Raw genomic sequence first — 56382 nt, forward strand, 5'->3', positions numbered from 1 at the left:
GACCGCATGAAAGTCGAGGAACTGCGTCACTGGTACCAATCCTGGTACGCGCCGAACAACGCTACGCTGGTGGTGGTCGGTGACGTCACTCCAGACGAAGTGAAAACCCTCGCCCAGCGCTACTTCGGCCCGGTCGCCAAACGCGATGTGCCACCGGCGAAAAAACCGCTGGAACTGGCCGAGCCCGGCGAACGTCAGATCACCCTGCGCGTGCAGACCCAACTGCCGAGCCTGATGCTTGGCTTCAACGTGCCGAGCATTGCTACCGCTGAAGACAAACGCTCGGTCAACGCCCTGCGCCTGATCTCCGCGCTGCTCGACGGCGGCTACAGCGGACGCATCCCGACCCAACTGGAACGTGGCGAAGAGCTGGTCTCCGGCGGCTCGTCGGACTATGACGCCTACACCCGTGGCGACAGCCTGTTCACCCTGTCGGCCACGCCAAATACGCAGAAGAAAAAGACCATCGCCCAGGCCGAAGCCGGCTTGTGGAAACTGCTTGAGCAACTGAAAACCACCGCGCCGTCTGCCGAAGAGCTGGAACGCGTCCGCGCTCAAGTCATCGCCGGCCTGGTCTATGAGCGCGATTCGATCACCAGCCAGGCCACCGCGATCGGTCAACTGGAAACGGTCGGTCTGTCGTGGAAGCTGATGGACACCGAACTGGCCGATCTGGAAAGCGTGACCCCGCAAGACATCCAGAACGCCGCGAAAAAGTATTTCACCCGCGAACGTCTCAGCGTCGCCCACGTCCTGCCTTTGGAGACGACTCATGAGTGAGCGCAAAACCCCACGCCTGATGCTGCTTGGCCTGATTGCTGTCGCGGTGATCGGCTCGGCGGCCGTGTATCTGTCGCCCGGCGCTGACAGCCACGCCAGCGAAGCCCTGGATAACGCCAAAACCAGCCAGAAACTGCAATCGCTGGCCGAACTCGACGGCAAGGCCCCGGCCAGCCGCAAGCTCGACGTGCAGACCTGGAACACCGCTGAAGGCGCCAAAGTGCTGTTCGTCGAAGCGCATGAGCTGCCGATGTTCGACATGCGTCTGATCTTCGCCGCTGGCAGCAGCCAGGACGGCAACGCGCCCGGCCTCGCGGTGCTGACCAACGCCATGCTCAACGAAGGCATCGCCGGCAAAGACGTCGGCGCTATCGCCCAGGGTTTTGAAGGCCTTGGGGCCGACTTCGGCAACGGTGCGTTCAAGGACATGGCGCTGGCCTCGCTGCGCAGCCTGAGCGCACCTGAGCAGCGTGAACCGGCGTTGAAGCTGTTCGCCGATGTGGTCGGCAAACCGACCTTCCCCGCCGATTCCTTCGCGCGCATCAAGAACCAACTGCTCGCCGGTTTCGAATACCAGAAACAGAACCCCGGCAAACTCGCCAGCCTGGAGCTGATGAAGCGTCTGTATGGCGATCACCCGTACGCGCATTCCAGCGATGGCAATGCCCAAAGCGTGCCGAAGATCACCGTCGCGCAATTGCGCGAGTTCCATGCCAAGGCCTACGCCGCCGGCAATGCGGTGATTGCGCTGGTTGGTGATTTGTCGCGAGCCGAAGCCGAGGCGATTGCCAATCAGGTTTCCTCGGCCCTGCCGAAAGGTCCGGCGCTGGCGAAGATCGCTGCGCCGCAGGAGCCGAAGGCCAGTGTCAACCACATCGAGTTTCCGTCGAAACAGACCAACCTGATGCTCGCGCAACTGGGCATTGATCGCGATGATCCGGATTACGCCGCGCTGTCGCTGGGCAATCAGATCCTCGGCGGCGGTGGTTTCGGTACGCGCCTGATGAGCGAAGTGCGCGAGAAGCGCGGCCTGACCTACGGCGTGTATTCGGCGTTCAGCCCGATGCAGGCCCGTGGCCCGTTCATGATTAACCTGCAGACCCGCGCCGAGATGAGCGAAGGAACCCTGAAGCTGGTGCAGGACGTGCTCGCCGACTACCTGAAAACCGGGCCGACACAGAAAGAACTCGACGATGCCAAGCGCGAACTGGCCGGCAGCTTCCCGCTGTCCACCGCGAGCAACGCCGACATCGTTGGCCAACTGGGCGCCATGGGCTTCTACAATCTGCCGCTGAGCTATCTCGACGATTTCATGCGGCAGTCGCAGAGCCTGACCGTGGAGCAGGTCCGTGATGCGCTGAACAAACACCTGAGCACGGAGAAAATGGTCATCGTCACCGCTGGCCCGACCGTGCCGCAAAAGCCGTTACCGGCCCCATCTGATAAACCTGCCGAGCAACCGCTCGGGGTTCCGGAGCATTAATGGCCACTCGAGCACCGAAAAAACCCGTGCAAAACGTGCACAACGGCGTCAATCAGCTGCGCATCATTGGCGGCCAGTGGCGCAGCCGCAAGCTGAGCTTCCCCGACGCACCGGGCCTGCGCCCGACCCCGGATCGCGTGCGTGAAACCCTGTTCAACTGGCTCGCGCCCTATGTCGAAGGGGCGAAAGTGCTCGACCCGTTCGCCGGCAGCGGCGCGCTGTTTCTCGAAGCGCTGTCCCGAGGCGCGGCCACGGCCCAGGCGCTGGACGCCAGCAACGTTGCGGTTTCCAGTCTGAAGGAACACCTCGGCACCTTGCGTTGCAGCAACGGCCAAGTACAAACCGCCGACGCGCTGCGCTACCTGGAAACCCAGGCCGCGACGCCGTTCGATCTGGTGTTCCTCGACCCGCCGTTCAACCAGAACCTGTTGCCAGCGGTTTGTACTTTGCTGGAAGAGCGCCAATGGCTGGCGGCCGATTCGTGGATCTACACGGAAAGCGAAACAGCGCCATCGACGCTGGGCCTGCCGGGCAACTGGCGCCTGCACCGCGAACAGAAATCCGGTCGTGTGTATTACGCGTTGTGGCAGCGCAGCGCCTGAACCATCCGCTCTGCGCTCTAGCGTGCGGTAGATAGTTACCGCACCCAGTGCCTCGCAGTCCGCCACAGTGGTTGCCGCAATCTGCGTTAACCACTGAGGATTTCGCGTATGGATACGCTCTGCAGCCGGATGCTGCTTTTTCTTGGCCTCGCGCCGTTCATGACGCTGGCCGCCACGCCCCCGCCGACTCATCAATTCACCCTGGAAAACGGTTTGCAGGTACTGGTGCGCGAGGATCACCGTGCGCCGCTGGTCACTTCGCATTTGTGGTTCAAGGTCGGCTCGGCAGACGAGGCGCCGGGGCAAGCCGGGCTATCGCACGTTCTTGAACACATGCTCTACAAAGGCAGCCGCAAGACCTGCGCCGGTGAGGCTTCGCGTCTTTTGGAATCCCTGGGTGCCGAAGAAAATGCCTTCACCGCCGAGGACGTCACCGGCTACTACCAGACCTTGTCGCCGCGCTATCTGGGCGTGGTTTTCGAGCTGATGGCCGACCTGATGACGACTGCTGATTTGCACGTCGACGACCTGAAAACCGAACTGGCAGTCATCCGCGAAGAGCGCCAGCTGCGCATCGACGACGATGTCGACGCCGCTGTGCTGGAACATTTCACCAGCCAGGCGCATGTCGCCAACAGCTATCGCACGCCAGTCATCGGCTGGATGCACGACCTGCAGCACGTGGACGCCGAGGAACTTCGCCATTGGTATCAAAGCCGTTATGCGCCGGGCAACGCCGTACTGGTGATCGTCGGCGATGTCACGCTCGCACACGTGCAGCCGCTGGCCGAGCGCTATTTTGGCGCGCTCGCAAATCGTCCCGTGCCGCGCCTGTTACGGCCCCTGGAGCTGAAAGTGCCGGGCGAGCGCAAACTGACCTTGCAGCGCAATGTCCCAGCAGAGCGGTTGCTGATGGCTTTCAATCTGCCCGGACTGGCCACGGCCAAAGACCTGCACACCGTGCACGCCCTGCGCCTGATCAACGCGATACTCGGCGGCGCACATGGCGCGCGCCTGCAAAAGAAACTGATTTTCACCGACCGCGTTCTCAATCGTGTCGACACTCACTACGACGAACGGACGCGCGGCGACAGCCTGCTGCTGTTGACTGCCGAGCTGGCCGATCCGCCGCTGACCGATCTTGAAGGTGCGCAAGCGCGGGTGTGGGAGCAGATCGAAACGTTGCGCACCACACCACCGTCGCCGGAAGAGCTCGAGCGGGCACGCACGCAACTGATTGCGCAGCAGGTGTATGCCCGCGATTCGATTCAGGAACAGGCGCGTCAGCTGGCCAGGTTCCAGGCCATCGGCTTGCCTTGGGGAATACTCGATGAAGATGCCGCTGCATTGGCGAAAGTGACGCCGCAACAGATCCGCGAAGTGGCCGCCACGTGGCTGACCCCCGAGCGTCTCAGCGTTGCCCACGTGCGCAAGGTGGACGTCCGATGAGCAGATTCTCAAGGCGCACGGGATTGATCCTGATGTGGCTGTCGGCTGCGGCGGCTTGCGCTGATGGTCAGCCTGAACAAGCGCGGACATCGCGCCTGCAATCGCTCAGCGAAGTCCAGGCGCTGGAAATCAAGCCGCGCGCATTGCAGATCAGGGGCTGGAAAACCCTGACCGGCACCAAGGTGCTGTTCGTGCGCACGAGCGATCTGCCGATGTTCGATATTCACGTCAGCTTCGCCGCAGGCAGCGCCCGCGACGGTAGCCTGCCGGGCCTGGCTGCCACGACCTTTTCCATGCTCAATGAAGGTATCCCCGGCAAGGATTTGTCCGCCATCGTCGAAACCTTCGACGGGCTCGGCGCGCAATGGGAAATGGACATCGATCACGACCGCGCCGTGTTCTCCCTGCGCAGCCTCAGCGATCCGGCCAAGCGCCTACCGGCGATGGATCTGTTGACGCGAATATTCAGCGAGCCATCGCTCAGCGCCCAGCGCTTGCCGCCAGTGACAGACGAACTGCGCGCCGCGCTCATCGCAGAGCAAGGCGATGCCGCGGGTCTGGCCTCGCAGAGCATCAAGGCACTGCTTGCGCCGGACAGCCCCTACAGCCTTCCGGTCTATGGCACGCAATGGGGCCTCAATGCCGTGACCCGGGCCGCCGTGGAGGATTTCCATCGCCGCTATTACGCTGCCCGACATGCGCAAATCACCCTGGTCGGCGACCTCACTCTGGACCAGGCACAAGCGATCAGCCTGCAGATCAGTAATGCCCTGCCCAAGCCTCCTGACGCGCTGGTGTCTTCAGCAATAGCAACGCCCGGAAACGTCCAGTCCAGTCACCTGGAACTGAATCAACTGCAGACCCACATTGCCTTTGCCCAAATCAGCGTGCCGCGACGACATGCCGATCACCCCGCCTTGTACGCCGCCAGTCAGATTCTCGCCGGAGGCAGCAACAGTCGGTTGATGAATGAACTGCGGCACAAGCGCGGACAGGTTTATGACGTGTATGGCGCCAGCGTCAATTGGGCTGGTGGCGCCGGGTTGCTGACCGTCACCTTGCAGACCGGTAGCTCCATGAGCGACAGCACCGTCGCTTTGGTGCGCTCGATGCTCAATGATTTTCTTCGGCAAGGGCCGACCGCCCCGGAACTCGAGCACCTCAAGCGCAGGCTGGCCAACAGAAATGTGCTCACCAGCGCCAGCAACCGGCACATTCTGGCCAGACTCGTGGAGATCAACCGCTACGACTTGCCGCTCGATCTGGATTACACGATGCAACAAGTGCAGAAGCTGACGGTGGACGACATCAAACTCGCTATGAGCCGTCACTTGTCTGTTGATCGCTGGGTGTCGGTTACGGTCGGCCCCAGTGTCGAGCAACAGCCACTGCCTGGACCGGAGGTTGCGCCGATCGGTCAGGCTGAAGAGGACATGTGTCGCGCCGACCCGGGCTTTGTGGCAAGTTAGGCGCTTTCGTTGAGAAGCGACAGCCCGCCCTGTGCGCCGGTCGCTTTACGCAAGACCTGTCGAGATTTGCCGTGCAATCACCGTCCCCGCTTCCCGCCTCGCGTTTCGTTCCGGCCTTCGGCCTCGGCAATCCGCATCTGCAAACCCTGTGGGGTCCGCTGTGGCGCAAGACCGTGCACATCGAGCGCGAACGCGAACGCCTGTGGCTCGAGGACGGCGACTTCCTCGACCTCGACTGGCACGGCCCGCACAGCGCCAAGGCGCCGTTGGTACTGGTGCTGCACGGTTTGACCGGCTCTTCCAATTCGCCCTATGTGGCGGGCATTCAAAAGGCCTTGGCCGAGCAGGGCTGGGCCAGCGTCGCGCTGAACTGGCGCGGTTGTTCCGGCGAGCCGAATCTGTTGCCGCGCAGCTACCACTCCGGCGCCAGCGAAGACCTTGCCGAAGCCATCCAGCACCTGCGCGCCAAACGACCGTTGGCGCCGTTGTACGCGGTCGGCTATTCACTGGGCGGCAACGTGCTGCTCAAACATCTTGGCGAAACCGGCAGCAACAGCGGCGTGCTCGGCGCTGTGGCGGTGTCGGTGCCGTTCAGGCTCGACCAGTGCGCAGACCGGATTGGCCAGGGATTTTCGCGGGTTTATCAGGCGCATTTCATGCGCGAAATGGTCGCCTACATCAAGAACAAGCAGCGCCAGTTCCAGCATGACGGGCGCGAAGACGGGCTGGCGAAACTGGCCGCGCTCGGCTCGCTGGAAAACATGCGTACGTTCTGGGATTTCGACGGCCGGATCACCGCGCCGCTGCATGGTTTCACCGATGCCGAGGATTACTACCGCCGCGCCTCGAGCCGCTATTACCTCGGCGAAATCCGCACGCCGACGCTGATCATTCAGGCAGCGGATGATCCGTTCGTATTTCCCCACAGCCTGCCGCAAGCCGATGAGTTGTCAGCCTGCACCCAGTTCGAATTGCAGGCGCGTGGCGGTCATGTCGGCTTCGTCGACGGCTCGTTTCGCCGGCCCGGGTATTACCTGGAGCGGCGCATACCACAATGGCTGGCCGCACTCGGTCAATGAACGCCGCATATCCCTTGCAGGAGTGAGCCTGCTCGCGATGGCGGTGTGTCAGTCTGGAAATTCAATGCCTGACAGGACGCCTTCGCGAGCAGGCTCGCTCCCACAGGGATTTGTGTCGGCATGAAAATGCATGGCACAACCTGGTTCAATGTGGGAGCGATCCTGCTCGCGAAAGCGGTGAGTCAGGTGGCATTTAACTCACAGACACACCGCCATCGCGAGCAGGCTCACTCCTACAGAGAGATCGCTGGGTTTATTCGCCCGTGGCAATCCCGCGCGACGGTTCGTTGATCCACTCGCTCCACGATCCGGCATACAGCGCCCCCAGCGGATACCCAGCCAGGCACAGTGCGAACAGGTTGTGACACGCCGTCACTCCCGAGCCGCAATACGCGACCAGTTCCGACGGTGAGCGATCACCCAATTTCGCGGCAAAGCGCTGCTTGAGCTGCTCCGCCGGCAGAAAACGTCCATCACTGCCGAGGTTGTCGGTGAACGCCGCACACTGCGCGCCGGGAATATGTCCAGCCACCGGATCGATCGGTTCCACTTCGCCCTTGAAGCGCGGCAAGGCGCGGGCGTCGAGCAGGGTCAGCGTTGGCTGGCCGAGGCGTTGTTGCAGTTGCTCGGCGCTGAGCAGCAGGCTCATGTCCGGCTGACCGCTGAAGTGGCCCGGGGTCATGCTCGGCGGATCCAGGCTCAGCGGCAGGCCGGCCGCGTGCCAGGCCTTGAGCCCGCCATCGAGAATGAACACGCCGTCGCGCTTGCCCAGCCATGCCAGCAACCACCACGCCCGCGCCGCATACGCACCAGGGCCGTCGTCGTACAAAACCACATCGCTGTCGTTGCTGATCCCCCAGGCTTGCAGGCGCTCGATCAACACCGCCGGCTCGGGCAACGGATGACGTCCGGTCACGCCCTTCTCGACTTTACCGCTCAGATCCCGTTCCAGATCGGCGAAACTCGCCCCGGCAATATGCCCTTCGGCGTAGCTGCGCTGGCCGTAATCCGGATCTTCGAGGGCGAAACGACAATCGAGAATCACCAGCCCTGGCTGCTCTTTGCGAGCGTCCAAAGCTTGTGGGCTGATCAACTGCGCAATCGACATAACGGGCTCCTGGGGAATTCGGCTGAACGGTTTATTTCACGTCTTCAAGGGCCTGCGCCAGCGGCACGTAGAACTCGTCGAACAATGCGTTGACTTCATCCCGCGCCTGATCGGTGACAAACCCTGCCTCAAGCACCAGCACCTGATACACGCCACGCTTCACGGCCTGTTCGCTGAGGTGGTTGGAGTTTTCCCGGGTGGTGCACAGAAAACGCACCCACGAGGTCAGGATGATCCACGCATTGAGGGTCAGCGATTCGATCTGCACACGGTCCATTTTCAGGATGCCGGCGGCGACGAAGCCTTCGTAGATCGCTGCGCCCTGGATCACGCAGCGCTGGGAAAAGCGCCGATAGCGCGCGGCCAGTTCCGCATCGCTGTCGAGCAGATGCTCAAGGTCACGATGCAGGAAACGGTAGCGCCACATGGCCGAGAGCAGTTCCTTGAGATAGAAACGCTTGTCCTCGACGGTCGCCGGGCGACCCTGAGGCGGACGCAAAAAGCTGTCCACCAGGGCTTCGTACTCACTGAACAACACGGCGATGATCGCCTGCTTGTTGGGGAAGTGGTAGTACAGGTTGCCCGGAGAAATCTCCATGTGCGCGGCGATGTGGTTGGTGCTGACGCTGCGCTCGCCCTGCTGATTGAACAGCTCCAGGCTGTTCTGAACGATGCGCTCGCTGGTTTTTATTCGTGGGGCCATGGCTTGAGCTTTAATTCAGAGTGCGTAGACGGCGCATCTTACGACCTAACCGGAAATGGATAAAACCTTGCCGTGCACGGAAGTCGTTTGACTTTCTAGAGCTTAGACTCTAAAAAGTGCCCATTACAATAAAATCCGGAGCCCGCGATGACTGCCGACATTGCCTACCTGCAAACCCTGCAACAGCCTCTTGAAACCCTCGATCGGCAGTTCCAGGCACAACGGGCCGCGTACGCCGCCAACCCGATGCCGCCGGCCGCACAACGTCAGCAATGGCTCAAGGCTTTGCGCGATCTGCTCAGCGCTGAACGGCAGACATTGATCGACGCGATCAGCGCCGATTTCAGTCACCGCAGCGCCGACGAAACCCTGCTCGCCGAACTGATGCCGAGCCTGCACGGCATTCACTACGCCAGCCGTCATCTGAAGAACTGGATGAAGCCATCGCGGCGCAAGGTCGGCATGGCCTTCCAGCCTGCTTCGGCAAAGGTGGTTTACCAGCCGCTGGGCGTGGTCGGTGTGATCGTGCCGTGGAACTACCCGCTGTATCTGGCCGTGGGGCCGATGGTCGGCGCCCTGGCAGCGGGCAATCGGGTGATGCTCAAGCTCAGCGAATCGACCCCGGCCACCGGCCTGTTGCTCAAAGAGTTGCTCGCGCGGATCTTTCCCGAAGACCTGGTTTGTGTAGTGCTGGGCGAAGCGGATGTCGGCGTGGCGTTCTCACGCCTGCCTTTCGATCACTTGCTGTTCACCGGTTCCACCAGCGTCGGCAAACACGTCATGCGCGCTGCAGCGGAAAACCTCACGCCGGTCACCCTGGAACTGGGCGGCAAGTCGCCGGCCATCGTCTCCACAGACGTACCGCTCAAGGACGCCGCCGAACGCATCGCTTTTGGCAAAACTCTCAATGCCGGGCAGACCTGCGTCGCGCCCGACTATGTGCTGGTGCCGGAAGACCGCGTCGGCGCTTTCGTCGAGGCCTATCGTCAGGCTGTGAAAGGCTTCTACCCGACCCTGGCCGACAACGCCGACTACACCGCGATCATCAACGAACGCCAGTTGGCCCGACTGAACGGTTACGTCAGCGACGCGACCAGCAAGGGCGCGCTGCTGATCCCGCTGTTCGAACAAGGCCAGGGCCGACGCATGCCGCACAGCGTGCTGCTCAATGTCAGCGATGAGATGACCGTGATGCAGGACGAGATTTTCGGCCCGTTGCTGCCGATCGTGCCTTATCGCGATCTGGAGCAGGCATTCGCTTACATCAATCAGCGGCCTCGTCCTCTGGCTCTTTACTACTTTGGCTACGACAAACGCGAACAGCACCGCGTACTGCACGAGACCCATTCCGGCGGCGTATGCCTGAACGACACCTTGTTGCATGTCGCTCAGGACGATATGCCCTTCGGTGGCATCGGCCCCTCGGGCATGGGCCATTACCACGGCCACGAAGGTTTCCTGACCTTCAGCAAGGCCAAGGGCGTGCTGATCAAACAGCGCTTCAACGCGGCCCGGCTGATATACCCGCCCTACGGCACATCGATTCAGAAACTGATTCAGAAGCTGTTCATTCGCTAAACGTTCGTCGACGCCGGGTAATAAAAACAATGCACCCAAGCCTGACCGAAACACCTGCCCTGTCGCGCCGTGGCCTGCTGAAATTCAGCCTCGGCGCCAGCGCGTTTCTCGCCACCGCCGGCCTTGGCGCCAGCCTCACTGGCTGCTCGTCGAGCATCAGCGCCAACGGCTTTGTCGTTTTGCGCGACGGCGATCTGCTGTTCCTGCGCGCGCTGATCCCGGTGATGCTCGACGGCGCCGTTGCCACCGGGGAAATGCCCGCAGCGGTCGACGGCACGCTGAAGTCGCTGGACTACAGCCTTGATCACGTGTCGCCGGAAATGCTCAAGCTCACTCGGCAACTCTTCGATGTGCTCGGCATGGCCGTGACCCGTGGCCCGCTCACCGGCATCTGGGGCAGTTGGGAAAACGCCAGCCCTGAAGCGATGCGGCATTTCCTTGAACGCTGGGAGAACAGCTCACTGAGCTTGTTGCGCATGGGCCACAGCTCGTTGCAGCAGATGGTGATGATGGCCTGGTACACCCGCGCCGAGTCCTGGGCTCACTGCGGTTATCCCGGTCCGCCGAAGGTCTGAAACCAGGGCGCGGCCTTCGCGAGCAGGCTCGCTCCCACATTTGAAATGCATCCCCCTGTGGGAGCGAGCCTGCTCGCGAAGGGGCCTGCTGCATCACCTCAGCATCCAGAATAATAAAGAGAACCTGACCGATGCCCGTACCCGATCCCTTCCGCGAAGGCCTCGCCCGAGGCTGGAAAACCTACAACGGCGCGCAACTGAGCGACGACCTCACCCTCGAGGCCGACGTGGCGATCATCGGCAGTGGCGCCGGCGGCGGCACCACGGCGGAGATCCTCAGCGCGGCCGGCTACAAAGTCCTGCTGATCGAAGAAGGCCCGCTGAAGACCAGTTCGGATTTCAAGCTGCTCGAAGACGAGGCTTACAGCAGCCTCTACCAGGAAGGCATCGGGCGCATGAGCAAGGACGGCGCGATCACGATCCTGCAGGGCCGCGCGGTCGGCGGTACGACGCTGATCAACTGGACCTCGAGTTTCCGCACGCCCGAACACACCCTCGAACACTGGGCCAGAGAGCACAACGTCAAAGGCCATAGTCCGGCAGAGATGGCGCCGTGGTTCGAAAAAATGGAGCAGCGCCTCGGCGTCGCGCCGTGGATGGTGCCGCCCAATGCCAACAACGATGTGATCCGCAAAGGCTGCGAGCAACTCGGCTACAGCTGGCACGTAATCCCGCGCAACGTTCGCGGTTGCTGGAATCTTGGCTATTGCGGCATGGGCTGCCCGAGCAACGCCAAGCAATCGATGATGGTCACGACCATCCCGGCGACGCTGGAAAAGGGCGGCGAGCTGCTGTATCTGGCGCGGGTGGAGAAACTGCTGATCAGTGGCGACAAGGTTACCGGGCTGCATTGCGTGGCGATGGACGAACGCTGCGTCGAGCCGACCGGGCGCAGCATCACCGTCAAGGCGCGGCATTATGTGCTGGCCGGCGGCGGCATCAACAGCCCGGCGCTGTTGCTGCGCTCCGACGCGCCGGATCCGCATGAGCGCATAGGCAAGCGCACCTTTCTGCACCCGGTGAACATGTCCGCCGCGCGTTTCGCCGAGGTGGTCAATCCGTTTTACGGCGCGCCGCAGTCGATCTACTCCGACCATTTTCAATGGAAGGACGGCACCACCGGGCCGATGGCGTTCAAACTTGAAGTGCCACCGCTGCACCCGGCGCTGGCCGCCACACTGCTCGGCGGTTTCGGTCAAGAGAACGCGCAACACATGGCTGATCTGCCGCACACCCACGCGATGCTGGCGCTGCTGCGCGATGGCTTCCATCCGGACAGCAGCGGTGGCTCGGTGGAGCTGCGCGGTGATGGCTCGCCGGTGCTCGACTATCAGGTTTCGCAATACGCCTGGGACGGTTTGCGCCGGGCCTTTCACGTGATGGCCGAAATTCAGTTCGCCGGCGGCGCGCAATCGGTGATGCCGATGCACGCCGACGGTCGCTATGTGAAGACACTGGCTGAGGCGCGCTCGCTGATCGACGGATTGAGCCTGGAGCTGTACCGCACGCGACTGGGCAGTGCCCACGTGATGGGTGGTTGTGCGATGGGTGAAGATCCGAAAAGCGCGGTCGCTGACAGCCTCGGTCGCCATCATCAACTGCGCAATCTGTCGATTCACGATGGCTCGCTGTTCCCCACCAGCATCGGCGCCAACCCGCAGTTGTCGGTGTATGGCCTGACCGCGCAACTGGCGACAGCCTTGGCTGATCGGCTGAAAAATCCATGAAAAAGCAGAATATTCCTATCGTCTATAGTGCTTTCTTACCCAACAGGCGACTTGGCCGACCGGGAAGGCTGCGATACCATCCGACTCCCCAACGGACTCCCGCCAGGACGACGCGATGAACCGAGTGTTGTACCCAGGTACCTTCGACCCTATTACCAAGGGCCATGGCGATCTGGTCGAACGCGCCTCGCGCCTGTTCGATCACGTGATCATTGCGGTCGCCGCCAGCCCGAAAAAGAACCCGCTGTTCCCACTGGAACAACGGGTCGAACTGGCTCGCGAGGTCACCAAACACCTGCCGAACGTGGAAGTGGTCGGTTTCTCGACGCTGCTCGCGCATTTCGCCAAAGAGCAGAACGCCAATGTGTTCCTGCGTGGTCTGCGTGCGGTGTCGGACTTCGAATACGAATTCCAGCTGGCCAACATGAACCGCCAACTGGCACCGGATGTGGAGAGCCTGTTTCTCACGCCGTCGGAGCGTTATTCGTTCATTTCCTCGACGCTGGTGCGGGAAATTGCTGCGCTGGGCGGCGATATCAGCAAGTTCGTCCACCCGGCCGTGGCCGACGCGCTGACCCTGCGCTTCAAGAAGTAGGAACTGCCGAAGGCTCGGGCTGCGATCAGACGATCTTTGCTTTTAAAGATTGCAGTCTCGTGCCCTTGATCGCCCTCGCGTGCACTGCGAGCGCCAATGCGGCACAATTGCGCGCATTGATTTATAGCGCCCGGGCCTGCCGCCCCGGCTGGAGTTAGCATGTCCCTGATCATCACCGACGATTGCATCAACTGCGACGTCTGCGAACCCGAGTGCCCGAACGCCGCCATTTCCCAAGGCGAAGAGATCTACGTGATCGACCCGAACCTGTGCACCCAGTGCGTCGGCCACTACGACGAGCCGCAGTGCCAGCAGGTCTGCCCGGTGGATTGCATTCCACTGGACGAAGCCCATCCGGAGACTGAAGAACAGTTGATGGAGAAGTACCGCAAGATTACCGGCAAGGCCTGATCACTTCAGCCCCTGTACCGAAGCCATCGCGGGCAAGCCCGCTCCCACAGAGTCTGTGGTGAAACACAAATTTGTGTGAACACCAAAACCCCTGTGGGAGCGAGCCTGCTCGCGAATGGGCCATCAGCCACACCCCTGAAACCCGATCAGCTCACTCGCGCTGCTCGAACCCCTCCCCCGTACACCCCAGACACCGCACAAACGCTGCTTTCGCCGGGTCTACCACCAGCGCCTGACCGGCATCGCCAACACCGCCGCCGAGCGCGGTAAACGGCAACGACACCACAAACGCTCCCGCACCGATCACCGTTGCCACCACCAGCAAAGGTCGGGCAATCAGCAGGTCGCCGAGCATGGCGTAGGCCGGGGGATTCTGGATGGTGTATCGCGGGTCACCGCTGCCGTTTTCCGAGGCCTGAACGGCCAGGCTGGAACACAACAGCAGCGTGACGAAGAAGACTTGCAGGAGTTTCATGGCACGATCCTTCGGGCTGAGCAGTGAGACTTCTCACTATAGACCCAAGGATTTTTCAGGTCTGGCAGCGCGGACAAAACACGCTGGCGCGCTGGCCGAGCTTAACTTCGCGCAATCCGGTGCCGCAGACCTTGCAGTGCTGCCCTCCCCGGCCGTAGACAAACAGTTCCTGCTGGAAATAGCCGGGCTGACCGTCGCCGCCAATGAAATCGCGCAATGTCGTGCCGCCACGCTCGATGGCGGCGGCGAGGATGCGTTTGATCTCGATCGCCAGTTTCAAGTAACGCCCGCGAGAAATGCTTCCGGCTTCGCGGCGCGGGTCGATGCCGGCGGCGAACAGCGCTTCGGTCGCGTAGATATTGCCCACCCCGACCACCACCGCGTTGTCCATGATGAACGGCTTGACCGCCATCGAACGTCCGCGTGACAGCTGGAACAGGCGCTCGCCATCGAACAGATCGGTCAGCGGCTCCGGCCCGAGGCGAATCAGCAATTCGTGATTGAGCGGGTCGTTGCTCCACAGCATCGCGCCGAACCGTCGCGGATCGGTGTAGCGCAAGGCCAGACCCGATTCCAGTTCGATATCGACATGCTCGTGCTTCAACGCCGGCAACCCGGCCTCGACCAGACGCAGATTGCCCGACATGCCCAGATGGCTGATCAGCGTGCCGATCTCGGCGTTGATCAACAGGTACTTGGCGCGCCGCTCCACCAGCACGATGCGCTGCCCGGACAGGCGCACATCGAGGTCTTCGGGGATCGGCCAGCGCAGGCGCCGGTCGCGGACGATGACCCGGCTGACCCGCTGGCCTTCCAGGTGCGGGGCGATCCCGCGACGGGTGGTTTCGACTTCCGGCAGTTCAGGCATGGTGTCCTCGGATCAATGCGCGCCGAGGTCGCGAATCGTTTGTTTGAGTGTTTCGAAGTCGTAGTCCGACAGACCGACGTAATCGAGCACCAGCGGGCCGACCGCGTTCCACTCGAAATCTTCGGTCTGGTTGCCCAGCACCCGATACGAGGCGCAGATGTGCTCGGCCATTTTCAGAATCGCCAGCAAATTTTTCAGCTGGCTGTTCTTCGACGATTCGTCGCTGAAAATCGCCAGCGCGTTGTGGTGGTTGGCGATGGCGGCGCTGACATGCTCCGGCAGGCGCCAGGACTTGGCAGTGTAGTAACCGACCACGGCGTGATTGGTGTTGAACACACGGTTTTCCGTATCGACCACACGGCATTCCGGGCTGGCGCTGGCGTAGGCCTCTTCCAGCACGGTCATGTAATTGGGGAAACGCTGCAGCATCAATGGCACGCCGCAATCGTGGAACAGGCCCAACGCATAGGCTTCGTCACCGGCCTGGGTGCCGATACGCTTGGCCAGGGTCAGGCAGGTCATCGCCACGTCCTGCGCGGTGTCCCAGAAACGGTTGAGGGTGACGATGGTGTCGTCGTTCATCTCGCCCTTGATCGACTGCGCGTTGATCAGGTTGATGATCGAGCGGCTGCCCAACAGGTTCACCGCACGCTGAATCGAGGTGATCTTGTTGCTCAGGCCGTAATACGGCGAGTTGACGATTTTCAGCAACGCGCCGGACAGACCGGGATCCTGGGAGATCAGCTTGGCGATCACCTCCAGGTCCGGGTCGGGCATGTACTGCTCCATTTGCAGATCCACCATGATCTGCGGTTGCGCCGGCACACTGATGCCTTGCAGCGATTGTTGAATCTGTTCGGTGGTCAGCTCTTGGGACATAAGTACACACTCCGGGGCAGGCGGCGATTCTAACCGCTGAAACCGCAGGGCGACACACCGATGGGCACATCGCCGGAACTTTCATCTGCGTCCAGGCTTCGGAATCTGTAGGGCGCATCGGACCTCAACGGTTCGCTGCAAAGGCAAAATCTCCACAGACTCAGGAGCTTACCGATGGCAACTTCCCTCAATGGCAAACGCGTCGCTATTTTGGTTACCGATGGTTTCGAACAGGTCGAAATGACCGGCCCCAAGGATGCCCTGGAGCAGGCCGGCGTGCAGGTCGATATCCTTTCCGCCGAGGCTGGCACGGTGAAAGGCTGGAACCATGACAAACCGGCGGACGACTTTCCGGTCGCCAACACCTTCCAGGCCGTGAGCATCGATCAATACGATGCCGTGCTGCTGCCGGGTGGTGTGCAAAATTCCGACACCATCCGTATCGACCAGGATGCTCAGCATCTGGTCAAGACTGCCGCTTCAGCGGGCAAGCCGATTGCCGTGATCTGTCATGGCAGCTGGCTGCTGATTTCCGCAGGGCTGGTCAATGGCAAGACCATGACCAGCTACAAAACGGTCAAGGACGATCTGGTCAATGCCGGGGTCAACTGGGTCGATCAGGAGGTGGTCAAGGACGGCAACCTGATCAGCAGCCGCCAGCCGGATGATGTGCCGGCGTTCAGTCAGGCCCTGATTGACGCACTGGCTGCATAAGAGCTGAAATCGCTTTCGCGAGCAGGCTCGCTCCCACAGGTGAATGCATTGCAAGTGTGGGAGCGAGCCTGCTCGCGAAGGGGCCATCCGCTTTTCATCGCAGGCCAGACCGGAGCACGCGTCAACACGCTATACTCCCGCTCTTTTTTCCGGAGCGACGTCATGTCCCTGCCTAGCCTGCGCCTCAAAGCCAACGCCGACCGTCGCCTGCGCAACGGCCACTTGTGGGTCTACAGCAACGAAATCGACGTGGCCGCCACGCCTCTGCACGGCTTCAAGGCCGGCGATCAGGCGGTGCTCGAAGCCGCTGGCGGCAAGCCGTTGGGCATCGTCGCCATGAGCCCGAACAACCTGATCTGCGCGCGCCTGCTGTCGCGCGACATCAAACTGGCACTCGACAAGTCGCTGCTGGTGCATCGCCTGAATGTCGCACTGTCGTTGCGCGAGCGTCTGTTCGACAAGCCGTTCTATCGTCTGGTCTACGGCGACTCCGACCTGCTGCCGGGTCTGGTGGTCGATCGTTTCGGCGACATCCTCGTGGTGCAGATCGCTTCGGCGACCATGGAAGCGCATAAAGACGACGTGGTAGCCGCGTTGACCCAGGTGCTCAAGCCAAGCGGCATCCTGTTCAAGAACGACTCCGCCGCCCGCGACGCCGAAGGCCTCAACCGCTACGTCGAAACCGTATTCGGTCTGGTGCCGGAGTGGGTCGCGCTGGAAGAGAACGGTGTGAAGTTCGAAGCGCCGGTCATTCAAGGGCAGAAAACCGGCTGGTTTTACGATCACCGCATGAACCGCGCGCGCCTGGCACCCTACGCCAAGGGCAAACGCGTACTTGATCTCTATAGCTACATCGGTGGCTGGGGCGTGCAGGCCGCTGCGTTCGGCGCCAGCGAAGTCTTCTGCGTCGACGCCTCTGCGTTCGCCCTTGACGGTGTCGAGCGCAACGCTGCGCTGAACGGTTTCGCTGACAAGATGACCTGCATCGAAGGCGACGTCTTTGAAGCGCTGAAGGAACTGAAAGCCAGCGAAGAACGCTTCGACGTGATCGTTGCCGATCCGCCGGCCTTCATCAAACGCAAGAAAGACATGAAGAACGGCGAAGGCGCCTACCGTCGTCTGAACGAGCAAGCCATGCGCCTGCTGACCAAGGACGGCATTCTGGTCAGTGCTTCGTGCTCCATGCACCTGCCGGAAGATGATCTGCAGAACATCCTGCTGACCAGCGCCCGTCACCTGGACCGCAATATCCAGATGCTCGAGCGTGGCGGTCAGGGTCCGGATCATCCGGTGCATCCGGCCATCGCTGAAACCCGTTACATCAAAAGCATCACCTGCCGTCTGCTGCCCAACAGCTGATTGCGCTTGAACACCGGGGAGCCACTGAGCTCCCCTTTTTTTTGCGCGCCCTCCCCCCGTTTTTTCACACTCGACATGAGTGTCCTGCCCTCTTCCTACAACTTCTTTCTCGCTGCCTTGCAGGAAGTTTCGTCATGCCTGTCAATCATGGAAATTAAACCTACGCAGTAAGCCTCCTGCAAAAGATCACTCCGACAAAATTACTGGAATATTCCTACTTAATATCCGCTTGCCAATATTCGATTACAAACTAATATGAAGTTGTCGCAACGAAGCGACTCAACTACCAACGAACAAGGAGTTCACATCATGAAAACCATTTATCTCGAAGCAAACACACTCGCCAACCTGGCCTTTCTGGTTGCAGCCACCGGCCGCTAAGTAAGCCTGGACGCCGGAGAGTGCCGGCACTCTGGCGTCCATCAGACTTTTTCCCGAGTGACCTGAGCCCATGTATATCAATCCTTTTCTTTTTATATTGCCGCGCCCGCCTGGACAAGTTGTCTGGAACTACAAGAACCACACTCAACACGAACTTGATCTTGATTACTCCCATCGCCTCGCCAGCCTTATACACAACCCTGATCTATTTGACCCAAACAACATAATAGACAGACAACTTCTGGACGCCGGCATTTTAATAACTTCAAAAATAGACAGTCCGAATTGGGGCTGGGATGAATTGTCGAAGATCTATCACATCGGCACACAAAACATACCTAGCGCACATACGCCTCGGAATATCCACGAGTGGTCCAGGCAATATCTGGCGCACTGCAGCGAAGTGCTGGCGAAGCCAGAACCTGCAGCCACCCGGGCGCGGCGATCAGTGCAGCCCCTGATTACCCTGCCCGTACCGGGCGCCATTGATGATGACAGCCTGACTCAGGCCCTGATGAGGCGCAAAACCTGTCGTTCCTACACCGGTGCAGCGGTGACACTGGATGAGGTCGGCACGCTGCTGTATTTGACCCTCGGCTATCTTCCCCCACGCGACAATGCCCACGACGATCCGGTCGCACCGGGTCTCGAGGCACGCCGAAGCTGCCCGTCCGGCGGCGGATTGAACGCCTGTGAGGGATTTGTCATAGCGCAAAATGTCAGCGGACTGGAACCCGGCATCTACGCCTATCACCCTGCCGAACACGCCCTGAGTCGGATCAATGCGCTGCCGGATCCGGAGCTGGGTCAATTGCTCGGCGGCCAGCATTTCATCAACAACCTGCCACTGGGCGTGTTCATCACTGCAAGGTTTGATCGTCTCTGGTGGAAGTACGAGCACTCGCGTGCCTATCGCATGGCCTTCATCGAAGCCGGTCATCTCTCGCAAACCTTTCAACTGGTAGCAACGACGCTGGGGCTGAACACCTGGCTGACCGGCGCGTTTGCCGACGCACAGATTGAAACCCTCCTCGGCATCGCGGGCAGCGCCGAGCAACCGTTGTTCTTCGTCGGTTGCGGACAAAGCGATGGCCAGGCCATGTGCCAGGAAATGCGTGATCTGCTCAGCGGAGCACAGTCATGATTCCCACGGCTATGGACGAGAGCGAAGCCCCGGTGTCATGGTCGCTCAAATTCACGCTTCCAGGCTGGGAGAACCGTGCATCGGTACGCAGCAGTGTCCATGACTATCGGTTACCGGGCGATGTCGAGCAGCAATTGCAAACCCGCTACTGGTTACCCCCGGCCTTTGTGCCCTATCTGGCGCATCCGGCCATCCAGGCCAAAGGTCGCGATACCCTGCACCGCCTTACCGCCAATCATCTGGTGTATTTCCTCGACTACACCACCCTGCTCGAACACCGCATCGTCAACCGCGCGGTGGAAGTCATCGTGCACCGCGAACTGCCCATTTATATACCGCTACCGATGAAACATGCGGCACTGCAGCTGTATACCGACGAGGGCTACCACGCGCTGTTTTCCAACCAGATTGCCGAGCAGATCGCTGCGCTCTACGGCATCACCCGGCGACCGGTCATTCCGAAGCGGATCAGCCGCATGAACGCTTTGATCGCGCGCACGCCGGAGAAAAACCGTGCATTGGCCTGGTTCCTGCTGGGATTTGTCTCGGAAACCATCATTGCCCGCGAGTTGCTGGAGGTCTGCCGCGACACGCTGGTATCCAGTGTGAGTGACATGTTGCGTGATCACCTTGCCGACGAAGCCCGGCACAGCCGCTATTTCGCCGAAGCCTTCCATTACTTCTGGATTGCGATGAACAGTCGTCAACGCCTGTTCGCCAGCAAGACCCTCGTGGAGATCATTTCCATCTTCTTCGAAGCAGATGAAGGCTGGCTGCAACAAAGCCTGCGTTCGGCCGGTATTGCCGAGATCGACGTGATGGAGATTGTCGGCGGCACGGCAACGGTGCAGGCCAACCGCGCCCGTGCACGCGTTGGCTGCAAACCTACTGTGGAGGCCCTGCACAAGGCCGGCTTCTTTGCATTGCCCCATAACCAGACACTCTTCGCCAAAGCAGGATTGATCGATGGATAAACACAGCCGTGCAACCACCCGCCGACAACAGCGCGGAGCAATCAGCCTGTTGTTGGCGATGATCCTGCTTGGCGTGTTTCCGCTGGATGTGCTGCTGCCTTCCTTTCCGGCGTTGGCAGCACACTTTGGCCGATCGTCTAACGACATCGCGCTGTCGATCAGTCTGTTTGCCGTGGGCATCGCATTTGCCCAGTTATTGATCGGCCCGCTGTCAGATGTGATCGGGCGCAAAGGTCTGCTGCTTGCCGGCATGAGCGTGTCGCTGCTCGGCGCACTTGGCTGCGTGCTGAGCAATGACTACACGCTGTTCCTGATTTTCCGGGTGATGCAGGCGCTGGGATGCGGTTGCTTCGTGCTGTCCCAGGCACTGGTGCAGGATCTGTTCGAAGGCAACGAGCGTGATCGCCTGCGGATCCTGATGGTCACCGCAACGGGCATCTTCATTTCGGTATCACCATTGGCGGGCACGTTTCTGCAAGCCACGCTCGGCTGGCGCGGCAGCTTCTGGGTCTTCATCGCCCTGACCGCAGCAGTTTTGATCAAGACCTGGCGATTGCTCGATAACAGCCGTCCTCCTCATGATCCCACCCGCCTTGGCTTCATCCAGTCCTATCAGCGCGTCCTGGGCAATTTCGAATTTGTCGGCTGCTGGCTGATTTCCGCATTCGCTTTCGCTTGCCACTTTTCCTTCATCGTCATTTCCCCGCTGATCTTCATGGAGCAGCTGCAGATGGCACCTTACGATTTCGCCTTGATCCTGCTGATCTACGGCGCCGCCTATGTCTTTGGCGGCGTGCTCGCCAGCGTGCTGAACCGGCATATCAATGCGCAACAGCAGATTTTTACCGGGCTGAGTCTGATCCTGCTCTCGGGACTGGTAATGCTCTATCTGGCCGCCAACCATGATTTGTCAGCTGCGACTGTGCTGATTCCAATGCTCATCTGCACGGTGGGCACGACCATTTCCCGGCCACCGGCTACCTCCCGCGCCATGAGCCTGTTTGCCGAAAATGCCGGCGCATCGGCGTCTGCCGGCAGCACCATCATCTTTATCTGTGGCGGGCTGGTCAGCGCCTTGATCAGCCTCGGCCCGGCCAACCTGCAAGCGACGCTGGGCTACGGTTTCGTCCTGTTGAGCGGCATATCCCTGTTGCTCAACAGCGTGATTGGCCGCCGCGTCAGCAACCTGCGCAGCAACAGGTTGATGCCCGGAGGCGACCATTGACCCTGCCAGTCGTCATCCCGCGCACCGCATCAGCAAGTCAACGATGCTTTGCGCCATTCCCTCGCGACGCCAGCGGTGTAGAATCGCCTCATTCATCGCCATTCATCCCCGGCGGGTTTATGAGCTCAGGCTGAGACCAGCGGCGATCCCGCAACGTCATTGGCAGCTTCCGGACACACGGCCATTTTTCGGGTGTTTCAGAGGTCAACAGAAGCTCACTCCCCTTTAGTACGTGATTAGCCGCCCGGAGTGCTCCATGCCAGATTACCGCTCGAAAACATCCACCCACGGCCGCAACATGGCCGGCGCCCGCGCACTGTGGCGCGCCACCGGCATGAAAGATGACGACTTCAAGAAGCCGATCATTGCCATCGCCAACTCGTTCACCCAGTTCGTCCCGGGGCATGTGCACCTGAAGGACCTGGGTCAACTGGTCGCCCGCGAAATCGAACGCGCCGGTGGCGTGGCCAAGGAATTCAACACCATCGCCGTCGATGACGGCATCGCCATGGGCCACGACGGCATGCTGTATTCGCTGCCGAGTCGCGAGATCATCGCCGACTCCGTCGAGTACATGGTCAATGCCCACTGCGCCGACGCTATCGTGTGCATTTCCAACTGCGACAAGATCACCCCGGGCATGCTGATGGCCGCGCTGCGCCTGAACATTCCGGTGATCTTCGTTTCCGGCGGTCCGATGGAAGCGGGCAAGACCAAACTCGCCTCCCACGGCCTCGACCTCGTCGACGCCATGGTGATCGCCGCCGACTCCAGCGCTTCTGACGAGAAAGTCGCCGAGTACGAGCGTAGCGCCTGTCCGACCTGTGGTTCGTGCTCCGGCATGTTCACCGCCAACTCGATGAACTGCCTGACCGAAGCACTGGGTCTGGCCTTGCCGGGCAACGGTTCCACTCTGGCCACCCACAGCGACCGCGAACAGCTGTTCCTGCAGGCCGGCCGCACCATCGTCGAGCTGTGCAAGCGTTACTACGGCGAGAACGATGACTCCGTGCTGCCGCGCAACATCGCCAACTTCAAGGCGTTCGAGAACGCGATGATGCTCGACATCGCCATGGGCGGTTCGACCAACACCATCCTGCACTTGCTCGCAGCCGCCCAGGAAGCCGAGATCGATTTTGACCTGCGCGACATCGACCGTCTCTCGCGCAGCGTGCCGCAGCTGTGCAAAGTCGCACCGAACATCCAGAAGTACCACATGGAAGACGTGCACCGCGCCGGCGGCATTTTCAGCATCCTCGGTTCGCTGGCCCGTGGCGGCCTGCTGCACACCGACCTGCCGACCGTACACAGCCGCAGCATGGAAGAAGCCATCGCCAAGTGGGACATTACCCAGACCAGCGACGAAGCCGTGCATCACTTCTTCAAGGCAGGTCCTGCGGGCATTCCGACCCAGACCGCGTTCAGCCAGTCGACCCGCTGGGAAACCCTCGACGACGATCGTGAAAACGGCTGCATCCGCAGCTTCGAGCACGCCTATTCGAAAGAAGGCGGCCTCGCCGTGCTGTACGGCAACATCGCGCAGGACGGTTGCGTGGTGAAAACCGCCGGGGTCGATGAGTCGATCCACGTCTTCGAAGGCAACGCGAAAATTTTCGAAAGTCAGGACAGCGCCGTGCGCGGCATCCTCGCTGACGAAGTGAAGGAAGGCGACATCGTCATCATTCGCTACGAAGGCCCGAAAGGCGGCCCGGGCATGCAGGAAATGCTCTACCCGACGTCCTACCTGAAATCCAAAGGTCTGGGCAAAGCCTGTGCGCTGCTCACCGACGGGCGTTTCTCCGGCGGTACTTCCGGCCTGTCAATCGGTCACGCTTCGCCAGAAGCTGCGGCCGGCGGCGCGATTGGTCTGGTGCAGGATGGCGACAAGGTGCTGATCGACATTCCGAACCGCTCGATCAACCTGTTGGTCAGCGACGAAGAACTGGCGGCACGCCGTGCCGAGCAGGACAAGAAAGGCTGGAAACCGGTCGAGGTGCGTCCACGCAAAGTGACCACCGCGCTCAAGGCCTACGCCCTGCTGGCGACCAGTGCCGACAAGGGCGCGGTGCGCAACAAAGCGATGCTCGACGGGCTGTAACCGTCAAATCGTCGATGCAAAAATGCCCCGCCAAGTGCGGGGCTGATCGTTCCCACGCTCTGCGTGGGAATGTCTCAAGGGACGCTCCGCGTCCAGTGACGCAGAGCGTCACGGGCTGCATTCCCACGCAGAGCGTGGGAACGATCCAAAACAAGATCAAAAGATCGCAGCCTTCGGCAGCTCCTACATGCGATCGTGGCTTACTGGATGTCTTCCGGTTTGACGATCACCCAGTTCTTGTCCGCCGTCACCGGCAAGCCTTCCTTGGCCTGCGCCGCCGCGTGCTTGGCCATCATGCCGTTGATTTGCGTCATGTACTTGTCCTTGCGGTTGATCCACAAGTGAATGCCGCCCTTGGCCACGTCGACATCATGGAACAGCATGTAACCGTCGCTGGTTGGGGTGTCGCCACCGACCAGTACCGGTTTTTTCCATTCATCGATATAGGTCAGGATCGCTGCGTGCTTGCCGGCCATCCAGGTTGCCGGGGTCCACAGGTACGGCGTCAGCTCCAGGCCCAGGTTGGCCTTCTCGTCATATTTGCCGGCAGTGATCTGTTTGCGCGCAGTGGTCAGCTCGCCGGTCTTCTGATCCTTGAGCAGCAGTGAAACGCCAATGACGTTCTGCGGTTTGACGTTGTAACCGTACTTGGGATCCGCCGCGACCATGCGTACCAGTTCCTCTGAAGCGGCGGTCATCACGTAGACCTCGATGCCGTTCTCCATCAGCTTGTTGTACAGCTCCTGCTGGCCAGTGAAGATCTTCGGCGGATTGACGTCGAGCTTCTTCACCACATCGCCTTCGTAATACGTCGCGGGCACCGGTTTGCCCGAAGCCATCAGTTCGTCAACGTAGCCCTTGAGTTCCTTGAGAGTGAAGCCGGAGAACACCTGCGCCACCCACGGGTAGCAGACCATGTCGTCGACTTCGCAGAGCCGGTAGTAATAACTGAACAGGCTTTCCTTGTGCTCGGCGGTGTCCTTGAAGGGCATCAGTTTCAGCGAGGGGTCGAGCTTGTCGCGGGTAATAAGGCCTTTGTTTTCCATGAACGGCAGCAAGGATTCTTCGAGGTCGTAGCGGTAACTGGTGTTGTCCATGTCGAACACCGCGTAATTACCCTTGTTGGCGTTGGCGGCAATCATCGCGTCCAGCGCCTTGGCCTGATCCGCCGGCCAATGCTTGAGGTCCGTGGCCAATGCCTGGCCGGCAAGGCCAGCCGCCAGTGCCACAGCCAACAACGTGCGTACAATTCTCATAGCGCTACTCCCCGATGCAAAGAGTTCGACGCTAACAAATCAGTGTGACAACCCTCGCCTGTCAGCGACCGCTGACGTCCCTTGCGCGTCAGTTGCATTGCCGACAGCGACACGCGCTTATTCCAAAAACGACGGATGCCCTGCCATTTCGGTATTAAATCATTGCAAATCAAGCTGTTAGGCTTGCCGGTTCGCAGCAGCCCCGGATGGCTGTTGGCACAGTCTTTACTGGAGTTCTCATGAATCTACCGCTGATTCTCAACTTGCTGGTGTTCCTCGCCCTGCTCTTCGGTCTGGCGCAGACCCGCCACACCACCTGGAGCCTGGCGAAAAAAGTCCTGCTCGCACTGGTCCTCGGCGTGGCGTTCGGCGTCGCGCTGCACACGATTTACGGTGCCGGCAACCCGGTGCTGAAAGCCTCGATCGGCTGGTTCGATCTGGTCGGCAACGGTTACGTACAGTTGCTGCAGATGATCGTGATCCCGCTGGTGTTCGCCTCGATCCTCAGCGCCGTCGCCCGCCTGCACAATGCCTCGTCGCTGGGCAAGATCAGTTTCCTGACCATCGGCACGCTGCTGTTCACCACCGCCATCGCGGCGTTGATCGGCATCGGCCTGACCAACCTGTTCGGCCTTACCGCTGAAGGTCTGGTCGCCGGCACTCAGGAAATGGCGCGCCTGCAAACCATTCAGAACGACTACGCCGGCAAGGTCGCCGACCTGAATGTGCCGCAATTGCTGCTGTCGTTCATTCCGCAGAACCCGTTCGCCGACCTGGCCCGGGCCAAGCCGACCTCGATCATCAGTGTGGTGATCTTCGCCGCGTTCCTCGGGGTTGCCGCGCTGCAACTGCTCAAGGACGACGTCGAGAAAGGTCAGAAAGTGATCAACGCCATCGACACCCTGCAAGCCTGGGTGATGCGTCTGGTGCGTCTGGTGATGAAGCTGACCCCGTACGGTGTGCTGGCGCTGATGACCAAAGTGGTCGCCGGTTCCAACCTGCAGGACATCATCAAGCTGGGCAGTTTCGTCGTGGTCTCGTATATCGGCCTGGGCCTGATGTTCGTGGTGCACGGCGTGCTGGTGTCGGCCGCCGGGATCAACCCGCTGCGCTTCTTCCGCAAGATCTGGCCGGTGCTGACCTTCGCCTTCACCAGCCGCTCCAGCGCGGCGACCATTCCGCTGAGCATCGAAGCGCAGACCCGTCGTCTGGGCATTCCGTCGTCAGTCGCCAGTTTCGCTGCCTCGTTCGGTGCGACCATCGGCCAGAACGGTTGCGCAGGCCTGTACCCGGCGATGTTGGCCGTGATGGTCGCACCAACGGTCGGCATCAACCCGCTGGATCCGCTGTGGATCGCGACGCTGGTAGCGATTGTCACGTTGAGCTCGGCCGGTGTCGCCGGAGTGGGTGGAGGCGCGACGTTCGCCGCACTGATCGTGCTGCCAGCGATGGGCTTGCCGGTGTCACTGGTGGCGTTGCTGATTTCGGTCGAGCCGCTGATCGATATGGGGCGCACCGCGTTGAACGTGAGTGGCTCGATTACCGCTGGGGCGATTACCAGTCAGGTCATGCAGCAGACGGATAAAGCGCTGCTGGATGCCGATGAACACGCGCAGCTAGTCAGCTGAAGCTGCAAGCTGCAAGCTGCAAGCCAAGAGCCAAGAGCCAATCAGCTTTTACTTGCAGCTTGCAGCTTGAGGCTTAAAGCTGCTTTTTCTCCCAGACTTCGAAGTTGTACGCGGGTTTATCTTCAACCGCCGGGTTTTCAACATTCGACACCAGCTTCCATTCGCTCAGATCAAACTCCGGAAACCACGCATCCCCTTCCGGGCTCAGCGCTACGCGGGTCAGGTACAGCCGATCGGCCTGCGCCAGCCCTTGCGCATACAACTGCGCGCCGCCAATCAGCATCAGTTCATCAACGCCCTGGGCTTTCGCCCATTCCTCGGCGCGGGCCACGGCGGCTTCCAGCGACGGATAGACCTCGGCGCCTTCGAGCTGCAGATCAGGCTGACGGCTGACCACGATGTTCAAGCGCCCCGGCAACGGCCGGCCGAGCGAATCCCAGGTCTTTCGGCCCATGATGATCGGCTTGCCGAGCGTGGTCGCCTTGAAGTATTTGAAGTCCCCCGGCAGGTGCCAGGGCATGCTGTTGTCGACGCCGATCACGCGGTTTTCACCGAGGGCTGCGATCAGGCTGAGGGGCAGTGATTTAGTCATGCCGGCGAGGATACCAGAGCCGCGCTTACCCCGATAAGCGCCACAGCGGTTATGCTCAGCGCTCGATTTAGCGACGGGACGCCGCGTGACTGAACTGACTCCACTGCAAAACCTCTGGCTCACCGAAACCATCCGCCTGCGCGAAGAACACGCGGGGCCGCTGGATGACCTGGAAGCCAATCGTCTGGCCCGCGCCGCTGGCGGCGATCTGCCGAGCCGCATTGCGCGCCGGGCGCTATGGCTGGCCGAGCGCGACGGGCTGACCGCCGCGCTCAAGCACTGGCTGCAAGGCGCGCGTCTGGCGCTGGTGCTGTTGATGATTTTCGCCGTGCTCAGCGGCGCTGGTCTGGCTTTCGCTGCACTTGGGCAGACGCCGGTGAATGTGTTCTGGGCGCTGGGCAGTCTGCTCGGGATCAATCTGATTTTGCTGCTGAGCTGGGCGCTGGGCTTGATTTTCGCTGGCGAACACGGCGCCACCCTCGGGCGCTTGTGGCTGTGGCTCAGCGAAAAATTCGCCCGCGATGCCAAAGCCGCGCAACTGGCGCCCGCCCTGCTGTGGCTGCTGCAACGCAAGAAACTCAATCGCTGGGCACTCGGCGCGCTGGTCAATGGCCTGTGGCTGCTGGCGATGCTCAGTGCGCTGATTCTGCTGCTGACGCTGATGGCCACGCGGCGCTACGGCTTTGTCTGGGAAACCACGATCCTCGGCGCCGACACTTTCATCAACGTTACCCAGGCCCTTGGCTATCTGCCGGCGCTGCTCGGCTTCAATGTGCCGACCGAGGAAATGATCCGCGCCAGCGGCGACGGCGCACTGGATATTGAAAGCGCACGACAAGCCTGGGCGACCTGGCTGGTCGGTGTGCTGGTGGTCTACGGCGTGCTGCCGCGCCTGCTGCTCGCGCTGTTCTGCCTGTGGCGCTGGAACCGCGGCAAAGCCGCGCTGCGCCTGGATCTGAACCTGCCTGGCTACGCGCAACTGCGCGAACGGTTGATGCCGACCAGCGAGCGCCTTGGTGTCAACGACCCGGAGCCGGCGCAACTGCATCGCGTCGAAAGCAACGTCGGCGAACTGGCCAGTGAAGGCGCGCTGCTGGTGGCGATCGAGTTGGACGAACAGCGTCCGTGGCCACCCGCGCTGCCGAAAAACGTCAGCAACGCAGGCATCCTCGACAGTCGCGAATCGCGGCACAAACTGCTCGAGCAACTCAGTCGCTTCCCGCCGGCGCGGCTGGCTATCGCCTGCGATCCGCGACGTTCGCCGGATCGCGGCAGCCTCGCATTGATCGCCGAACTCGCGCGCAACGCCAGCGCCACCCGCATCTGGCTGCTGCAAGCGCCGCCTGGCGAAGCGCTGGACGGGCAACGTCTGGGTGACTGGCACGCGGCGCTGCAACAGCTGGAACTGCCATTCGCCGATTGCGCGCCGATGAACTGGCTGGAGAGCGGACATGACTGATGCACGCAAGGCCCCGCTGAAACTGGCAGTGGTTGGCCACACCAACGTCGGCAAGACCTCGCTGCTGCGCACGCTGACCCGTGACGTCGGCTTCGGCGAAGTCTCGCACCGGCCGAGCACCACCCGGCATGTCGAAGGCGCGCGGTTGTCAGTGGATGGCGAGCCGTTGCTCGATCTGTACGACACGCCGGGGCTGGAAGATGCGATCGCCCTGCTGGATTTTCTCGAGCGTCTGGAACGCCCCGGCGAACGCCTCGACGGCCCGGCACGATTGGCGCGGTTTCTCGACGGCAGCGAGGCGCGCCAGCGTTTCGAACAGGAAGCCAAGGTACTGCGACAACTGCTGGCCTCCGATGCCGGTCTGTATGTGATCGACGCCCGCGAACCGGTGCTGGCCAAGTACCGCGACGAGCTGGAAGTGCTCGCCAGTTGCGGCAAACCGCTGCTGCCGGTGCTGAATTTCGTCAGCAGCGCCAACCATCGCGAACCCGATTGGCGCGAGGCGCTGGCGCGGCTGGGGCTGCATGCGCTGGTACGTTTCGACAGCGTCGCACCGCCCGAGGATGGCGAGCGGCGCTTGTACGAGAGCCTCGCCCTGCTATTGGAAAACGCCCGCCCGCAACTGGAGCGGTTGATCGCCGACCAGCAGGCGCAGCGCCTCGCCCGTCAGCAAAGCGCCGCACGCCTGATTGCCGAATTGCTGATCGACTGCGCTGCATGCCGGCGCAGTGTGGTCAGCGAAGCCGAGCAGGAACAACAGGCGATCAGCGAGCTGCGCAAAGCCGTACGTCAGCGTGAGCAGAAGTGCGTTGAGGCGCTGCTCAAGCTCTACGCGTTTCGCCCGCAGGACGCGGCGGCCAGTGACTTGCCGTTGCTCGACGGGCGCTGGGGCGATGATCTGTTCAACCCGGAAACCCTGAAGCAACTCGGCGTGCGCGTCGGCGGCGGCATTGCTGCCGGTGCAGCGGCCGGGGCTGGGGTGGATTTGCTGGTCGGCGGGATTACCCTTGGCGCGGCGGCGTTGGCCGGTGCGATCGCCGGCGGTGCGCTGCAAACCGCGCGCAGTTATGGCAGTCGCCTGCTCGGCAAAATCAAAGGCCAGCGGGAATTGACAGTGGATGACACCGTGCTGCGCCTGTTGGCGTTGCGCCAGCGCCAGTTGCTGCTGGCCCTGGATCAGCGCGGGCATGCGGCGATGGACAGCATTCAGGTGGCCACGCCTCTGGACAAGACCTGGCGCGAAGGCAAATTGCCGGAAGCGCTGAACAAGGCGCGCGCGCATCCGCAGTGGTCGTCGCTCAATCCGCAGGCGAAGTTGAATCAGGCGGAAAGGCAGGAGCAGGTTGAGGCGTTGGCTGAAAATTTGTAGCGCTGCCCCATTCGCGAGCAGGCTCGCTCCCACATTGGAATGCGGATCCCTGTGGGAGCGAGCCTGCTCGCGAATGCAGCACCTCGGTGCGCAGTCCTAAACAGCCAGCAGTCGCGCCGCTTTCGCTTTCAATCCAGCCAAATCCACCAGCGGCACCGCAACCTCCTTCGCCAACTCATCCCAGCGCCGCATGCGCAAACTCAGCGCACACAATGGATCAGCCTCGAACGCATCCGCCTCAGCCGCGCTCATCACCCCGCCCTGATATTCCAGCGTCCTGCGACTCGCCTCACTCAACCGCGCGTAATAGCCCGGCTCGCGCAAGGTGAGATAGCGCTTGGCCTGAACGTGATATTCCACCAGTCGCGCCAGCCGTTCGCTGAAACCTGCCTCACGCAGATAATCGGCCCCGAGCCGCTCATGGCTGACCACGCCATAACCGCCCATGTTTTCCGCGCCCTCGGCACACAAATGGCCGATGTCATGAAAGAACGCCGCCAGCACCACTTCATCGTCACAACCTTCGGCCATCGCCAGCTCGGCGGCCTGGGACATGTGCTCGAGCTGCGACACCGGTTCGCCGATGTAATCGCTGGCGCCGAAGCGTTCATACAGGCCGAACACCCGGGCGATCACCTGTTCGTGATTCATGCCTCCTCCAGTAATTGCGCGATATTGCGTTCGGCCAGCGCCGGGCCGACGCTCATGCCGACGCCGGTGTGCATCAGCGCCACGCTCAAGCCCGGTGCCGGACGCAGGAAAGAAAACGGACCAGGCCCACGAGCACCATAGACGCCCTGCCAGCGTTCGACCACTTTCACCTGGCATCCCAGCGTCTGCTCGGCGAGTTCGAGCATCCAGTTATCGACCTGCTCGGCGTTGAACGGTGACGCATCGCTGCCGTAATGATGCGAATCGCCGATGATCAGTTCGCCATACGGTGTCGGGCTGATCAGCAAGTGAATGCCGTTGGCGTGCAGGTGCGGTTGTTCACGGAGGATCTGCGCCTGCACCGCTGCGGCTTGCGGCAAATCGGCGAAGGCGCCGTAGTGCACGCAGCTCAGGCCGGTGAGCACGGCGTGTTGCAGATTGAGATCGACCTGCGGTCTGGCCCGCAGCATTTGCAGACGACAGATCTGCGGATTGAGCGCAGCAATCGGCTCGGCCAGTAGGGTCTGATAGTCGTGGCCGGAGCAGACGATGATCTGCTTGGCGCAGAACTCACCGGCAGTGCTGCGCAGTCGCCCCGGCTCGACGTCGCGCACCAGCGTGGAAAAGTGAAACTCGACACCCAGGTCGCGGCGCAAATAATCGATCAGCGCCGGAATCGCTTAGCGCGAGTACAACTGCTGATCATCGATACCGTGCAACGCGGCGCGGTGATGGCTGAACTGGCCGCCATAGAGATCACGCAACGCCGCGCCGCGCAGCAGCTCGACGTTGTAGCCATGCTCGACCGCGCGGTCGGCGCAGAAGACTTCGAGCAGGTGTTCTTCGGCCGCGCTGCGGGCGAACAGGTATGAGCCGTTGCGCTTGATCTGCAGGCCGGCAAGTTGCGCCCAGTCGCCCCAGATCTCGCGACTGGCCTTGGCCAGTTCAAGCATGATGCCGGGCGGCTGACCGGTGACCAGCGCCTGGCCGAAGTTGCGCACCGAAGCGCCGAGGGGCGTGGCGGTGCGTTCGAATACCGCGACTTTGAGGCCGCGTTTGGCGGCGGCATAGGCGTGGGACAGACCGAGGATGCCGGCGCCGATGATGAGCAGGTCTTTGGGTTGTGTCATGTAGAGGTGCTCTGAATGAGAAACCGCTTTCGCGAGCAGGCTCGCTCCCACAGGGGACAGCATTGCAACTGTGGGAGCGAGCCTGCTCGCGAAGGGGCCTTGTCAGTCGATAAAGATCTTACTTGGCGACAACTTTCTCGGACTTGCCGTCATACCGCTTGCGCCATTCAGCCAGGATCTCGTCGCGGTTCTTTGAGGCCCAGGCAAAGTCGTTCTTGATCAGGCGCTGCTCATAGTCGGCTGGCAATTCGGTCTGCGGCTTGGCAATCCCCGGCTGCGCAAGAACAGCGAAGTTCTCCTTGTACAGATCCATCGCCTCGGCGCTGGCGGAGAAATCAGCGAGTTTCTTCGCCGCGTCTTCGTGCGGTGTGCCTTTGATCACCGCTGTCGCTTCGATCTCCCAGCCCAGACCTTCCTTCGGCAGGATGATGTCCAGTGGCGCGCCCTGGCGTTTCAACTGTACGGCTGGATATTCAAAGGAAATCCCGATCGGAAACTCCCCCGCCGCCGCCAGTTTGCACGGCTTGGAACCGGAGTGAACGTACTGGCCGATGTTCTGGTGCAAGCCGTCCATGTAGGCCCAGCCCTGTTTCTCGCCGAAGGTTTGCAGCCAAGCGCTGACGTCGAGGAACCCGGTGCCGGACGACGCCGGGTTGGGCATGACGATCTTGCCCTTGTACTCAGGCTTGGTCAGGTCCTGCCAACTCACGGGTTTGCTCAAACCCTGCTTCTCAGCCTCGACGGTGTTGAAGCAAATGGTCGCGGCCCACACATCCATGCCTACCCAGGCTGGCGGGTTGGCGGCGTCGCGGTAATTCGCGCCGATCTTGCCGAGATCCTTCGGTGCATAGCTTTGCAGCATGCCTTGCTGATCGAGAATCGCCAGGCTCGACGCGGCGAGGCCCCACACCGCGTCAGCCTGCGGACGAGCCTTTTCGGCGAGCAGTTTGGCGGTGATGATCCCGGTGGAATCGCGCACCCATTTGATCTCGACGTCCGGGTTGGCCTTTTCAAAAGCCTCCTTGTAGGACTTCAGTTGTTCGGCTTCGAGGGCGGTGTACACCGTCAACTCGGTTTTTGCCGCGAAGGCATTCAGGCTGAAAGTCGCGAGCACAGCAGCGGCCAGGGCCATAGGCTTGAACATGAGCGTTTTCCTGTAGATGAGTTGAACGGAGTTGCAATCAGTGACCGGGCGCGGTTTGCCGCCAGGCCTGGGAACGGCGCAGCAAGCCGCGCGAAGCCCACGCCAGCAGCAAGGACACGCCAGCCGAAGTGAACAGAATCAGGGTCGACATCGCCGCCGCGCCGCCAACGTTGCCGGCATCGTCCATGTTCAGCACCGCCACCGCCGCGAGGATGGTGTCGGGGCTGTAGAGGAAGATCGCGGCGGAAACCGTGGTCATTGCCGAGACGAACAGGTAGCGCACGATGTCCAGCAGCGCCGGCAGGCAGATCGGCACAGTCACGCGCAGGTAATGCCGGTACAGCGGCGCCTTCAGCGACAGCGCCGCAGCCTCGAACTCAGCATCGAGCTGGCGCAGCGCGGTGGTCGCGGTCATTTGTGCGGTGGTCAGGTAGTGCGCAATGGTGCAGACGATCAGCAGCGTCATCGTCCCGTAGAGCACGTGCAGCGGATTGCCGCTGAGGTTGAAGAAGAAGACGTAACCCAGGCCCAGCACCAGCCCCGGCACCGCCATCGGCACGAAGCTGAGCATACGCAAAGCCAGGTTCAGCCCGCGCTGAGTGCGGGTTTTCTCCATCAGATAGGCGCCGGTAAAAATCAGCACACTGCCAATCAGCGCCGTGCCCAGCGCCATCTTCAGACTGTTGCCGTAGGCGAGCCAGCCACCGCCGGCGGTATCGTTGAACTGATAGTGGTTGAGCGACAGCGACAGGTTGTACGGCCAGAACTTCACCAAGGACGAAAACACCGCCATGCCGAACACCAGAATCAACGCCGCGCTGATCAGCAAAACAATGGCCAGATAGCAGCCGTCGCGCAGCTTGCACGGCAGCGGTTTGAACACCTGCGCGCGTCCGCTCATGGAGTCGCCATGGCGGCGACGCAACCAGGCATCGACACCGAAACTGAACAGCGCCGGCAGCAACAGCACCATGCCGATCAACGCGCCGCGACCGAATTGCTGCTGGCCGACCACGGCTTTGTAGGCCTCCAGCGCCAGCACTTGATAGTCGCCACCGACCACCACCGGCACACCAAAATCGGTAATGGTCAGGGTGAACACCAGACAGAACGCGGCGAACACCGCCTGACGGGTCGCCGGCCAGGTGATGCTGCGAAACGCCTTCGCAGGGCTGGCGCCCATGCTCGATGCGGCATCGAACAGCCGCGCATCGGCCAGCGACAATGCCGAGAGCAAAATCATCAGCGCATGGGGAAAGGTGTAGATCACCTCACCCAGCACAATGCCCCAGAACCCGTAGATATTGTCCGAGAGCAGCCCACGCAGCATGCCCTGATTGCCGAACAGATAGACCAGGGCAATGCCCGGCAGCATCGACGGCGCCATCAGCGGCAGCAGGGAGATCCCGCGCCAGATGCCTTTGCCCGGAATCAGCGTGCGTTGCAGCGCGTAGGCAAACAGGTAGGCCAGCGGTACGACAATGGCCGCCACGCTGAGGGACACTTTCAGGCTGTTGCCGAGCAACCAGTGGAAATTGGCGCTGGTGACCAACTCTTTCGCCGCGAGCCAGCCACCGCCCTGCCCGGCGTCATTGCTGAAGCCGCGCCAGAAGATCGCCAACAACGGCAGCAGCACCGCGAGGCCGAGCAACACCAGCAGAACGACTTTGCCGCCGACCACGAACAGGCGATCGCCGATCTCGGCTTTTGAAGACTGTCGCACCTGCTTGTGCGGTAGCGGCAGCGCGAGGTTGCTGTTCATCAGGCGAACACCTGCAAACTGCGCGGCGGCAAGGCGACCATGATCTGCTGGGCGCCGAGGCGCGGCATGGCTTCTGGCGCGATTTCGGCGAGCAGCGCGTGGCCCGGCAATTGATCAAGTTCGAAGCTCATCCGGCAGCGGTTGCCGAGAAAAGTGATTTCGCGAACCCTGGCCGGGAACAGGTTCTCTTCGTGCACCAGCGGATTAACGTTGATCGCCTCCGGGCGGCAGAACAGTCGACCCGAAGCGCCGTGTACGCTGCCCTCGGCCAGGCGCAGATTCATCCCGCCAACCTTGGCGTGACTGTCGCTGCTGCGCTGAAACGGCAGCCAGTTGCCCTGGCCGACAAACTCGGCCACGAACGGCGTGGCCGGACGGTTGTAGATTTCCTGTGGGGTGGCGTATTGCTCGACGCGGCCGTTGTTCATCACCGCGATGCGATCGGCCATCAACATCGCTTCGTCCTGATTGTGCGTGACCATCAGCGTGGTGATGCCGAGGTTGCGTTGCAGCTGACGCAGCTCGGTGCACAGATGCTCGCGCACCCGCGCGTCGAGAGCCGACATCGGTTCATCGAGCAATAACAGCGACGGCGCCGGCGCCAATGCGCGAGCGAGCGCTACTCGCTGTTGCTGACCGCCGGACAATTGGCCGGGGTATTTTTTCTCACTGCCGCTGAGGCCGACCAGTTCCAGCATCTGACCGACACGCCGGCGCACTTCATCGCGACCGCTGCCCGCGAGGCCGTAGGCAATGTTCGCCTCGACCGTCAGATTCGGGAACAGCGCGTAGGACTGGAACAGAATCCCGTAATCCCGCGCTTGCGGGGCAAGATGCGAGACATCGCGATCGCCCAGGTACAGCTCGCCACTGTCCTGCTGCTCCAGCCCGGCGATGCAGCGCAACAACGTGGTCTTGCCACAGCCCGACGGGCCGAGCAGACACACCAGTTCGCCGGCGGCGACGTCGAGGGAGACGTTATCCAGCGCAGTGAACGCACCGAAACGCTTGTGCACGCCGCGCACTTTCATCGGCGCGCCGGGGTGGGTCAGGGCTGTTGCGATGGCAGGATTCATGGACAGGCCTCATCAAACGGATGAGGCCAATCCTAGAGTTGTAATGCGTCCGTCATGTGGCAGCGAGGCAAAAACGGCTGATAGTGGTATTCGGGGATTTTGGTTCAAGATCAACAGATCGCAGCCTTCGGCAGCTCCTACATTGGAATGCGTCCACCTGTAGGAGCTGCCGAAGGCTGCGATCTTTTGATCTTCAGGCCGGGGACATTTCCTGTGCGAGCCCCAAAAAGGCCGCCGGCAACCGCGCACCCTTGCGCTCTTTGAGGCAATACAGATACTCCGGAATCTGCGGCGCATTCTCGATGGTCAGCACGCGCAACTGCGGATCATGCGGCACTTCCTGCCGCGCAATGATGCTGATGCCGATATTGCGCAGCACGGCTTCACGAATCGACTCGCGGCTGCCGATCTCCAGCAACGGCCCGAAACTGACCCCGGCGCTGGCCAGCAACTCTTCGGTCAAGCGCCGCGTGGTCGAACCCGGCTCGCGCATCAACAACGTATGCCCGGCCAGCGCATTCAACGTCACATGCTCCAGCGAGGCCAACGGATGATTGCGATGCACCGCCAGCACCAGCGGATCGGTGCCGAGTACCCGGCGAATCAACCGCGCATCGTCGAGCAGCTGTGACGACGCCGCGACATCCACGCGGTAATCCTCCAGCGCTTCGAGCACTTGCTGCGAATTGCCGATCTCCACCGACACTTCCACCTGCGGCAAACGCTCGCGGAAGGTCTTCACCAGATCGAGAATGTAATACGGCGCCGTCGCGGCAATGCGCAGCGTGCCCTGCACCTGACCGCTGTTGCGCAGGAAAAACTCGATGTCAGCCTCTTGCTGCAACAGGGTCTTGACCATCGGCAGCAAGCGCGCGCCTTCGTCACTGACGCTTAAACGGCGCCCGCCTCGGTAGAACAACTCCACCGAATACTGACTTTCCAGATTGCGGATCTGCGTGGTCACGGTCGGTTGGCTGAGGCCGAGTTTTTTCGCCGCCAACGTGATGCTGCCCAGGCGGGCGACCATGTAAAACGCTTTCAGCTCGGCACTCAGCACAGTCTTTCCTCATCTATTTGCGCAGCAGGCGCAAACCGTTGAACACCACCAGCAGGCTCACACCCATATCGGCAAACACCGCCATCCACATGGTGGCGAGCCCGGCAAAGGTTACCGCAAGAAAGATCGCCTTGATCACCAGCGCCAGTGCGATGTTCTGTTTCAGGATGCTGGCGGTGTTGCGCGACAGGCTGATGAATGCGGGGATCTTGCGCAGATCGTCGTCCATCAGGGCGACATCGGCGGTTTCAATCGCGGTGTCGGTGCCGGCGGCGGCCATGGCGAACCCGATCTCGGCGCGGGCCAGTGCCGGGGCGTCGTTGATGCCATCGCCGACCATACCGACCCGGTGGCCCTGCTTGTACAGATCTTCGATGGCTTGCAGCTTGTCGGTCGGCAGCAAATCGCCGCGCGCCTCGTCGATCCCGACCTGGGCGGCAATCGCTTGCGCGGTGTGGACGTTGTCGCCGGTCAGCATCAGGGTTTTCACCCCGAGTTCATGCAACTGACGAATCGCTTCAAGGCTGGTTTCCTTGACCGTGTCGGCCACGGCGAACAGTGCCAGTGGGCCTGAGCTGTCGAGCAGCAGCACCACGGATTTGCCCTGCTTTTCCAGCGCGAACAGCTTCTCTTCCAGTTGCGGTGAGCACAGGCCGAGCTCTTCGACCAGACGATGGTTGCCCAAGTGATAAGTCTGGCCGTTGATGTCGCCTTTGACGCCCCGCCCGCCCAGCGCGGCGAAGTTATCCACAGTAAGCGCGGCGAGGTTTTTATCCACAGCGGCGTTGGCAATCGCCAGCGACACCGGGTGATCGGAGCGCCCGGCCAGCGCGGCGGCGATTGCCGGTGCGCTGGCATCGGCCGTCGGGTCGAGTGACAGGTAATCGGTCTGCACCGGTTTGCCGTGGGTGATCGTGCCGGTCTTGTCCAGCGCCAGATAATCAAGCTTGAAGCCGCCCTCCAGATACACGCCGCCCTTGACCAGAATGCCCTTGCGCGCCGCCGCCGCGAGGCCGCTGACGATGGTCACCGGGGTGGAAATCACCAGCGCGCACGGGCAGGCAACCACCAGCAACACCAGCGCGCGGTAGATCCAGTCGAACCACGCCGCGCCCATGAACAACGGCGGGATGATCGCCACGGCCAAGGCGAAGACGAACACCGCCGGGGTGTAGATTTTCGAGAATTGATCAACGAAGCGCTGCGTCGGTGCCCGCGCGCCCTGGGCCTGTTCGACGGCGTGAATGATCCGCGCCAAGGTCGAATTGTTCGCCGCAGCGGTCACCGTGTATTCCAGCGAACCGGCCTGGTTGATGGTGCCAGCGAAGACTTTGTCACCGACGGTTTTTTCCACCGGCAGGCTTTCGCCGGTGATCGGCGCCTGGTCGATGGTCGAGCTGCCGCTGACCACCGCGCCGTCCAGCGCGATGCGCTCGCCGGGTTTCACCCGCACGCGGGCGCCGAGATCGACGCTTTTCACCTCTTGTTCGCGCCAGTTGCCGTCGGCCTGCAAGACCGTGGCTTGCTCGGGGGTCATCTGCATCAAGCCGCTGATCGCATTGCGTGCACGATCCAGCGAGCGTGCCTCGATCAGCTCGGCGACGGTGAAGAGGAACATCACCATCGCCGCTTCCGGCCACTGGCCGATGAGAATCGCGCCAGTCACGGCGATGCTCATCAGCGCGTTGATGTTGAGGTTGCGGTTCTTCAGGGCGATCCAGCCCTTTTTGTAGGTGCCGAGGCCGCCGCTGAGGATCGACACCAGCGCAACGACTGCCACCACCCAGTCCGGCGCGGCGCTGGTGAAATGAATGACTTCGGCGCCCAGCGCGGTCAGGCCGGACAGCGCCAGTGGCCACCAGTGTTTTTTCACCGCAGCCGGTGCCGGCGCATCGACGCCCTCCTCCAGCGGCTCGGCGTGCATGCCGAGGGATTTGATCGCGTCGGTAATCGGCTCGGTGCCCGGCAGATTGTGGGTCACGCCAAGCACGCGGTTGATCAGATTGAATTCCAGCTGCTGCACGCCGGCCAGTTTACCCAGTTTGTTCTGGATCAGCGTCTGCTCGGTCGGGCAGTCCATCGCCTCGATGCGGAAGCTGCTCAGGCGCGCGTCGGCGCTGGTCTTTTCGCTCAGTTGCACCCGCGCAGGTGCGGCGGCTTTTGACGAGCAGCAGGAATCGCCGCCATGCGCATGTTTATGCACGGGCTGCAATTTATGACTGTGATCGTGACCGTCGCCGGGCTTGTGGGTGTGCAGGGAATCGCTCATTGGTTGCGTCCATGAAGGTGCCTGTTGCCAAGTAAAGACCCTGTAGCCACTATAGGGTCAAGCACCCTTTTGGAGATGGCGGTCATGAAGATCGGCGAACTGGCGAAACTCACCGACTGTGCGGTTGAAACCATCCGCTACTACGAGCGCGAAAACCTCCTGCCGGAACCGGCGCGCAGCGACGGCAACTACCGCGTCTACACCCAGGCCCACGCCGAACGCCTGACCTTCATCCGCAACTGCCGCACCCTCGACATGACCCTCGAAGAAATCCGCAGCCTCCTCGCCCTGCGCGACAGCCCGCAGGATCAGTGCGAGAGCGTCAATGCGCTGATCGACGAACATATTCAGCATGTGAAGGCGCGGATTGATGGCTTGCTGGCCTTGCAGACACAACTGCTCGACCTGCGCCAACGCTGTGGCGAAGGGCCGGAGGCGGATCAATGCGGGATCTTGCAGCGGCTGGAAGTGAGTGGCGGGGTTGTCGCGACCGAAGTCGAACACTCCCACGTCGGCCGTAGCCACGGCCACTAAGCACACCGCAAAAACAAATGTGGGAGCGAGCCTGCTCGCGAAAGCGGTGTATCAGTCGACACATCTGTGACTGACACGCCCTCTTCGCGAGCAGGCTCGCTCCCACAGGGATATTGCGGTGTGGTTTAGACCGCCATCGGGGCGGTCATTGGTGGGTGGTGCTCGTAGCCTTCCAGCGAGAAATCGCTCGGTTCCACCAGTTCCAGCCACTCCGGCTGATATACACCAGTCTTGGCAAACTCCGGCACGCGGTCGGAGATCTTCAGTTTCGGCATGGCAAACGGCTCGCGCTTGAGCTGTTCGTTGAGCATGTCCAGGTGGTTTTCGTAGACGTGCGCATCGCCGATGAAATAGGTGAACCAGCGCGGCGTGTAACCGGTCAGGCGACCGATCAGGCTCAGCAGTGCGGCGCCTTCGGTAAGGTTGAACGGCGTGCCCAGTCCCAGATCATTGGAGCGGATGTACAGGGTCAGCGAGATCTCTTTGGTCTCGACGTTCGGGTGGAACTGGTACAGCAGATGGCATGGCGGCAGGGCCATTTCATCGAGCTGGGCGACGTTCCAGCCGTGGAACAGAATGCGGCGGCTGCCCGGATCCTTGATGATCGTGTCGACGCACTGGCGTACCTGGTCGATCGCCTTGTACAGCACGACGTAGGCCTGGCCGTCTTCTTCGCCCTGAGCGATCTGCTTGTAGCCGTTGGCCAGGGTTTGTTCAATGGCGGCGGTGTTGCTCAGCGGGATCTGCTTGTACGCCGGCCATTTGCGCCATTGCACGCCGTAGATTTCACCGAGGTCGTCGTCGCCCTGGCGGAACGGGTTGGCCAGCCATTGTGCGTTTTCGTTGGCGTTCTGGTCCCAGACCTTGCAGCCCAGCGCGCGGAATTCAGCGGCGTTGTTCACGCCACGCAGAAAGCCGCACATCTCGCCGATGGCCGATTTGAAAGCCATCTTGCGCGTAGTGATCGCCGGGAAGCCTTCCTGCAGATCGAAACGCAGCATCGCTCCCGGGAAACTGATGGTGTTGATACCGGTGCGGTTGGCTTGCTTGGTGCCGTTCTGAATGACGTGCGAGACCAGTTCGAGATATTGCTTCATGAGTTACCTGTGTCCTTGGAGCCCCGGCGTCGCGCGCCGGGGTTCGTAGTTTAAGCCGTCGGCGCGAGCGGCGCTGCCGGGGCGCGACGATAGGCCAGCCAGATCAGCAACAGCCCGCCGACAATCATCGGCACGCAGAGCACCTGGCCCATGGTCAGCCAGTTCCACGCCAAGTAGCCGAGCTGAGCATCCGGGACGCGGACGAACTCGACGATGAAACGGAAGATGCCGTAGAACAGCGCGAACATGCCGGAGACCGCCATGGTCGGACGCGGTTTGCGCGAGAAGATCCACAGGATCAGGAACAGCGCCACGCCTTCGAGGGCGAACTGATACAGCTGCGACGGGTGGCGCGGCAACTGCGCCGGATCGCTGAACGGCGGGAACACCATCGCCCACGGCACGTCGGTGGCCTTGCCCCACAACTCGGCGTTGATGAAGTTGCCGATGCGCCCGGCGCCCAGACCGATCGGCACCATCGGCGCGACGAAGTCCATGAGCTGGAAGAACGACTTGCCATTGCGCTTGCCGAACCACAAGGCCGCGAGCATCACGCCGATGAATCCGCCGTGGAACGACATGCCGCCCTTCCACACTTCGAAAATCAGCGTCGGGTTGGCCAGGTACGCGCTCAGATCATAGAACAGCACGTAACCCAGACGGCCGCCAACGATCACGCCCATCGATAGCCAGAACACCAGATCGGAGAGTTTCTCCTTGGTCCAGGTCGGGTCGAAGCGGTTGAGCCGGCGCGACGCCAACAGCCACGCGCCGCCGATGCCGATCAGGTACATCAGACCGTACCAGTGGATTTTCAGCGGACCGATGGCCAGGGCCACCGGGTCGATCTGCGGGTAAGGCAGCATTGCGACTCCTTGTTAGAGTTGAAAGCAAAATTCCCGGGTGACGCTGCCACCTCAGGATTAAGCCAGGATTGCCACGCGGTCAGAGCAGAAAGCTCAAACCTACGCAGAACAGCAAAGCGGCGAACAGCCTTTTCAGCAAGCGCGGCGACAACCTGTGTGCCAGACGCGCACCGAGCCGAGCGAAGACCATGCTGGTCAGGGCGATGCCCAACAATGCCGGCAGATAAACAAAACCGAGACTATGGGCCGGCAACAACGGATCGTGCCACCCCAGAATCATGAAACTTAACGCGCTGGCCAAGGCAATCGGCAGGCCACAGGCCGACGAGGTCGCCACGGCCTGCTGCATCGGCACGCTGCGCCAGGTCAGAAACGGCACGGTCAGCGAGCCGCCGCCAATACCGAAAATCGCCGAGGCCCAGCCAATCACCGTACCGGCAGCGGTCAGACCGAGTTTGCCCGGTACCGTTCGGCTGGCCTTGGGTTTGACGTCCAGCGCCAGCTGCACGGCGATCACCAGTGCAAATACGCCGATGATCTTTTGCAGGTTCGGCCCGGAGATCGCTTCAGCCGTCAGCGCCCCGAAACCGGCACCGAGCAGGATACCCACGGTCATCCAGCGAAAAATCGCCCAGCGCACCGCGCCACGACGGTGATGTTCACGCACGGCGTTGACCGAGGTGAATATGATCGTCGCCAGCGACGTGCCCACCGCCAGGTGCGTAAGAATCGACTGATCGAAGCCCTGCAAAGTGAAGCTGAACACCAGCACCGGGACGATGATGATCCCGCCGCCAACGCCAAACAGCCCGGCGAGCACGCCCGCACAGGCGCCGAGCGCCAGGTAGAGCAGAAATTCCATGACCGTCTCCAGCACGCATCGGCAAAACAGGAGCGGCATGTTAACGGATGCGCAGCCTTCTGCTCCACTGGCGATGGATGCACGGACGCCGGATGCGTAGAGTGGGCAAAAAACACACAAGGACCACCTTATGTGCCTGATTGTTTTCGCCTGGCGCCCGGGCCATGCCCAGCCGCTGGTCGTCGCGGCCAACCGCGACGAGTTCTACGCCCGCCCCAGCCTGCCATTGGCACCTTGGCCCGAGGCGTCACAGGTGCATGCCGGGCGCGATCTTGAAGCCGGCGGCACCTGGCTGGGGATCGGCGCCAACGGGCGCTTCGCCGCACTGACCAATATTCGTGATCCGCAACAGCCGCCCGCGACCAAATCCCGGGGCGAGCTGGTAGCGCGGTTTCTCACGACTGATCTGTCGATTGATGATTATTTGAGCGATGTAGTGGCCCGTGCCGCCGAATATGCCGGGTTCAATCTGCTGCTGGGCAATGCCCATGAGTTGTGGCATTTCAATGCGCGGGCGTCAGAGCCGGTGATGTTGCAGCCGGGGGTTTATGGTTTATCCAACGCGGGGCTGGATACGCCCTGGCCGAAACTGCTCAAGGCCAGGGCGGCGTTGAACGCGGTACTGGATGATCCGCAGCCTGAGCGCTTGTTGACCTTGCTCAGCGATGCACAGACCGCACCCGAGGCCGAGTTGCCGGATACCGGGGTGGGCATGGCGACGGAGTCGTTGCTGTCGAGCGTGTTTATTGCCAGCCAGAGTTATGGCACGCGGGCGAGTACAGCGTTGATCGTGCGAGCGGACGGCACGCGGCGGATGGTAGAACGCAGTTTTGGGCCGTATGGCGGGCATTTGGGCGAGGTGGAGATTGTGGTTTAGCGGTGCCTGAACTGGCGCCTTCGCGAGCAGGCTCGCTCCCACCTGGGTTTCGTGATCGATACGAATCCCTGTGGGAGCGAGCCTGCTCCGGGCGGCGTTCCGACGAAGAGGGCATCGGCCTTTTAGAGAGCCTTGGTCACCACCGGCGAATTCATCTTCGCCAACCCGAGATTCTTCAGCGCCAGTTGCAGCGAGCTGTGGATAACCTGCGGGTTATCGATCTTCATCAGTTCCGCCAGCATCTCCTGCGCCTTGCTCAGGTTCACCTGACGCAACATCCACTTCACCTTCGGCAGGTTGGTGGCGTTCATCGACAGGCTGTCGAAACCCATCGCCATCAACAGCACCGCCGCCGCCGGATCACCGGCCATCTCGCCGCAGATGCTCACCGGTTTGCCTTCGGCGTGGGCGTCAGTGACCACGGTTTGCAGGGCTTGCAGCACCGCCGGGTGCAGATAGTCGTAGAGGTCGGCGACGCGCGGGTTGTTGCGGTCTACCGCCAGCAGATACTGGGTCAGGTCGTTGGAGCCGACGGAGAGGAAATCGACCATCCGCGCCAGTTCCTTGGTCTGGTACACCGCTGCCGGGATCTCGATCATCACGCCGATCGGCGGCATCGGCACGTCGGTGCCTTCGTCGCGCACTTCGCCCCAGGCGCGGTGGATCAGGTGCAGGGCCTCTTCGAGTTCGTGAGTGCCGGAGATCATCGGCAGCAGAATCCGCAGGTTGTTCAGGCCTTCGCTGGCCTTGAGCATCGCGCGGGTCTGCACGAGGAAGATTTCCGGGTGGTCGAGGGTGACGCGGATACCGCGCCAGCCGAGGAACGGGTTGTCTTCCTTGATCGGGAAGTACGACAGCGACTTGTCACCGCCGATGTCGAGGCTGCGCATGGTCACCGGTTGCGGGTGGAACGCGGCGAGCTGTTCGCGGTAGATCGCCAGCTGTTCCTTCTCGCTCGGGAAGCGCTGGTTGATCATGAACGGCACTTCGGTGCGGTACAGACCGACCCCTTCGGCGCCACGCTTCTGCGCCCGCGCCACATCGGCGAGCAGGCCGGTGTTGACCCACAGCGGCATGCGGTGGCCATCGAGGGTCACGCACGGCAGGTCGCGCAGGGTGTCGAGGCCCAGCGCCAGTTGTTTCTCTTCCTCGACGACTTCGGCGAACTGCTTGCGCAGTACTTCGCTCGGGTTGGTGTAGACCTCGCCACGGGTGCCGTCGACGATCATTTCGATGCCGTCGACCTTGGCGTACGGCAGATCGACCAGACCCATTACCGTCGGAATGCCCATGGCCCGGGCCAGAATCGCGACGTGGGAGTTACCCGAACCGAGTACCGAGACCAGACCGACCAGCGTACCTTCCGGCACCTCGCCGAGCATCGCCGGCGTCAGCTCTTCGCTGACCAGAATGGTTTTTTCCGGGTAGACCAGATTCTGCTGGCGCTCTTCCTGCAGATAGGCGAGCAGACGGCGGCCAAGGTCTTTGACGTCCGAGGCGCGTTCGCGCAGGTAGGCGTCGTCCATCAGTTCGAAACGGTTGACGTGCTCAGTGACCACCTGACGCAGCGCGCCCTGAGCCCACTGCCCCGTCTTGATCACGGTGGTGATTTCGCTGCCCAGCGAGGCATCGTCGAGCATCATCAGGTAGACGTCGAACAACGCGCGCTCTTCCGGGCGCAGTTGGGTCGCGAGTTTGGCGGACAAGGCGCGCATGTCGGCGCGCACGCCTTCGATGGCAGTCTTGAACAGCGCCAGCTCAGCGTCGATGTCGGTGATGGTCTTGTCCGGCACCACGTCCAGATCCGCCGGCGGCAGCATGACCACGGCGGTACCAACGGCAGCACCCGGCGAACCCGGTACGCCGACGAACTTGGCTTCCTGAATGCCCTTGCCCTGCCGGCCCAGACCACGGATCGAACCGGTGGCCTCGGCGTGGGCGATCACACCGGCAAGCTGCGCGCTCATGGTCACGAGGAAGGCTTCTTCACCTTCGTCGAACTGGCGGCGTTCTTTCTGCTGGATGACCAACACGCCGACGACGCGGCGGTGGTGGATGATCGGTGCACCGAGGAACGAGGCGTAACGCTCTTCACCGGTTTCGGCGAAGTAGCGATAGCGCGGGTGAACCGACGCGTTTTCCAGGTTCAGGGGTTCTTCACGCGTGCCGACCAGACCGACCAGACCCTCGTTGGGGGCCATGCTGACCTTGCCGATCGAGCGCTTGTTCAAGCCCTCGGTGGCCATCAGGACGAAGCGATTGGTTTCCGGATCAAGCAGGTAGACCGAGCAGACCTGGCTGCCCATGGCCTCTTTGACGCGCAACACAATAATCCCCAACGCCGCCTTGAGATCCTTGGCGGAGTTAACTTCCTGGACGATCTTGCGCAGCGTATTGAGCATGGCTCGGGGTCGAACTCCGTCGTCAGTCGCGCGCTAAAAGGCGCGGGGCAAGCTCTTTGAGAGCGCGTCGATACACCTCGCGCTTGAATGTCACCACCTGGCCCAACGGATACCAATAGCTGACCCAGCGCCAGCCATCGAACTCCGGTTTACCGGTCAGATCCATCCGCACCCGCTGCTCGTTGGAGATCAGGCGCAGGAGGAACCATTTCTGTTTCTGGCCGATGCACAGCGGTTGGCTGTGGGTACGCACCAGGCGTTGCGGCAAACGATAGCGCAACCAGCCCCGGGTACAGGCCAGTATTTCAACATCTTCACGTTCCAGGCCAACTTCTTCGTTCAGCTCGCGGTACAAGGCGTCTTCCGGCGTCTCCTCGGGGTTGATCCCCCCTTGCGGAAACTGCCAGGCGTCCTGATTGATACGGCGAGCCCATAGCACCTGGCCGGCGTCATTCGTCAGAATGATCCCGACATTGGGGCGGAAACCATCGGGGTCGATCACGGCAACAACCTCGCAAACGCATGTCGCCGCATTGTTCCACAAAGCTTGATCAGGCGGCAACGAAGGTTCCTACCTTATGTGCACTCTTGTGAAAAGACCGTATTCTTGTCGCCTTTTTACTGACTTTTCAGCGGGTAACTGCAATGCGCCTGGCTCTATTCGATTTGGACAACACCCTACTGGGCGGCGACAGCGATCACGCCTGGGGCGATTATCTGTGCGAGCGCGGCTTTCTCGACCCGATCGCCTACAAGGCGCGCAACGACGAGTTCTATCAGGATTACCTGGCCGGCAAGCTGGACAACGCCGCCTACCTGAACTTCTGCCTGGAAATTCTCGGCCGCACGGAAATGGCCGTGCTTGAGCAATGGCACAGCGATTACATGCGCGACTGCATTGAGCCGATCGTGCTGCCCAAGGCACTGGAGCTGCTGAAGAAGCACCGCGATGCCGGCGACAAACTGGTGATCATCACCGCCACCAACCGTTTCGTGACGGCACCGATCGCCGTGCGCCTGGGCGTGGAAACCCTGATTGCCACCGAATGCGAAATGATCGACGGCCGCTACAGCGGGCGCAGCACCGACATCCCGTGCTTCCGCGAAGGCAAGGTCACGCGCCTGAATCGTTGGCTGGAAGAGACCGGCTATTCGCTTGAGGACAGCTATTTCTATAGCGATTCGATGAATGATCTGCCGCTGCTGGAGCAGGTGGCGAATCCGGTGGCGGTGGACCCGGATCCGAATCTGCGGGCCGAGGCCGAGAAGCGTGGCTGGCCGGTGATTTCGTTGCGCGACTGAGATTGCTATCGCTGGCAAGCCAGCTCCCACAGGGTCCTCAGTGTCCACATAATCTGTGTTCACTGAATACCCCTGTGGGAGCTGGCTTGCCAGCGATGGGGGTCACCTCGGCCTCAAGCCTTAAACCGGCTTGGCCCCCATCAACGCCGCTATGGCGACAAACCCGACGCCGCTGACAATCGCCAGCACCAGATTGAACGTGCGATTGCCCACCCCGCTTGTCCACAGCCGATCCAGCCGGACCAGCAGCCAGACCGCACTGAACGTGGCCACGGCGTAGATCACGCTGGATCCCAGAATCCACAATTGGCCCAACGGCCAGCCCACCAGATGCACCAGCCACCAGCCGGTGAAGGGCATGCTGAGCATGCCGATCAGCATCAGACACCAGATGAACAGCCAGGGACGGCGCATCGTACTGGCCGGCCCTTCGCTGCGATTTCGCCAGGTCAGGGCGGCGAGCCCCAGCCCGCTCGCGAGGATCACCACGGTCGCCGCGACGTGAAGGACTTTGAGGGTGGTCAGGGTTTCCATGTCGTTCTCATCCGTAGATCCATGCCCATCAGCGTAGCCGCTCAGCCAAGAAACAGCTGATAGGCCGGGTTATCGCTTTCATCCCAGTATGGATAGCCGATTTCCGCCAGCGCCGCCGGCACCAGATGACGTTCGTCATGCGGCACTTGCAGGCCGGCGACCACACGCCCGTCCGCCGCGCCGTGGTTGCGGTAGTGGAACATCGAGATGTTCCAGCGCCCGCCGAGCTTGTTGAGGAAGTTGAACAAGGCGCCCGGACGCTCCGGGAATTCGAAGCGCAGCACCACTTCATCGACCACCTGCGCCGCGCGGCCGCCGACCATGTGGCGGATGTGCAGCTTGGCCAGTTCGTTGTCGGTCAGGTCGAGCACCGGGAACCCCTGCTCGGTCAGGCTCGCCAGCAAGGCGCTGCGCGGATCGTTGTCCGGGTGGGTCTGTACGCCGACAAAGATGTGCGCTTCGCTGCCGGTGTTGTAGCGGTAGTTGAATTCAGTGATCTGGCGCTTGCCGATGGCTTCGCAGAATGCCTTGAAGCTGCCGGCCTTTTCCGGAATGGTCACGGCGATGATCGCCTCGCGACCTTCGCCCAGTTCGGCGCGCTCGGCGACGTGGCGCAGGCGGTCAAAATTGACGTTGGCGCCGGAGTCGATGGCGACGAAAGTCTGGCCGCTGACGCCACGCTGCTCGACGTACTTCTTGATCCCGGCCACGCCCAATGCGCCTGCAGGCTCGGTGATTGAGCGGGTATCGTCGTAGATATCCTTGATTGCTGCGCAGATCTCGTCGGTGCTGACGGTAATCACTTCGTCGACGTAATCCTTGCAGATCTCGAAGGTGTACTGGCCGATCTGCGCCACCGCCACGCCGTCGGCGAAAATGCCCACGGTCGGCAGAACCACGCGCTCGCCCGCTGCCATTGCCGCTTGCAGGCAGTTGGAGTCGTCCGGCTCGACGCCAATTACCTTGATGTCCGGACGCAGGTATTTCACGTAGGCCGCGATACCGGCGATCAGCCCGCCACCGCCGACCGGGACGAAGATCGCGTCCAGCGGTTGCGGGTGCTGACGCAGGATTTCCATCGCCACGGTGCCCTGCCCGGCAATGGTGTGCGGATCGTCGTACGGGTGGATATAGACGTAGCCTTTTTCGTCGACCAGTTTCAGCGAATAGGCCAGCGCTTCCGGGAACGAGTCACCGTGCAGCACCACTTTGCCGCCGCGCGAGCGCACGCCTTCGACTTTGATCTCAGGGGTAGTCTTGGGCATGACGATGGTGGCTTTGACGCCCAACACTTTCGCCGCCAGCGCCAGACCCTGCGCATGATTGCCCGCCGAGGCGGTGACCACGCCACGAGCGCGCTCTTCGTCGCTCAATTGCGTCAGCTTGTTGTAGGCGCCGCGAATCTTGAACGAGAACACTGGCTGCAAGTCTTCGCGCTTGAGCCAGATGTCATTGCCCAGGCGCTCGGAGAGCTGGCGGGCGTTCTGCAGCGGGGTTTCTACGGCAACGTCATAAACGCGCGAGGTGAGGATCTTTTTGACGTACTGTTCGAGCATCGGAAAGCATCACTGGCGATTGGGCGGGACCAGCGAGTCTAACCCGGCTTTCGGGCGCACGACCACACGGATCCAGAGGTTTTATGCGCCCAAAAAGATCGCAGCCTTCGGCAGCTCCTACACTTTGGAACGCATTCCCCTGTAGGAGCTGCCGAAGGATACGATCTTTTGATCTGCCAACAGGACAATGACCTTCACGACCGCGAGGCCTATAATGCCGGCCTTTCTGCCCAACCCTTGCCCGCTTCCGGAGCCCGCATGACCCAGGATCAACTCAAACAGGCCGTGGCCCAGGCCGCCGTCGACTTCATCCTGCCGAAACTCGACGACAAGAGCATCGTCGGCGTCGGCACCGGCTCCACCGCCAATTGCTTCATCGATGCCCTGGCCCAGCACAAGGGCGCTTTCGATGGCGCGGTCGCCAGCTCCGAAGCCACTGCCACGCGCCTCAAGGGCCACGGGATTCCGGTGTATGAGCTGAATACCGTCAGCGATCTGGAGTTCTACGTCGACGGCGCCGATGAAAGCGATGCGCACCTGAACCTGATCAAGGGCGGCGGCGCGGCGCTGACCCGCGAGAAGATTGTCGCCGCTGTGGCCAAGACCTTCATCTGCATCGCTGACGCCAGCAAACTGGTGCCGGTACTCGGCGAGTTCCCGCTGCCGGTGGAAGTCATCCCGATGGCCCGCAGCCACGTTGCCCGCCAACTGGTCAAACTCGGTGGCGACCCGGTCTACCGCGAAGGCGTGCTGACCGACAACGGCAACATCATCCTCGACGTGTTCAACCTGCAGATCACCAACCCGGTGGAGCTGGAAGCACAGATCAATGCCATCGTCGGCGTGGTCACCAACGGCCTGTTCGCCGCGCGTCCGGCGGATCTGTTGTTGCTGGGCACCAGTGAGGGTGTGAAAACCCTCAAGGCTGAGTAAGCCGGACTGCCCACATTGGTGTGGGCAAATGAAATACCTGTGGGAGCTGGCTTGCCAGCGATAGCGGCCTGTCAGTCAACAATGATGTTGAAAGTGATGGCCTCATCGCTGGCAAGCCAGCTCCCACAGTGTTTTGGGGTGTTGGTTAGGGCTGTGCCGGTTTTTTGAAGACGTAAAACAGATTCGGCTCGCTCACCAGGTACAACGTGCCGTCATCATCCATTGCAATTCCCTCCGCCTGCGGCACGGTTTTCTGCAAACCCTGGCGCCCGCCGCTGATCGACATGGTGCTCAACGGGCGCCCGTCGACATCCAGTTCGATGATCAAGCGCGACTCGTCCGACAGCGCCAGCAAGTGCCCGCTGCGCTCGTCGTACTGCAGACTCGACAGATCACGCACAAACATTCCGGCATCGCGCTTGGGGTTGTTGATCACGTGCACCGCGTAGGTCTTGTCCGGTTTGAAATGCGGGAAGCCGTGGACTTCGTAGATCAGCATCGGGTCGCGCTCTTTCGCCACGAACAGCCGCTTGCCCACAGAATCATAAGCAAGCCCTTCGAAACCCTTGTTGCCGGACATGTGCACGCCAAGGGTCATTTGCTCGGCATCTTCGGCATCGAGAAAAGTGGTGTCGGCCTCAAGGTGGATCTTGATCAGGCGTTGCTGACGCTCGTCGGTGATCACGTAGGTGTCGGCACTGATGTACTCGACGGCTTCCGGATCGCCAAACCCCACCAGAGCGATGCGCCGCAGAATCTTGCCTTCCAGGGACAATTCGACCAGTTCGGAATTCTTGTTGGTGACCGTGAACAGGCTTTTGCGCACCGGATCGTAGGTCAGCGCCGAGACGTCATCGTCGAGCCCCTCGATCGGCCGCGCCTCGATCGTCACCCGATACTGGTCGAGCCCGATCGCCTCGCTGCTCACCGGTTGCCACAGCGTGTGCAGGTTGAACCAGGCGCGCTCGAACAGACGCAGGTATTGGCCGATCGCGATCAACGCAATCAGGACAATCATCAACAGGACGAGAATCAGCGGTTTGGGGCGGGCAAGTCGACGCATTCAGGCAGGCTCGGATTCATGACAGGCCGATGAAATATCACGCCCGTCTGAATTGAAGCTTAATGGCCACTTGCCTCAGATCACAAGCCAAGCGCCGTAGGAGCTGCCGAAGGCTGCGATTTTTTGACTTTCATAAGCAAGATCAAAAGATCGCAGCCTGCGGCAGCTCCTACAGGGAAGGCATCACCGGTGTTTTTCGAATCGGTAGAACAGGTTCGGCTCGCTGACCATGTACAGCGTGCCGTCCGCATCCATGGTCATGCCTTCGGCGCGGGGAATGGTGTCTTTCAGACCGTTGAAATTCCCAAGCAACGTCATGAAGCTGACTTGCTTGCCATCCTCGTCGAGTTCAAGCAACAGATGTGAATCCGCCGACAGCACCAGCAGATGGCCAGTGCGCGGATCGACAGCCAGCGCCGACAGGTTGCGCAGATCCAGCTGATCGCTGGCCAGCTTCTGCTTGTCACCCTGCAGGGTCTGGCCGCCATCGCTTTTCCAGGTGAACAGCGCCGGTGGGCGTTCCTCCCCCAGAATCAATCGCTGATTGCGCGGATCCCACGTGATGGCCTCAAACGCCTTGTTCTGATCTTTCGACGGCCCGAGGTCGTATTTCGGGAAATCGGCGATGTTCAGCTCACGAGTCGCGGCGTCGATCTTGACGATCGACAAGGTATGCTCACGCTCATCGACAATGGCCAGCAAGCCGTTTTCCATGACCGTCAGGCCTTCCGGATTGCTCCAGCCCACCAACGGCATCTTGCGCAACACGTCGCCCTGAAGCGTCAGCTCGACCAGGAAGGCATTCTTGCCCATCACCGCAAACAGGGTCTTGGTCTGCGGGTTATAGGCCAGATCCGAAGCTTCGTCCTTTTCCATGCCCGGCAGCGGCTTGGCATCGATGACCACCTGATAATCCGGCAGCCACACACTCTCCTTTTGCTCGGCCTTGCTCTCGAAGCGCTCCAGCACCCACAGCACGCCGCGATCATCCCAATGCATGGCGAACGCCAGTCCATAGGCTGCGGCGATGACCAGCAACAGCCAGACATACCAGCGCAGGACGAAGCGCGAACGGGAGGGGGATTTCTGCTGAGTTCGAGATGCCATCGAGGGATGCGTTCCGTTAATTCAGGCCAAGGGTAATAGCACAAAGAGGCCGGCTGAGACGCCAGAATCGCGGGAATTATCCAGAGAGGATGTGAAAAAAACGGGAAATGGCGGGATTGGCGTGTGCGTTTGCCAGCAACACACTTGTGGCGAGGGGATTTATACCCTCACCACAAAGCTCACCCCCTGCAAGGGGTTCCGCGGTTAGCGCACGCTGCTGCTGAAGCTGCTCGCCCCCGGCAGTTCGAGGACGATTTCATCGCCGACATTCAGCGGGCCGACGCCCACTGGCGTACCCGTAAGGATCACGTCACCGGCCTGCAGCGAGAAGCAGCCAGCCATGTGCTGGATCATCGGCACGATCGGGTTGAGCATCGCGCTGCTGTTGCCGTCCTGGCGCACTTCGCCGTTGATGGTCAGGCGGATGCCGATGTCGGTCAGGTCAGCGAAGGTGCTGCCGACCACGAACGGCGCGATCACCGCCGCGCCGTCGAACGACTTGGCGATTTCCCACGGCAGGCCCTTGGCTTTCAGCTCGGCCTGCTTGTCGCGCAGGGTCAGGTCCAGCGCCGGGGCGAAACCGGAGATCGCATCCAGCACTTCTTCACGGCTCGGTTTGGTCGACAGCGGCTTGCCGATCAACACAGCGATTTCCGCTTCGTAGTGCACCGAACCGCGCTCGGTCGGAATGCTGAACCCGCCTTCCAGCGGCACCACGCAACTGCCCGGCTTGATGAACAGCAGCGGCTCGGTCGGCACCGGATTGTCCAGTTCCTTGGCGTGTTCGGCATAATTGCGGCCAATGCATACGACTTTCCCGATCGGGAAGTGAATGCGCGTGCCGTCGACGTACTGGTGCTGATAGCTCATTTACCGACTCCTGCCTTTATTGATTCAACAGAGATTACCGATCAAACCGGGAAAATCTTGCCCGGGTTCATGATGCCGTTCGGGTCGAACACTGCCTTGACCGCTTTCATGTACTCGATCTCGGCCGGCGAGCGGCTGTAGGTCAGGTAATCGCGCTTGGTCATACCGACGCCGTGCTCGGCCGAGATCGAGCCGTTGTATTTCTCGACGGTTTCGAACACCCACTTGTTGACGGTGGCGCACTTGGCAAAGAACTCGTCCTTGCTCAGATTTTCCGGCTTGAGGATGTTCAGGTGCAGATTGCCGTCGCCGATGTGGCCGAACCAGACGATTTCGAAATCCGGGTAGTGCTCGCCAACGATCGCGTCGATTTCGCGCAGGAACGCCGGCACTTTCGAGACGGTAACCGAGATGTCGTTCTTGTACGGCGTCCAGTGGGAAATGGTTTCGGAGATGTACTCGCGCAGCTTCCACAAGTTGTGCAACTGGGTTTCGCTCTGGCTCATCACGCCGTCGAGCACCCAGCCCTGTTCAACGCAGTGTTCGAAGGTTTCCAGCGCGCTGTTGGCCACTTCTTCGGTGGTCGCTTCGAATTCCAGCAGGGCGTAGAACGGGCACTCGGTCTCGAACGGCGCCGGCACGTCACCACGGCCCATGACCTTGGCCAGCGCCTTGTCGGAGAAGAATTCGAACGCAGTCAGGTCGAGCTTGCCCTGGAAGGCGTGCAGCACCGGCATGATCGAATCGAAATCGGCGGTGCCGAGGACCATCGCCGTGAGGTTTTTCGGCGCGCGATCAAGGCGCATGGTCGCTTCGACGACGAAACCGAGGGTGCCTTCGGCGCCAATGAACAGCTGACGCAGGTCGTAACCGGTGGCGTTCTTGATCAGGTCCTTGTTCAGCTCCAGCACGTCGCCCTTGCCGGTGACGACTTTCATGCCGGCCACCCAGTTGCGGGTCATGCCGTAGCGAATCACTTTGATCCCGCCGGCATTGGTGCCGATATTGCCGCCAATCTGGCTGGAACCCGCCGAGGCGAAGTCGACCGGATAGTACAGGCCGTTTTCTTCGGCGACGTTCTGCAGATGCTCAGTGACCACGCCCGGCTGGCACACGGCAGTGCGGTCGGTGAGGTTGACGTCGAGAATCTGGTTCATGTAATCGAACGAAACCACCACTTCACCATTGGCCGCCACCGCAGCGGCGGACAACCCGGTGCGCCCGCCGGACGGCACCAGCGCGACCTTGTGGGTGTTGGCCCAGCGCACCACGGCCTGCACTTGCTCGATGGTCTTGGGAAACACGATGGCGCTCGGTGCCGGGGCGAAGTGCTTGGTCCAATCCTTGCCGTAGGTGTTCAGGGAGTCGGCGTCGGTGAGGACTTTGCCAGGCTCAACCAGGGTCTTCAGTTCATCAATCAGCGCAGGATTGGTCATCGACAGAACTCTCGAACAATTCATGGTCATCCTGAGAACGCTTCACGTCGCAGGAATGAGTGTTTAGCGGGGTGGCTATGCTAGCATACCGACCCCGCAGGACAGTGCCCAAGGCCAGATCCGCGGTGACGGCTTTGTTGCCGTGCGGGTCAGCTCCAGGCTGCTCCCTCCCTGCCATTTTTCTCCGGGATACAGGTTTACGCAGATGAGCAAGACTTCTCTCGATAAGAGCAAGATCAAGTTCCTTCTTCTCGAAGGCGTCCACCAATCGGCTGTCGACGTCCTCAAGGCGGCGGGCTACACCAGCATCGAATACCTGACTGGTTCCTTGCCGGAAGCCCAGCTCAAGGAAAAGATCGCTGACGCTCACTTCATCGGCATTCGCTCGCGCACGCAACTGACCGAAGAGATCTTCGATCACGCGAAGAAACTGGTCGCGGTCGGCTGTTTCTGCATCGGCACCAACCAGGTTGACCTCAGTGCGGCCCGCGAGCGCGGTATCGCCGTGTTCAACGCACCGTACTCCAACACCCGTTCCGTAGCGGAACTGGTACTGGCCGAAGCGATCCTGCTGCTGCGCGGCATCCCTGAGAAAAATGCCTCCTGCCACCGTGGCGGCTGGATCAAGTCCGCTGCCAACTCGTTCGAGATCCGTGGCAAGAAACTGGGCATCGTCGGCTACGGCTCGATCGGCACGCAGTTGTCGGTGCTGGCTGAAGGCCTGGGTATGCAAGTTTTCTTCTATGACACCGTGACCAAGCTGCCGCTGGGCAACGCCACACAGGTCAACAACCTGCACGAGCTGCTGGGCATGTCCGACATCGTCACCCTGCACGTACCGGAAACCGCCGCCACTCAGTGGATGATCGGCGAGAAGGAAATCCGCGCCATCAAGAAGGGCGGCATCCTGATCAACGCTGCACGTGGCACCGTGGTCGAGCTCGACGCCCTGGCGGACGCGATCAAGGACAAGCACCTGATCGGCGCGGCCATCGACGTGTTCCCGGTGGAGCCCCGCTCCAACGACGAAGAGTTCGAAAGCCCGCTGCGTGGCCTCGACAACGTGATCCTGACCCCGCACATCGGCGGCTCGACCGCCGAAGCGCAAGCCAACATCGGTCTGGAAGTGGCAGAGAAACTGGTCAAGTACAGCGACAACGGTACCTCGGTGTCGTCGGTGAACTTCCCGGAAGTGGCCCTGCCGGCTCACCCTGGCAAGCACCGCCTGCTGCACATCCACGAGAACATCCCGGGTGTGATGAGCGAGATCAACAAGGTCTTCGCCGAAAACGGCATCAACATCTCCGGTCAGTTCCTGCAGACCAACGAGAAGGTCGGTTACGTGGTGATCGACGTCGACGCCGAATACTCGGAGCTGGCGCAAGAGAAGCTGCAACACGTCAACGGTACTATCCGTAGTCGGGTGCTTTTCTAAAAGCAGCTACAAGCCGCAAGTTACAAGCGGCAAGAGAAAGCGCTTTGCCTTTACTTGCCGCTTGCAGCCAGCCACTTGAAGCTGAATAAAAAAGGGAGCCCCGCAGGGCTCCCTTTTTTTATTTCACGTTGACCGTGATTTTTTCCGAAACGATCGATGGGTCGAACGGCATGTGGCCGCTGTCGCCGAGGATCAGTTGCAAGGTGTGCTTGCCGGGGGCCAGTTTGATCGTGGCTTCGGTCTGCGCCTTGCCGAAATGCATGTGGTGGGCGTCAGTCGGAATCGGCGCGCCTTCGGCCGGCAGGTCGTCGACGTCGATCAGCAGGTGATGGTGGCCGGTGTTCCTGGTGGTGTCACCCGCCGGGGCCAGCGCGATGTTCTTGACGCCGAACTTGACCTTGAATTCCTGCGAGACGGTGGCGCCGTCCTCGGGAGAAAC

50 protein-coding genes and 1 pseudogene (2 of these 51 cut by a window edge) are annotated in these 56382 nt (G+C 61.4%); 25 read left to right on the top strand and 26 right to left on the bottom strand.

All coding sequences use genetic code 11. The features are described from left to right. The 6 genes from FEE99_RS02220 to FEE99_RS02245 all read left to right on the top strand — a co-directional run. A protein-coding gene (locus FEE99_RS02220) for a M16 family metallopeptidase (RefSeq protein WP_041476824.1) crosses the window boundary here: on the top strand, positions 1 to 780 show its 3' portion. It extends 576 nt beyond the left edge of the window; 780 of the gene's 1356 nt are visible here — the last part of the coding sequence; its start codon lies off the left edge, out of view; it ends in the stop codon at positions 778 to 780. After that, on the top strand, positions 773 to 2263 hold the full coding sequence (locus FEE99_RS02225) for a M16 family metallopeptidase (protein WP_041476825.1): 1491 nt from the start codon (positions 773 to 775) through the stop codon (positions 2261 to 2263). Before FEE99_RS02220 ends, FEE99_RS02225 begins: the two co-directional genes overlap by 8 nt. Next, positions 2263 to 2865 (top strand): 16S rRNA (guanine(966)-N(2))-methyltransferase RsmD, encoded by a 603-nt coding sequence (rsmD, locus tag FEE99_RS02230; protein ID WP_041476826.1) that lies wholly within the window; start codon positions 2263 to 2265, stop codon positions 2863 to 2865. The genes FEE99_RS02225 and rsmD overlap by 1 nt, the downstream gene beginning before the upstream one ends. Positions 2866 to 2973: 108 nt before the next feature. Then, positions 2974 to 4314, top strand: coding sequence for a M16 family metallopeptidase (locus FEE99_RS02235; RefSeq protein WP_041476827.1), 1341 nt, complete (start codon positions 2974 to 2976; stop codon positions 4312 to 4314). Beyond that, positions 4311 to 5783, top strand: a complete 1473-nt coding sequence (locus FEE99_RS02240) for a M16 family metallopeptidase (RefSeq protein WP_041476828.1) — start codon at positions 4311 to 4313, stop codon at positions 5781 to 5783. Before FEE99_RS02235 ends, FEE99_RS02240 begins: the two co-directional genes overlap by 4 nt. Positions 5784 to 5854: 71 nt before the next feature. Further along, the gene (locus FEE99_RS02245; RefSeq protein ID WP_041476829.1) at positions 5855 to 6862 is read left to right on the top strand and encodes a hydrolase; all 1008 of its coding nucleotides are present in this window, start codon (positions 5855 to 5857) and stop codon (positions 6860 to 6862) included. Positions 6863 to 7115: 253 nt separating this feature from the next. On the opposite strand, the gene FEE99_RS02250 is transcribed toward FEE99_RS02245, so the two are convergent. Both FEE99_RS02250 and FEE99_RS02255 read right to left on the bottom strand, forming a co-directional pair. Beyond that, a complete protein-coding gene (locus tag FEE99_RS02250) occupies positions 7116 to 7970 on the bottom strand; it encodes a sulfurtransferase (protein ID WP_041476830.1) in 855 nt (284 codons plus the stop codon). A gap of 31 nt (positions 7971 to 8001) precedes the next feature. Beyond that, on the bottom strand, positions 8002 to 8673 hold the full coding sequence (locus FEE99_RS02255; protein ID WP_016772708.1) for a TetR/AcrR family transcriptional regulator: 672 nt from the start codon (positions 8671 to 8673) through the stop codon (positions 8002 to 8004). 147 nt (positions 8674 to 8820) lie between these two features. On the opposite strand from FEE99_RS02255, the gene FEE99_RS02260 reads away from it, so the two are divergent. The 5 genes from FEE99_RS02260 (at position 8821) to FEE99_RS02280 (ending at position 13559) form a co-directional block, all read left to right on the top strand. Beyond that, entirely contained in the window at positions 8821 to 10251 is a 1431-nt protein-coding gene (locus FEE99_RS02260; RefSeq protein ID WP_041476831.1) for a coniferyl aldehyde dehydrogenase, read from the top strand. Positions 10252 to 10280: 29 nt separating this feature from the next. After that, a complete protein-coding gene (locus FEE99_RS02265; RefSeq protein ID WP_041476832.1) occupies positions 10281 to 10826 on the top strand; it encodes a hypothetical protein in 546 nt (181 codons plus the stop codon). Positions 10827 to 10957: 131 nt separating this feature from the next. After that, complete coding sequence (locus FEE99_RS02270; protein ID WP_041476833.1) at positions 10958 to 12553, top strand: GMC family oxidoreductase; 1596 nt, start codon at positions 10958 to 10960, stop codon at positions 12551 to 12553. Positions 12554 to 12668: 115 nt separating this feature from the next. Then, positions 12669 to 13148 (top strand): pantetheine-phosphate adenylyltransferase, encoded by a 480-nt coding sequence (gene coaD, locus FEE99_RS02275; protein ID WP_003229157.1) that lies wholly within the window; start codon positions 12669 to 12671, stop codon positions 13146 to 13148. 159 nt (positions 13149 to 13307) lie between these two features. Next, entirely contained in the window at positions 13308 to 13559 is a 252-nt protein-coding gene (locus tag FEE99_RS02280) for a YfhL family 4Fe-4S dicluster ferredoxin (RefSeq protein WP_003195146.1), read from the top strand. A 151-nt stretch (positions 13560 to 13710) separates the two neighbouring features. Here the strand turns inward: FEE99_RS02280 and FEE99_RS02285 are convergent, their stop codons facing one another. Genes FEE99_RS02285 through FEE99_RS02295 form a run of 3 tightly spaced genes read right to left on the bottom strand, consistent with a single transcriptional unit; the run spans position 13711 to position 15727 of the window. Next, on the bottom strand, positions 13711 to 14034 hold the full coding sequence (locus tag FEE99_RS02285; protein WP_041476834.1) for a hypothetical protein: 324 nt from the start codon (positions 14032 to 14034) through the stop codon (positions 13711 to 13713). Between the two features lie 55 nt (positions 14035 to 14089). Continuing rightward, positions 14090 to 14902 (bottom strand): bifunctional DNA-formamidopyrimidine glycosylase/DNA-(apurinic or apyrimidinic site) lyase, encoded by an 813-nt coding sequence (gene mutM / locus FEE99_RS02290; protein WP_041476835.1) that lies wholly within the window; start codon positions 14900 to 14902, stop codon positions 14090 to 14092. A gap of 12 nt (positions 14903 to 14914) precedes the next feature. Then, on the bottom strand, positions 14915 to 15727 hold the full coding sequence (locus FEE99_RS02295) for an HDOD domain-containing protein (RefSeq protein WP_164558347.1): 813 nt from the start codon (positions 15725 to 15727) through the stop codon (positions 14915 to 14917). A 228-nt stretch (positions 15728 to 15955) separates the two neighbouring features. On the opposite strand from FEE99_RS02295, the gene FEE99_RS02300 reads away from it, so the two are divergent. The 6 genes from FEE99_RS02300 (at position 15956) to ilvD (ending at position 23676) form a co-directional block, all read left to right on the top strand. Further along, positions 15956 to 16495, top strand: a complete 540-nt coding sequence (locus tag FEE99_RS02300) for a type 1 glutamine amidotransferase domain-containing protein (RefSeq protein WP_039757526.1) — start codon at positions 15956 to 15958, stop codon at positions 16493 to 16495. 162 nt (positions 16496 to 16657) lie between these two features. Beyond that, positions 16658 to 17854: a class I SAM-dependent rRNA methyltransferase gene (locus FEE99_RS02305; RefSeq protein ID WP_041476837.1), complete on the top strand. Its 1197-nt coding sequence runs from the start codon at positions 16658 to 16660 to the stop codon at positions 17852 to 17854. 451 nt (positions 17855 to 18305) lie between these two features. Further along, complete coding sequence (locus FEE99_RS02310) at positions 18306 to 19379, top strand: SagB family peptide dehydrogenase (protein ID WP_041476838.1); 1074 nt, start codon at positions 18306 to 18308, stop codon at positions 19377 to 19379. Beyond that, positions 19376 to 20353, top strand: a complete 978-nt coding sequence (locus FEE99_RS02315; protein WP_041476839.1) for a diiron oxygenase — start codon at positions 19376 to 19378, stop codon at positions 20351 to 20353. The genes FEE99_RS02310 and FEE99_RS02315 overlap by 4 nt, the downstream gene beginning before the upstream one ends. Continuing rightward, positions 20346 to 21578: an MFS transporter gene (locus FEE99_RS02320; RefSeq protein ID WP_041476840.1), complete on the top strand. Its 1233-nt coding sequence runs from the start codon at positions 20346 to 20348 to the stop codon at positions 21576 to 21578. Before FEE99_RS02315 ends, FEE99_RS02320 begins: the two co-directional genes overlap by 8 nt. Before the next feature lie 256 nt (positions 21579 to 21834). Then, positions 21835 to 23676: a dihydroxy-acid dehydratase gene (gene ilvD, locus FEE99_RS02325; protein WP_024014684.1), complete on the top strand. Its 1842-nt coding sequence runs from the start codon at positions 21835 to 21837 to the stop codon at positions 23674 to 23676. A gap of 200 nt (positions 23677 to 23876) precedes the next feature. Here ilvD and FEE99_RS02330 read toward each other — a convergent pair whose 3' ends face one another. Next, positions 23877 to 24932: a phosphorylcholine phosphatase gene (locus FEE99_RS02330; RefSeq protein WP_041476841.1), complete on the bottom strand. Its 1056-nt coding sequence runs from the start codon at positions 24930 to 24932 to the stop codon at positions 23877 to 23879. Positions 24933 to 25171: 239 nt separating this feature from the next. Between FEE99_RS02330 and FEE99_RS02335 the strand changes: the two genes are divergently transcribed. Continuing rightward, entirely contained in the window at positions 25172 to 26560 is a 1389-nt protein-coding gene (locus tag FEE99_RS02335) for an L-cystine transporter (RefSeq protein WP_041476842.1), read from the top strand. A gap of 73 nt (positions 26561 to 26633) precedes the next feature. Here FEE99_RS02335 and FEE99_RS02340 read toward each other — a convergent pair whose 3' ends face one another. After that, positions 26634 to 27152, bottom strand: coding sequence for a dihydrofolate reductase (locus tag FEE99_RS02340; protein ID WP_041476843.1), 519 nt, complete (start codon positions 27150 to 27152; stop codon positions 26634 to 26636). An 85-nt stretch (positions 27153 to 27237) separates the two neighbouring features. Between FEE99_RS02340 and FEE99_RS02345 the strand changes: the two genes are divergently transcribed. Continuing rightward, positions 27238 to 28611 carry a DUF2868 domain-containing protein gene (locus FEE99_RS02345; RefSeq protein ID WP_041476844.1) on the top strand — a complete coding sequence of 458 codons (1374 nt, stop codon included), beginning with the start codon at positions 27238 to 27240 and terminating at the stop codon, positions 28609 to 28611. Beyond that, complete coding sequence (locus FEE99_RS02350) at positions 28604 to 29980, top strand: GTPase/DUF3482 domain-containing protein (RefSeq protein ID WP_041476845.1); 1377 nt, start codon at positions 28604 to 28606, stop codon at positions 29978 to 29980. The genes FEE99_RS02345 and FEE99_RS02350 overlap by 8 nt, the downstream gene beginning before the upstream one ends. Positions 29981 to 30076: 96 nt before the next feature. Here the strand turns inward: FEE99_RS02350 and FEE99_RS02355 are convergent, their stop codons facing one another. The 7 genes and pseudogenes from FEE99_RS02355 to FEE99_RS02385 form a co-directional block, all read right to left on the bottom strand. Further along, positions 30077 to 30631 carry a phosphonate degradation HD-domain oxygenase gene (locus FEE99_RS02355; RefSeq protein WP_041476846.1) on the bottom strand — a complete coding sequence of 185 codons (555 nt, stop codon included), beginning with the start codon at positions 30629 to 30631 and terminating at the stop codon, positions 30077 to 30079. After that, positions 30628 to 31761, bottom strand: a pseudogene (locus FEE99_RS02360) (TIGR03364 family FAD-dependent oxidoreductase). The gene FEE99_RS02355 and the pseudogene FEE99_RS02360 overlap by 4 nt, the downstream one beginning before the upstream one ends. Before the next feature lie 118 nt (positions 31762 to 31879). Beyond that, positions 31880 to 32905 carry a putative 2-aminoethylphosphonate ABC transporter substrate-binding protein gene (locus tag FEE99_RS02365; protein WP_041476847.1) on the bottom strand — a complete coding sequence of 342 codons (1026 nt, stop codon included), beginning with the start codon at positions 32903 to 32905 and terminating at the stop codon, positions 31880 to 31882. A 37-nt stretch (positions 32906 to 32942) separates the two neighbouring features. After that, a complete protein-coding gene (locus tag FEE99_RS02370) occupies positions 32943 to 34667 on the bottom strand; it encodes a putative 2-aminoethylphosphonate ABC transporter permease subunit (protein WP_041476848.1) in 1725 nt (574 codons plus the stop codon). Next, a complete protein-coding gene (locus FEE99_RS02375; protein WP_041476849.1) occupies positions 34667 to 35743 on the bottom strand; it encodes a putative 2-aminoethylphosphonate ABC transporter ATP-binding protein in 1077 nt (358 codons plus the stop codon). Before FEE99_RS02375 ends, FEE99_RS02370 begins: the two co-directional genes overlap by 1 nt. Positions 35744 to 35936: 193 nt before the next feature. After that, positions 35937 to 36800 (bottom strand): LysR family transcriptional regulator, encoded by an 864-nt coding sequence (locus FEE99_RS02380; protein ID WP_024014693.1) that lies wholly within the window; start codon positions 36798 to 36800, stop codon positions 35937 to 35939. Between the two features lie 13 nt (positions 36801 to 36813). Beyond that, the gene (locus FEE99_RS02385; protein ID WP_041476850.1) at positions 36814 to 39069 is read right to left on the bottom strand and encodes a heavy metal translocating P-type ATPase; all 2256 of its coding nucleotides are present in this window, start codon (positions 39067 to 39069) and stop codon (positions 36814 to 36816) included. A gap of 84 nt (positions 39070 to 39153) precedes the next feature. Here FEE99_RS02385 and cadR point away from each other — a divergent pair, with 84 nt between their 5' ends. Beyond that, positions 39154 to 39603 (top strand): Cd(II)/Pb(II)-responsive transcriptional regulator, encoded by a 450-nt coding sequence (gene cadR / locus FEE99_RS02390; RefSeq protein ID WP_016772685.1) that lies wholly within the window; start codon positions 39154 to 39156, stop codon positions 39601 to 39603. A gap of 125 nt (positions 39604 to 39728) precedes the next feature. Here cadR and FEE99_RS02395 read toward each other — a convergent pair whose 3' ends face one another. From FEE99_RS02395 to FEE99_RS02405, 3 genes are all read right to left on the bottom strand, one after another. Beyond that, on the bottom strand, positions 39729 to 40700 hold the full coding sequence (locus tag FEE99_RS02395) for a thymidylate synthase (protein WP_041476852.1): 972 nt from the start codon (positions 40698 to 40700) through the stop codon (positions 39729 to 39731). Between the two features lie 50 nt (positions 40701 to 40750). After that, positions 40751 to 41566, bottom strand: a complete 816-nt coding sequence (lgt, locus tag FEE99_RS02400) for a prolipoprotein diacylglyceryl transferase (RefSeq protein WP_016772683.1) — start codon at positions 41564 to 41566, stop codon at positions 40751 to 40753. Between the two features lie 79 nt (positions 41567 to 41645). Then, the gene (locus FEE99_RS02405) at positions 41646 to 42428 is read right to left on the bottom strand and encodes a sulfite exporter TauE/SafE family protein (protein ID WP_041476853.1); all 783 of its coding nucleotides are present in this window, start codon (positions 42426 to 42428) and stop codon (positions 41646 to 41648) included. Between the two features lie 130 nt (positions 42429 to 42558). On the opposite strand from FEE99_RS02405, the gene FEE99_RS02410 reads away from it, so the two are divergent. After that, a complete protein-coding gene (locus FEE99_RS02410; protein ID WP_041476854.1) occupies positions 42559 to 43305 on the top strand; it encodes an NRDE family protein in 747 nt (248 codons plus the stop codon). A gap of 122 nt (positions 43306 to 43427) precedes the next feature. Here the strand turns inward: FEE99_RS02410 and ptsP are convergent, their stop codons facing one another. Together ptsP and FEE99_RS02420 are read right to left on the bottom strand one after the other, a co-directional pair. Continuing rightward, positions 43428 to 45707: a phosphoenolpyruvate--protein phosphotransferase gene (ptsP, locus tag FEE99_RS02415; RefSeq protein ID WP_041476855.1), complete on the bottom strand. Its 2280-nt coding sequence runs from the start codon at positions 45705 to 45707 to the stop codon at positions 43428 to 43430. A 22-nt stretch (positions 45708 to 45729) separates the two neighbouring features. After that, positions 45730 to 46209 carry an RNA pyrophosphohydrolase gene (locus FEE99_RS02420; RefSeq protein ID WP_003229203.1) on the bottom strand — a complete coding sequence of 160 codons (480 nt, stop codon included), beginning with the start codon at positions 46207 to 46209 and terminating at the stop codon, positions 45730 to 45732. A gap of 143 nt (positions 46210 to 46352) precedes the next feature. Here FEE99_RS02420 and FEE99_RS02425 point away from each other — a divergent pair, with 143 nt between their 5' ends. Continuing rightward, positions 46353 to 47009, top strand: coding sequence for a histidinol-phosphatase (locus tag FEE99_RS02425; RefSeq protein WP_041476856.1), 657 nt, complete (start codon positions 46353 to 46355; stop codon positions 47007 to 47009). A 120-nt stretch (positions 47010 to 47129) separates the two neighbouring features. On the opposite strand, the gene FEE99_RS02430 is transcribed toward FEE99_RS02425, so the two are convergent. Both FEE99_RS02430 and ilvA read right to left on the bottom strand, forming a co-directional pair. Next, positions 47130 to 47543 (bottom strand): DUF2269 family protein, encoded by a 414-nt coding sequence (locus tag FEE99_RS02430; RefSeq protein ID WP_041476857.1) that lies wholly within the window; start codon positions 47541 to 47543, stop codon positions 47130 to 47132. Positions 47544 to 47584: 41 nt separating this feature from the next. Next, entirely contained in the window at positions 47585 to 49099 is a 1515-nt protein-coding gene (gene ilvA / locus FEE99_RS02435; RefSeq protein ID WP_016772678.1) for a threonine ammonia-lyase, biosynthetic, read from the bottom strand. Positions 49100 to 49357: 258 nt separating this feature from the next. On the opposite strand from ilvA, the gene rpiA reads away from it, so the two are divergent. Then, the gene (rpiA, locus tag FEE99_RS02440; protein ID WP_041476858.1) at positions 49358 to 50032 is read left to right on the top strand and encodes a ribose-5-phosphate isomerase RpiA; all 675 of its coding nucleotides are present in this window, start codon (positions 49358 to 49360) and stop codon (positions 50030 to 50032) included. Between the two features lie 145 nt (positions 50033 to 50177). Here rpiA and FEE99_RS02445 read toward each other — a convergent pair whose 3' ends face one another. The 4 genes from FEE99_RS02445 to FEE99_RS02460 all read right to left on the bottom strand — a co-directional run bounded on the left by FEE99_RS02445 (position 50178) and on the right by FEE99_RS02460 (position 54508). Then, complete coding sequence (locus tag FEE99_RS02445) at positions 50178 to 51095, bottom strand: SdiA-regulated domain-containing protein (RefSeq protein WP_041476859.1); 918 nt, start codon at positions 51093 to 51095, stop codon at positions 50178 to 50180. Between the two features lie 183 nt (positions 51096 to 51278). Continuing rightward, positions 51279 to 52202, bottom strand: coding sequence for an SdiA-regulated domain-containing protein (locus tag FEE99_RS02450; RefSeq protein WP_041476860.1), 924 nt, complete (start codon positions 52200 to 52202; stop codon positions 51279 to 51281). A gap of 204 nt (positions 52203 to 52406) precedes the next feature. Then, positions 52407 to 53072, bottom strand: a complete 666-nt coding sequence (locus tag FEE99_RS02455) for a fumarylacetoacetate hydrolase family protein (protein WP_024014705.1) — start codon at positions 53070 to 53072, stop codon at positions 52407 to 52409. Between the two features lie 41 nt (positions 53073 to 53113). Continuing rightward, a complete protein-coding gene (locus tag FEE99_RS02460; RefSeq protein WP_041476861.1) occupies positions 53114 to 54508 on the bottom strand; it encodes an FAD-binding oxidoreductase in 1395 nt (464 codons plus the stop codon). A gap of 205 nt (positions 54509 to 54713) precedes the next feature. Between FEE99_RS02460 and serA the strand changes: the two genes are divergently transcribed. Next, positions 54714 to 55943 (top strand): phosphoglycerate dehydrogenase, encoded by a 1230-nt coding sequence (gene serA / locus FEE99_RS02465; protein WP_024014707.1) that lies wholly within the window; start codon positions 54714 to 54716, stop codon positions 55941 to 55943. Between the two features lie 118 nt (positions 55944 to 56061). Here serA and FEE99_RS02470 read toward each other — a convergent pair whose 3' ends face one another. After that, positions 56062 to 56382: the 3' portion of a DUF4399 domain-containing protein gene (locus FEE99_RS02470; RefSeq protein WP_041476862.1), read on the bottom strand. Its footprint extends 105 nt past the window's final position; the window shows 321 of its 426 coding nt (coding positions 106–426); the start codon falls outside the window, past its right edge — the gene reads right to left on this strand; the stop codon is at positions 56062 to 56064.

The organism is Pseudomonas sp. ef1 (assembly GCF_007293365.2).
In the GTDB taxonomy this organism is placed as follows: domain Bacteria; phylum Pseudomonadota; class Gammaproteobacteria; order Pseudomonadales; family Pseudomonadaceae; genus Aquipseudomonas; species Aquipseudomonas siliginis.

What these genes read in the sequence shown, in the direction of transcription:
- FEE99_RS02430 (WP_041476857.1), bottom strand. Translation starts at nt 47,543, where the DNA reads ATGGAAACCCTGACCACCCTCAAAGTCCTTCACGTCGCGGCGACCGTG.
- FEE99_RS02300 (WP_039757526.1), top strand. Translation starts at nt 15,956, where the DNA reads ATGGCAACTTCCCTCAATGGCAAACGCGTCGCTATTTTGGTTACCGAT.
- ilvD (WP_024014684.1), top strand. Translation starts at nt 21,835, where the DNA reads ATGCCAGATTACCGCTCGAAAACATCCACCCACGGCCGCAACATGGCC.
- FEE99_RS02460 (WP_041476861.1), bottom strand. Translation starts at nt 54,508, where the DNA reads ATGACCAATCCTGCGCTGATTGATGAACTGAAGACCCTGGTTGAGCCT.
- coaD (WP_003229157.1), top strand. Translation starts at nt 12,669, where the DNA reads ATGAACCGAGTGTTGTACCCAGGTACCTTCGACCCTATTACCAAGGGC.
- FEE99_RS02375 (WP_041476849.1), bottom strand. Translation starts at nt 35,743, where the DNA reads ATGAATCCTGCCATCGCAACAGCCCTGACCCACCCCGGCGCGCCGATG.
- FEE99_RS02455 (WP_024014705.1), bottom strand. Translation starts at nt 53,072, where the DNA reads ATGAGCTATCAGCACCAGTACGTCGACGGCACGCGCATTCACTTCCCG.
- FEE99_RS02395 (WP_041476852.1), bottom strand. Translation starts at nt 40,700, where the DNA reads ATGAAGCAATATCTCGAACTGGTCTCGCACGTCATTCAGAACGGCACC.
- FEE99_RS02405 (WP_041476853.1), bottom strand. Translation starts at nt 42,428, where the DNA reads ATGGAATTTCTGCTCTACCTGGCGCTCGGCGCCTGTGCGGGCGTGCTC.
- FEE99_RS02255 (WP_016772708.1), bottom strand. Translation starts at nt 8,673, where the DNA reads ATGGCCCCACGAATAAAAACCAGCGAGCGCATCGTTCAGAACAGCCTG.
- FEE99_RS02445 (WP_041476859.1), bottom strand. Translation starts at nt 51,095, where the DNA reads ATGCGTCGACTTGCCCGCCCCAAACCGCTGATTCTCGTCCTGTTGATG.
- ilvA (WP_016772678.1), bottom strand. Translation starts at nt 49,099, where the DNA reads ATGCTCGAACAGTACGTCAAAAAGATCCTCACCTCGCGCGTTTATGAC.
- FEE99_RS02240 (WP_041476828.1), top strand. Translation starts at nt 4,311, where the DNA reads ATGAGCAGATTCTCAAGGCGCACGGGATTGATCCTGATGTGGCTGTCG.
- FEE99_RS02235 (WP_041476827.1), top strand. Translation starts at nt 2,974, where the DNA reads ATGGATACGCTCTGCAGCCGGATGCTGCTTTTTCTTGGCCTCGCGCCG.
- FEE99_RS02355 (WP_041476846.1), bottom strand. Translation starts at nt 30,631, where the DNA reads ATGAATCACGAACAGGTGATCGCCCGGGTGTTCGGCCTGTATGAACGC.
- FEE99_RS02320 (WP_041476840.1), top strand. Translation starts at nt 20,346, where the DNA reads ATGGATAAACACAGCCGTGCAACCACCCGCCGACAACAGCGCGGAGCA.
- FEE99_RS02310 (WP_041476838.1), top strand. Translation starts at nt 18,306, where the DNA reads ATGTATATCAATCCTTTTCTTTTTATATTGCCGCGCCCGCCTGGACAA.
- FEE99_RS02385 (WP_041476850.1), bottom strand. Translation starts at nt 39,069, where the DNA reads ATGAGCGATTCCCTGCACACCCACAAGCCCGGCGACGGTCACGATCAC.
- FEE99_RS02270 (WP_041476833.1), top strand. Translation starts at nt 10,958, where the DNA reads ATGCCCGTACCCGATCCCTTCCGCGAAGGCCTCGCCCGAGGCTGGAAA.
- FEE99_RS02285 (WP_041476834.1), bottom strand. Translation starts at nt 14,034, where the DNA reads ATGAAACTCCTGCAAGTCTTCTTCGTCACGCTGCTGTTGTGTTCCAGC.
- FEE99_RS02315 (WP_041476839.1), top strand. Translation starts at nt 19,376, where the DNA reads ATGATTCCCACGGCTATGGACGAGAGCGAAGCCCCGGTGTCATGGTCG.
- FEE99_RS02265 (WP_041476832.1), top strand. Translation starts at nt 10,281, where the DNA reads ATGCACCCAAGCCTGACCGAAACACCTGCCCTGTCGCGCCGTGGCCTG.
- rpiA (WP_041476858.1), top strand. Translation starts at nt 49,358, where the DNA reads ATGACCCAGGATCAACTCAAACAGGCCGTGGCCCAGGCCGCCGTCGAC.
- FEE99_RS02365 (WP_041476847.1), bottom strand. Translation starts at nt 32,905, where the DNA reads ATGTTCAAGCCTATGGCCCTGGCCGCTGCTGTGCTCGCGACTTTCAGC.
- FEE99_RS02280 (WP_003195146.1), top strand. Translation starts at nt 13,308, where the DNA reads ATGTCCCTGATCATCACCGACGATTGCATCAACTGCGACGTCTGCGAA.
- FEE99_RS02305 (WP_041476837.1), top strand. Translation starts at nt 16,658, where the DNA reads ATGTCCCTGCCTAGCCTGCGCCTCAAAGCCAACGCCGACCGTCGCCTG.
- FEE99_RS02370 (WP_041476848.1), bottom strand. Translation starts at nt 34,667, where the DNA reads ATGAACAGCAACCTCGCGCTGCCGCTACCGCACAAGCAGGTGCGACAG.
- FEE99_RS02340 (WP_041476843.1), bottom strand. Translation starts at nt 27,152, where the DNA reads ATGACTAAATCACTGCCCCTCAGCCTGATCGCAGCCCTCGGTGAAAAC.
- rsmD (WP_041476826.1), top strand. Translation starts at nt 2,263, where the DNA reads ATGGCCACTCGAGCACCGAAAAAACCCGTGCAAAACGTGCACAACGGC.
- FEE99_RS02225 (WP_041476825.1), top strand. Translation starts at nt 773, where the DNA reads ATGAGTGAGCGCAAAACCCCACGCCTGATGCTGCTTGGCCTGATTGCT.
- FEE99_RS02260 (WP_041476831.1), top strand. Translation starts at nt 8,821, where the DNA reads ATGACTGCCGACATTGCCTACCTGCAAACCCTGCAACAGCCTCTTGAA.
- FEE99_RS02330 (WP_041476841.1), bottom strand. Translation starts at nt 24,932, where the DNA reads ATGAGAATTGTACGCACGTTGTTGGCTGTGGCACTGGCGGCTGGCCTT.
- cadR (WP_016772685.1), top strand. Translation starts at nt 39,154, where the DNA reads ATGAAGATCGGCGAACTGGCGAAACTCACCGACTGTGCGGTTGAAACC.
- FEE99_RS02335 (WP_041476842.1), top strand. Translation starts at nt 25,172, where the DNA reads ATGAATCTACCGCTGATTCTCAACTTGCTGGTGTTCCTCGCCCTGCTC.
- ptsP (WP_041476855.1), bottom strand. Translation starts at nt 45,707, where the DNA reads ATGCTCAATACGCTGCGCAAGATCGTCCAGGAAGTTAACTCCGCCAAG.
- FEE99_RS02410 (WP_041476854.1), top strand. Translation starts at nt 42,559, where the DNA reads ATGTGCCTGATTGTTTTCGCCTGGCGCCCGGGCCATGCCCAGCCGCTG.
- FEE99_RS02250 (WP_041476830.1), bottom strand. Translation starts at nt 7,970, where the DNA reads ATGTCGATTGCGCAGTTGATCAGCCCACAAGCTTTGGACGCTCGCAAA.
- FEE99_RS02450 (WP_041476860.1), bottom strand. Translation starts at nt 52,202, where the DNA reads ATGGCATCTCGAACTCAGCAGAAATCCCCCTCCCGTTCGCGCTTCGTC.
- FEE99_RS02350 (WP_041476845.1), top strand. Translation starts at nt 28,604, where the DNA reads ATGACTGATGCACGCAAGGCCCCGCTGAAACTGGCAGTGGTTGGCCAC.
- serA (WP_024014707.1), top strand. Translation starts at nt 54,714, where the DNA reads ATGAGCAAGACTTCTCTCGATAAGAGCAAGATCAAGTTCCTTCTTCTC.
- FEE99_RS02425 (WP_041476856.1), top strand. Translation starts at nt 46,353, where the DNA reads ATGCGCCTGGCTCTATTCGATTTGGACAACACCCTACTGGGCGGCGAC.
- lgt (WP_016772683.1), bottom strand. Translation starts at nt 41,566, where the DNA reads ATGCTGCCTTACCCGCAGATCGACCCGGTGGCCCTGGCCATCGGTCCG.
- mutM (WP_041476835.1), bottom strand. Translation starts at nt 14,902, where the DNA reads ATGCCTGAACTGCCGGAAGTCGAAACCACCCGTCGCGGGATCGCCCCG.